Genomic DNA, 45522 nt, shown 5'->3' with positions numbered 1-45522 from the left:
GCATGAGACATTCGGCCCGGTCACGGCGATGAGCATTGGCACCGAGAAGCAGAATATTCTGGGAATCTCCGGAGATGGCGTGACCCTGGACTGGGGCTACGCTTATCTTTCCGCTCCGACCACGCAGGCAAAGTCCGCCATCGGCGCGTCGGACACGCTGACCGGCGCCTTCGTCGAGAGCGGTGTCCTCCCGGCCAATGACGAAACGCGTAAGCCGCGCCCGGCGAACGACGCTACGCCGACCCTCGCAGTCACGTTCGACCTCGGTAATGTTGGGACGACGGCCGTCTCCCGCCATGTCACCGTCGCTTATGATGAGATTTACGCAATCAACTTCTTCCGCGAGAAACTGCGCCCGTACTGGCGTCGCAACGGCGCGACCCCTGCGACCTTGCTGCCGGCCGCCGAAAAAGATTATGACCGTCTGACCAAAGCCTGCGTCGCCTTCGATAATGAATTGATGGCCGATCTGACGAAAAGCGGCGGGGCGAAATACGCCGAAATGACTGCGCTGGCTTATCGACAGTGCTTCGCGGCGAACGGCCTCGCGGCGGACCGCAATGGACAGCCGCTCTTCTTCCCCAAGGAAAACAACAGCAACGGCGATATCTCTACCGTGGACATCCTTTTCCCCATGGGGCCGCAGTGGCTGTTCCTGAGCCCGACGCTCATGAAAGCGGCGATGGTTCCGGTGCTCAACTACGGCTCCTCCGAGCGCTGGAAGTTCCCGAACTCCCCGCATGACCTGGGAACTTACCCGATCGCGCGCGGCACCGACGACGGCGGTGAGCAGATGCCGGTCGAAGAATCGGGCAATATGATCCTGCTCTGCGACGCCATCGCGAAGTCGGACGGCAACGCGGACTTCATCACCCCTTGGTGGCCGACGATTTCCAAATGGGCCGACTACCTCGTACAGTATGGCCTCGACCCCGAAGAACAGCTCTGCACCGACGACTTCATGGGCCACCTCGCGCACAACTCGAATCTCTCGCTCAAAGCGATCCTGGCGCTGGCCGCCTATGGCGACCTGTGTAAGATGCGCGGCGACACTGCCGGCGCTGAGAAGTACGCCAAGCTCGCCAAGGACGACGCCGCGCACTGGATGAAAGTCGCGGATGACGGCGACCACTCCCGGCTCGCCTTCGACAAGCCTAACACCTGGAGCCTGAAGTATAATCTCGTCTGGGATCAAATTCTGGACCTGAACGTTTTCCCTGCCTCGGTCGCTAAGCGGGAAGTCAATTACTACAAGAAAGTCGCGCTCAAATACGGGACTGCTTTGGACTCCCGCACGAAATTGACGAAGACCGACTGGCTGTTCTGGAGCGCGACGCTTGCCGATAATCAGGCGGATTTCGAAGCGCTAATCAATCCGACCTACGACTATCTCAATACAACCGATGAGCATCTGCCGTTTGTCGACTCCTACAATGTGGATAACAGCAGCGGCGGTATTCGCTTCAACGCTCGCCCTGTGATCGGCGGCGTCTTCATCAAGGCGCTGGACGACAAGGCGCTTTGGAAGAAGTGGTCGAGCCGGGACACGATGAAAGTCGGCGGCTGGGCTCCCCTGCCGAAGGCGCCGATCGTCACCGTCGTCGCGCCGCTGCAGCAGACATGGCGCTACACCACCGACAAGCCGTCGGATGATTGGAGCAAGCCCGGCTTTGACGACTCGGGCTGGAAGCAAGGCCAGGCAGGATTCGGCAACCAGGGAGCCAACCACACCGACTGGAATAGCAACGACATCTGGATCCGCCGCACGCTGACCGTCCCGCAGGGCAACCTCAAGGACCTCCAGTTTAACGTGTTCCACGACGAGGACATCGACATCTACGTCAACGGCGTCCTCGCCGCTCAGGAAGGCAGCTACGCGACTACCGTCGTCACCCTGCCCATCCTACCAGCCGCCAAGGCCCTCCTGAAGCCCGGCGCCACCGTCACGATCGCCGCGCATTGCCACCAGACTGTCGGCGGGCAAGGTCTCGACGTCGGCCTGGCGAATGTAGTTGAACCCGCGCCGTAACCACATTGCCCGATCCTAATCTCAAAATCGCTGGGGCTCTGTGAGCCCCAGCGGTTTTTTTCTGTGTCTTCTTCCATGGGTAACGGCCAAAAACAAGAGGAGATCGAATACGTGAGCAAAGTTTACATCATCACCGGCACGAGCAGCGGCTTCGGCCGAGCGCTCGCCGAAGCCGTTTTAGATCGCGGCGATCGTGTCGTCGTGACCGCGCGCAAGCCCGAAGCCGTTGCTGACCTTGTAGAGAAATATCCCGAAACGGCGCTCGCCGTCCGACTAGACGTCACGAACGCCAGCGACCGACAGGCCGTTGTGGACGCCGCATTGGAGAAGTTTGGCCACATTGACGTCCTGGTCAACAATGCGGGCCGCGGCAGTCTGGGCGCCGCCGAGGAGTTCACTTTAGAACAGCTGCGCGACCAGATGGAAGTCAACTTCTTCGGCGCTGTCGAAATGACCCGCGCCGCGCTGCCCGCAATGCGCGCCCAGTGCTCCGGCCGCATCCTCAATCTGACGAGCATCGGCGGCCAGATTGGCTATCAGGCGTTCGCGGTCTACTGCGCGTCCAAGTTCGCCTTCGAAGGCTACTCCGAATGCCTGCGTGAAGAACTAAAGCCGTTGGGAATCCACGTCACCATCGTCGAGCCCGGCGCCTTCCGAACCGACTTCGCCGGCGACTCCAACATGCGCCCCGTCATCGAGATCGAAGACTACAAACCCGTCATCGAACCCATGCGCCAATACCTCTACGGCAACGCCGGCCAGCAGCCCGGCGACCCGCACCGCGCCGCCCTCGCTATGATCCAGGCCGTGGAAAGCGACGACCCGCCCCTGCGCCTCATCCTCGGCGCCGACGCCTACGGCCTTCTGGAGCAGAAGCGCGCCGCAGAGCAGAAAGAACTGGCGGCATGGCGGGAGATCGGGGAGGATACGGCGTTCGACGGCGCGGAGGTGCGGCCGGTTGGAGGGTAGCGCGGCGCCTCCCCTGCGCTTACTTCTTGAGCAGATAGATCTTTTTGTCCGGGTAGTCCCATACGGTCTTGTAGTGGCTCAGGAAGGCGTAACCGAGATTGATGATATTTGCTTCCGGCGCGCCCATCGGTTCGGCGGCTGGGCTGGGCTGGTTGAAGACGGGAACGGCGTCCACGAACGCTGTGATCGAATGGCCGTCGTCGCCGGTGAGATGAATGTCGTCGATCCGGCAGCGCGCCGGGCCACCCTCTCCCGATTTCTGGGAGAGGGGCTTCAGCAGCCCCTCTTGCATCATGGCTTGCTGTGTTTCCGGGTTGAGATATGCTCCTCCGAGCTGACCCGTATCGAATGCGCCCAGAAAATCGTGTGAGCCGATTTTGAGAGGAATGAGGGGGTGATTTGGGAGCTTACGCGTTTCGAACGGCAGCGTCGCCAGCACGATTTCGCCCTTCAGGAAGTCTTTCGACGCCCGTCGCGCCTCCGTCGCTTTGTAAAAGGTGATCTTGCCGCCGCCGTAGTCGAGCTTCATCAGGTAGCCGTCAAAGAACTCATATCCGATCAGTCCCATCGCGCCGGGCGTGATGTCTTTCTGCATGAACTCCAGGTTCTGACTGATGATATTTTGCGGGCTGGTGAAACTGAGTCGGTTTGCGCCTTCGCCGACCGAGACATGGTCGACGCTTGAGTGAAGATTGACCGTGAACTCCTGTCCGCTGCCGAACATACCCTTCCCCACCACTTTCCCTGGTCCCAGGTTCGTGATCAGATGATCGTTCAGGCTTAGCGCCCCCTGCCCGCCGGTGTCGAACATCAGCTTGCCGGGAATTCCATTGACCTCGGCGGAGATGTACGGAAACTCACGCACCATCGTGATGGGGAGCGTTTGAATATCGCCCTGCACATGGAAGCGGCTGCTTTTTTCCGACGCGCCGCTCTTAGTCCGGGGTGTTTTCGGGGCCGCGCCGTCTGTTTGGGCGTGAGCGCCATATTGGGCAACAAGCGCCGCCGGAAGAATTAGGATTGATGTGCTCACGATCAGGAAAGACATCTTAAAGAAACTTTTGGAGAGTTTGATGTTCATGCCCGTATTATAAAGGCAAGGTCCGAGCGCTGTCCAATACTCTTTTCTGTGATACACTGATACCTGGAGGGTATCACCCGTGGAACTGCGTCACCTGCGTTATTTTGTGGCCGTTGCCGATGAACTGAACTTCCGCCGGGCGGCGGAAAAGTTATTTATGGAGCAGCCGCCTCTCAGCCGCCAAATCCGGCAGCTTGAAGAGGAGGTCGGCCTGCCGCTTTTCGAGCGCAACCGGCGTCGCGTAACGCTCACACTCGCAGGGCAGGCGTTTCTGAAGGAAGCGCGCGCCACTCTGTCTCAGGCGGAAAAGTCAATCCAGGCGGCGCGAGCCGCCGGCCAATGGAAGGAGAAGAAGATCGGCGTAAGCAGCTGCGCTTGTCTATGCAAATATTCTTACGCATTCGATGTGGCGTTTGCGCAGGCCATGCGAACGCTGCGGGATCGAGATGCCGATCTGCGGGTAATGCTGATGGAAACACCGTACTCGGACCAGGAACGGATGGTCGCCGAAGGAAAAGCGGACGTGGCGTTCCTGCCTGCGCCGCCCGTAAATACATCGCTGATCAGCCACGAACTCCTGCGGGAAGCGTTCGTTCTCGCTTTGCCGCAGGAGCACCTTGCGGCAAAGCAGCCGGTGATCACATTGGAAATGCTTGGTCAGGAAAACCTGTTCCTATTTCCGGAACAGGTCTTTCCATCACTCCATGCCGATATTCTTACCGCATGTGGACGTGCGGGCTTTCAGCCTCGCTCTGTTCAAGCAAAGGAATCACTCGCGCAAGTGATGTGGCTGGTCGGGGCGGGGCTGGGCGTCGGCCTGGTCGGCGCGAGCTGTGCGGAGGCGCAATCGCCGGGGATCGTCCTGCGTCCGATCCAGAACTTTACTCCCAGGCTTGAGTTATCAATGGCGTGGAAGGACGGCCAGGACAACCCGATCCTGGCCGAGTTCCTCCGTCTGATGAGAGGGATGTTCTGAGGCGCCTTCCGCTTTGGATTAATCGGAGAGCAGGCGATGTCGCCTGCTCTCATTTTTCTTACTTCCACACCGGCCGCGTGATCGCGCCTTCGGAGGAGCTGGACACGGTGGCGGCGTACTTTGCCAGGACGCCGGTTTCGTAGCGGGGGGAGGGGGCGCTCCAGAGTTTGTGGCGGCGCTGCATCTCTTCGTCGCTGATGTCCACGCTGAGGGTATGGGCTTCGATATCGAGGGTGATGATGTCGCCTTCTTCGATCAGCGCGATGGGGCCGCCGTGGGCGGCTTCGGGGGCGATGTGGCCGACGCAGAGGCCGCGAGTAGCGCCGGAGAAGCGGCCGTCGGTGATCAGGGTGACATCGGCGCCGAGGCCCTGGCCCATGATGGCGGCAGTGACGCCGAGCATTTCGCGCATGCCGGGGCCGCCCTTGGGGCCTTCGTAGCGGATCACAACGACATCGCCGGGCTGGATGCGCCGGTGCGTCACGGCGTCCATTGCGTCTTCCTCACGATTGAAGATGCGGGCGGGGCCGGTGTGCAGCATCCGCTCGTAGCCGGCAACCTTGATCACGGCGCCTTCGGGCGCGAGGTTGCCGTGCAGGATGATCAGGCCGCCGTTCTTCTTGAAGGGGTGGTCCGTGGTGTGCACGACCTGCTGACCTGGTGTTTCGACGGCGAGATTGGCTTCCTCGGCGATGGTCTTGCCGGAGGGGGTGAGTGCCTCGCCATGGAATAAACCGCCTTCAAGGAGGTTCTTTGCGACCAGACGCGTGCCGCCGGCGTTGTGCAGATCGACGGCGACGTACTTGCCGCCGGGAACGAGATTGGTGATGATCGGCGTGTCGATGCTGATGTTGTTCAGATCGCCGATGGAAAGTGGGACATTCGCTTCACGCGCGATCGCCAGCAGGTGCAGGACGGCGTTGGTCGAACCTCCTGTGGCGACCGCGCCCCGGAAGGCGTTCTCAAAGGCGTTACGGTTCAAAATGTCGCTCGGCTTAACGCCTGAGTTCAGGAGTTCGACGATCGCGTGCCCGGCGAGGCGTCCGACGTCGTCGCGCTTGGGATCGACGGCGGGAACGCCGGAGCTGCCCATCAGCGATAGTCCCAGAAACTCCATGACGATCGCCATGGTGTTGGCGGTGAACTGGCCGCCGCATGCGCCCGCGCCGGGACAGGCGTGGTTTTCCAGATCGAGCAAATCTTCGTCGCTCATCTTGCCGGCGGCGTTCGCCCCGACCGCTTCGAAGACATCCTGTACCGTCACATCGCGGCCCTGGAACCGGCCGGGGGCGATGGAGCCGCCGTAGAGGATGATGCCGGGAACGTCCAGGCGCGCAAGCGCCATTGCGGCGCCGGGGGCGGTCTTGTCGCAGCCGACCAGACAGATGACGGCGTCGAACATATGCCCGCGTCCCACCAGCTCGATGGAGTCCGCGATGACTTCACGGCTGACGAGGGAGGTCTTCATGCCTTCGGTTCCCATGGTGACGCCGTCGCTGATCGCCACCGTGCAGAACTCCTGCGGCGTCGCGCCCGCCTCGCGTATCCCCTGCTTGACCTTCTCGGCGAGATGCCGCAAGTTTAAGTTGCACGGCATCGTCTCGATCCAGGTATTCGCGACGCCGATGATCGGCTTACGCAGGTCTTCATCCGAAAATCCGGTTCCCTTGAGCATGGCGCGCGCCGGCGCACGGTCGCGGCCGTCGGTGATAGTCCGACTGCGGTGTTTGGGATCGAACGTCATGGGGTTACTCCTGCAAAATGGGAACAGCCTGCGGCGTCGTGCGGCAGGCTGTGGATACTATTCGAAATTATGGGGAGGCGAGCGCCGGTTTGTCAAGGCGTCCTCTCTACTACTCTGTAGTCGATCACGCGGCGATCTCCGTCGCAAACGACGGATCGGGCGCGAACGCCTCGGTGTGACGCCGATCTATCGGAACGTTCAGGCTGTCCAGAATCCGCTCGACCGCGCCGATGAATCCGATCGAACCGCAGTAATAGAACTCGGCGGGATCTTCCGGAATATAAGACTTCAGGATGTCCGCCGTCAATAACCCGGTGTGATCGTAATGCTCGCCATGCACATCGTCCTGCCCTGGTTTTTCGTAAAGCACAGCGCTGCGGATTTGAGAGTAATCCGAGGTCAGCGCTTTGATTTCGGCGCCAAATGCGTGATTCGCTCGATCCAGTGTGGCGTGAATGAAGACGATGGGACATGTATTTGACTGCCCTGCGGCGTGATGCAGCATGCTCAGCACCGGAGTAATGCCCACGCCGCCACTGATCAGCACCAGCGGTCGATTCTCGGCGCCGTCGATCGTGAAGTCGCCGAATGGGGTCGTGACCGGAAGCGTATCGCCGACCTGGATATGATCGTGCAGGTAGTTGGAGGCGACGCCGGGGCGGATCATCAGGTTGTCCGTGGGAGCCGCTTCGCGCTTGACGCTGATTCGGTAGTATTCGCCGTTCGGCGCGCAGGAAAGGCTGTACTGCCGGATCTGCTCTCGCTCGGCGTTCGCCGCCTGGAACTTTACGCCCAGGTACTGGCCGGGACGAAACGGGGGAAGGGGAGCGCCGTCGGCCGGGACGAGATAGAATGACGTGATGGCGTCGCTTTCTTGAACCTTACGCTGAACGCGAAACGGTTTGTAGCCGCTCCACCCGCCGGGCTGCGTTTCTCCCTGTGCATAAAGGTCCGACTCTCGTCCGATCATGATATCCGCGAGCTGGCCATAGGCGGCCGCCCAGGCGTCGATGATCTCATCGGTCGCCGCTGCGCCGAGCACCGTGCGGATTGCGCTCAGAAGGTGCTTGCCGACAATGGGGTACTGCTCCGGCAGCACATGGAGGCTGGCGTGCTTGTGCGCGATCCGTTCGACCATACCGCCCAGCGATTCCAAATGATCGATATGCGCGGCGTAGCTCAGGATCGACGCCGCCAGGCTGCGCGCCTGTCCGCCGTCGCGCTGATTGGCGAGGTTGAACATATTGAGCAGCTCGGGATGCGCCGTAAACAATTCATCGTAGAATGCTTTGGTGATCGCCTCTCCGTATTCCTGTAAAACGGGAACGGTGGCGCGGACGATGGAGCGGTGTTGTTCGCTTAACATGAGGGGTTCTTTCTTATGGTGTTTTTTCGGCGACAGCGCCGAAGATCGGTTTCCGCAGCAGTGCGGCTAATGTTGTTTCACGAAAACTGTTCTCGATCATCTCCGCCGCCTGATCGAGCCGGCAGTGGAGCGCGCAAAGCTCCTGGGCATGGGCAGGGAGGTCCAGCGGGCATTTGGTGATGCGCTGGATTGGATCGACCGCCTGCACGATATCGTAAATCGTCAAATCCTCATTGCCGCGCGTGAGCGAAAATCCGCCGTGCATGCCGCGCTGAGAATGCACAAGACCTGCCTTCGCCAGATTTTGCATGACCTTCGAGAGGTAACTGGCCGGAACCTTGGTTGCCTCCGCGATCTGGGGGATCGCCTGCAAGCCGTCCCGATGCTCCGCCAGAAAGACCATGGCGCGCAGCGCATATTCGGATGTTTGTGAGATCATGTTCTTGCCTCAAACTGTTAAGTGGATAATAAGATATTTATATCTTATTGTATCATAATAATGGCGGCTTTGAAGTTTTGCTGGAAATAAATTTAGATGGGCGCCCAGGCTGGGGGATGTGAGAGCAAGTCGGAGACGATGTGGCCGGGTGGGATGACGTGGACAGGAAAGGTCAACCCAAGCCGTGATGCTTCGCTGATGACCGCTGCGTCGACTTCTTCCGAAGAATAGCGCGAGGAGAAGTGGTTGAGGATCAAGATCTCCGGCTGCACATCTTTCGCTAGCTGGAGGACATCCGGCAGAATGCTGTGCTGATTACGCCGGGGCATTCGGGGATGTTGTTTGCTTTGGGTGCGATTGCCGGAGTCTTCTTCCTTGAGAAATGTGGCCTCATGGATGAGGATCTGGCTGCCGAGCCATTGATCGGGCGCCGTCGGGCCGATATCCCCGGCGTAGGACAGCAGGACCTCCGTATGGGCTTCCATCAGCGAGTCCGATCCCTGCGCTCGGGCCAGCGCCGTGATTTCTGCTTGAGAGAGTGGAGCGTACTGAGCCTTCAATTTTTGCTTCTCACGCAGCACTCGATAGCTGACGCTCTTCACCATTTCGCTGTTTTGAATGTGATTGTTGGGGAGAGCTTCGATCCTGAGTGAGTCGCCGAGTGGGTAAGACTGCCAGGGTTCAATGGGGCTCCAGGTAATCTCGCCGCCGGATCGAGGATCAAACTGACGGCAAAACTCGCCAAAGGCGGGAAACGACGTCGCGTCGCGTGGGTAGAAGATCTGCGGCTTGCCGTCGTGCGCGTTGAGCTGCTGCAATTGCAGCAGACCTGTGAGGTGATCGCGATCGGCGTGCGTGACCGCGACCCAGTCAATCTTGCGGCTCTTGCCGAGCAGCCCCGCGCAGACTCCGTCGCCGGCATCGAGCAGTAAACGAAAATCTTCGACGAAGATCCAGGTGGAGTAAAGCGCGGTGGAGAAGGCTGTGATCGTGAGGCGGTGGCTCATGGAATGATGATACCGCTTCTCATGAGTTTCTCGATCAGGAGGATGGGCGCCGATTACGCCGTCGCTGAGAATGTTCCGCCGAGACCGGTCAGGCTGGAGAGCAGGCGGCTGCTTTGAAGGGAGTGGCTGTCGGCGACGAGAATGGCGGAGTTGCCTTTGAAATCCGCAGTGATTGAGGACATCGCCGCGCTGCTTGTCTTATTCACCGGATTGCTTATTGCTGACGCGCCTGTCAATGTCGGCAGCACTGCAATGCTGCCGACCGACTGCGTTTTCGCCGACGCGAGCACGCTTTGCAGAGTGACGCTTGCCGAGCTTCCGGAAAGGCTCGAAAGGATCTGGCTTTGCTTGTTCGCGTGGGCGATCGCATTCCCGACGAATGGATTTTTCGCCGCCATGGATGCAATGGTGTCGTTAATAGATGTCATGACGTGTCCTTAATCTTCATCTCTATGGTTATCGTCCGAAGAACCCGTTGCCCTGGAGCGGTTTGAGGTCACCCAGGTCGTCATCATCGGAGAGCGGCCGGATCGGCGTGTGGGTTACGGGCGGCGCGGCTTCCGTCAGTGTCAGTTTGGGCGGTTCCGGCGCGAACGAGGGAACATGAGCCGGCTCGGCGGCGAGCGTCGGCAGTCGGAGCGTGGCGATCAGTTCAGGCGGCATGCCTTTCGCGATCGCGGCGGCGGGCGTGATCTTTCCGGCAAGCAGCAGTTCTTGCAGGGCCTGTCCCAGTGTCTGCATGCCGATATTGGTGTTGGTCTCGATGACTGACGGCAATTGGAATGTCTTGCCCTCACGGATCAGATTTTTGACGGCGGCGGTGCTGGTCATGATCTCCAGCGCCGCGATGCGCCCGCCCCCGACCTTCGGCAGCAGCGACTGCGCGATGACGCCCTGGATCGATTCGGCGAGCTGTGTGCGGATCTGCGACTGCTGGTGCGGCGGGAAGACATCGATGATGCGATCCACGGTCTGGGCGGCGCTCGATGTGTGGAGCGTGCCGAATACCAAATGTCCTGTTTCGGCGGCGGAGACGGCGAGTGAGATCGTTTCCAGGTCGCGCATTTCGCCGACGAGGATTACGTCCGGGTCTTCACGAAGCGCGGCGCGCAGAGCGCTGGCGAACGTTTCGGTGTGCACCCGCACCTCGCGCTGATTGACCAGGCATTTCTTATGCGGATGGACGAACTCGATGGGATCTTCCACCGTGAGAATATGAGCGGAGCGCTCCCGATTGATCATATCGACCATCGCGGCGAGCGTCGTCGACTTTCCAGATCCGGTCGCTCCCGTCACGAGCACCAGCCCCTTTTCCTGGCGGGCCAGCTCCCGGACGATGGGCGGCAGTCCTAAATCTTCGATTGTCTTGATCTCAGTGGGGATAACGCGAAAGACCGCGCTTTCGCCGCGACGTCCAACAAAGTAGTTCGCCCGAAACCGCGCGACATTGGGGATTTCGATACTGAAGTCCAGATCGTGCTTTTCCTCGAACTTATTCTGCTGTTCTCCGGTGAGAATGCTCAAAAGCATGGCGCGCAGAACATCGCGCGTCATGTCGGGGTAAGGCAGGCGCTCCATTTCGCCATGTAGACGAAACGCCGGCGGCGCGCCGACCGTAAGGTGCAGGTCCGACGCCTTATGCGCGACCGTGGTTTTCAAAAGCTCTTCGAGATCCATAATTCTCCCGCAGGTCCCTTCGAATCGAAAGACAGATATTTACATATCGGCCAATTGATTGAGAAGAGACACTGAGGGAATTGCTGGGATTGGGGAGGGAGTATAAGATAGCTATCCTCTAAGTGTCAGATATACTTACTCCGTCACACTGCTGGCGCGGATGATGAGTTCAGCGGGGAGTTCGATGGTGGCGGGGGCGGCGCTGCGGTCTTTGAGGCGGCGCAGGAGGAGTTCGACGGCGCTTTTGCCGATTTCTTCGTAGGGCTGGGCCATGGTGGTGAGGCCGGCGCCGTTGGGCAGAAGCTGCACGATATCGTCGAAGCCAGTCAGCGCGACGTCTTCCGGGATGGCGAGGCCGCTGTCGAGCAGGTAGCCCGCAAGGCTGCCGGCGGCGTAGTCGTTGACGCAGACGACGGCGGTCGGCCGTTGGTCTTTCGGCAGGCCGAACATCGTTTCCACGACCTGCCAGTCGTTCGCCGTATTGGTGCTGGTCGACGGGAGAGGAAGGATAATCTCGCTGATGCCCACAGCGCGAACGGCGTCGATATACCCCTGGATGCGCTCCTGAACGGGATGGATCGGCTCGATCTTCGTCACGTAGGCGATGCGTCGATGTCCCTGCTGGAAGAGATGCATGGTGGCGTTGTAGGTCGCTTGATGATTGTCCACGCCGACGAAATCCGTCGCGACGCCGTTGATTGTCCGGTCGAGCATAACCAGAGGCAGACGCTGGCTCGCTTCGTAGATCAGCTCGCGGTTGCTCCGATAGGCGTAAGGGTAGAAGATGACGCCGCCGAAGCCGTGCTCCATGGCGTAGCGTAAATGAGCGGCTTCCCGCTCCGCGTTTTCCGCTTCGGTCCCGATCGCGCCGCCCAGGTCCAGGAACACGGCGTGATATCCGGCCTGACCGAGCGCCTGATTGATGCCCCAGAAAATCCGCTGCTGCGCGGTGCCCGCGCGCTCCATCGGGCCGCCGCCGTGCCACATGATCAAGGCCACGAACTGAGAGGAAGCAATCCCGGAGGCAGATACCTTCGCGTCGTCGCCGCCCGTCGCCGACCCTGCGGCGGGAGCTTCCGCGACGACCGGGCGGCAGTTCGGCTGGCGGGAGATCAGGCCCTCGCGCACCAGCTCATCGATCGCCGTGCGTACGACGCGCCGCTGGACGTGCATGTCCTCCGCCAGGACGCGCTCGGTCGGCAGCCAGTCGCCCACTCCATAAAATCCGGACTGAATACGTTCTCTCAGAGTACTGGTGACGCGGCGCGACGCCCGTATTGGGGACGAAGTCTCGGGGGATGTCGTGGTGTCTGGCGTTTTGGTAGTCATAGGCATGCAAAAAATCGGAGCGCCATGATCGATAAATCCAGGGCCTGGCGCCATCGTAGTTTCTTTATTGTACCACCAAACGGCGATTGTGATAGCGATCCGCCGCCAGGACAAATTGAGAGGGATTTATGAAGTATAACACTGACAAGGACTGCTCTTGATATTTCCGTTTTGCGCCAGAACGATCCGAGTTTTTCGAAATGGACGCGCGATTGTGTCATACCCAAACTGCACGAACGCCGCCCCAGAATTTCCCTCACGACGGCGCGCAAAAAAGACTGCGCCATCGCCTTTCGGCGCGACGCAGTCGTGATGAGGATACCTTCAGAAGCTTTGAGTCTGACTCTAGAGAGCGCTGTAGGTGATGTCAAATTTACCGCCGGTGATGGCGCTGTTGTTGGAAAATCCAGTGCCGGCCGCCGTGCCTGTTTTGACATTGCCTGTGCCCGCCACGGTCGTTTGATCGTCAGTGGATTGGAGCGCGTTGTAACCGATGGAGACGCGAACCGGTCGGATGTACTTGACATGGCCGTCCGCGAGAAGCCAGTTCGCCGCGTCGGTATGACGCCCGATCTGGGCGCCGCCCGTCTGTCCCCCCGCGAACCCATACGCCAAATTTGTATTTAACGGAGATTCGATGTTTTGCACGGCGGCTCCCGGCGTACCCGGATTATTGCCATTCCACGCCAAGCCGTTGATGGCGGGGCTGTCCCATTCGTCCACCACGCTTCCGGGAACAGTAACGGTGTTGGCGTACTGGGTCGTCTCGGCGAGAAGAACGGTGCTCGCCGGAGCGTTCAGGCCGCCCAGGCTTATCGAGGCCTGTCGGAAGCCGGTTCCACCGCCTGTGAGATTCTGGTTGATGCCGTAGCTTTCGACACCGCGGCTGTTGGCGTCATCCGGGCAATGATAAAGCCCGGCGCTTTTGGTGTATGGAAAGATGTTTGTGGCCCACCCCGCGCCCGAATGGCCCTGGTTGCCGGCGGGGAAAGTTTCGTCGTTGTCCTGAACATACTGCATGATCCCAAGGCCAAGCTGCCGTTCATTGGAGGCGCAGGAAATCTGGCGGGCCTTTTCGCGCGCTTTGGCGAAGACGGGAAAGAGAATAGCCGCGAGAATCGCGATGATGGCTATGACGACGAGAAGCTCGATCAAAGTAAAGCCTGATGTGTTGGAGTTTTTCTTCATGGTAAATAACGATCCTTTTAATAATAGATGCGCCGGTCGTGAAATAAAGTGAGCGCGCGGGAATTCGATAGGAACCACGCGCTCATTTTGGATGGTATCAATGCGTGGTTTCGCCGACGACAGTCCCTGGCGCCATATTTTGCGGCGCAGCGGGGCGAGACTCTTTCTGTCCCATCTCTTGGACATGGTTGGCCATATCGAACTTTGTAGTAACGATGGGAGCCTGCGCCGCCGGATCGGTAGCATGGTAGATATACACGATGAGCGAAACAACAGCGATTGCTCCCAAAGTTCCAAATATCCATGCGGTTTTAGCGTTCACTACTGTCTTCAATCCGTTTACCTCTCGGGTCGCAGTTCGCTGAGCATTCGCTCAGCGAACTTTTGCTTGATATTAGTAATTTCTGTCCCACCAGCGTCCCCAGAGTTGCTGCAGTCGCCCGCCTTTGGTCGAAGTGTCATTATTGTTGTTTCCGCCAAAGTATACAGATTCACAGGCTCCATAGCTTGTATCACCGCCGATATACTGGCTCATATTAACCGCTTTGGCATGACCGTCTGCGTACACTGCCAACAGGTAACCTTTGTGATAATCCTTGGCGCCCTGATACACTCGGTTGTATTGCCACATGTCTGCTGCCGTGTCCTTAACATTGTTCAGGTTGGGACACGCTGAGCGCGCTCCATCAAACCAATGCATCGCCAGGAGATTGTCGCCTACTCCTCGTGGAGCGGCGCCAGTTATTCCTACTGGATCGCCTTGCACGACGAACGCCACCCGTGAAGAGGTGCTTACCATTTGATCTGGCAAGCGCACGTCCGTGGAGTAACTTTGAAAAGAAGAATATCCCCACTCATTAATGGCGAGTGTGGTGCTCCATCCCCACTGATTCGCCGGAAGGGTAGGATCATTGCTTTTTACGAATGGTATCGGGCGTTGCACGTCGAAACAAACGTTTTGCGATTTAATATAGGGCTGCAGCAGCACGGCCCATGAGTCAAAACTTGGTCCTCCTGCCTGCCAGGGGACGCTGCCTCCATCACTGTCCTGCTGATACTGCAAAGCGGCAGTTCCGACTTGCTTGAGGTTGGAAATAGTTGCGATATCACGCGCCTTAGCGCGTGCCTGTGCGAAGACAGGGAATAGGATGGCGGCAAGAATCGCGATAATAGCGATAACAACTAGCAACTCGATTAACGTAAAGCCGGATCTGATAGAATTCTTCTTCATTGTGAATATGACCTTTCGATAAATAACGTCACTCGCTAATAGAAACACGATGATGGTCTTTGGACCCACTGTGTGAAGATTGGATCCATGGGCATAGTTTAACACGTATTGGTACCAGTGTCAAGTAGTTTTTGGAGCCAAGTTGAAAAATATCTGAGAATTTATCCAATGTCCAGGGAAGCTGCGCTTCTGATGTGCGGCGCGGGGATCTTATGGGAGTTCAAGATCGGGGGTGCTGGCGCGCGGCGTCAGTCGGGCGGGCAATTCGATAAACTCGGTGGGAGCAAGCGGGTTTTTCAGGCGTCGGATCAGGATTTGCGCGGCGCTCTGGCCGATATCCTCGAAGGGCTGCGCCATGGTGGTGAGCCCGACGCCGCCGGGGAGAGTCTGGATGACATTGTCGAAACCCGTCACCGCGACATCGGCTGGGATCATAAGCCCCAGTTTCTTCAGATGCGTGGTGAGATGAACGGCGGTGTAATCGTTGAGACAGACCGCCGCCGTGGGACGTTCCCCCATGGGCAAACGAAATATCGCATCGACGACCGGCCAGGATTCCTCGGGATTGTTGTTTGAAGGGGTCGTGACGACCATCTCGGGCGCGCCGGCGGCGCGCACGGCGTCGATATATCCGCGCAGGCGCTCCTGCACGGGATGGATTGGATCGTTTTCCGTAATGTGCGCGATGCGGCGATGCCCTTGACTCAGCAAGTGCTCGGTGATTTCGAACATTGACTGGTAATTATCCACGCCGACAAAGCTGGCGTCCACACCGTTGATCGTACGGTCGAGCAGCACGAGCGGAATACGCTGGCTGACCTGCTTCACGAGGTCTCGATTGCTCCGATATGTATACGGGTAGAAGATAACGCCGCCGAACCCCTGATCCAGCGCGTAATTGAGGAGCGCCGCCTCGCGCGTCGCCATATCTTCGCTCTCGGGCCGCTGGCTCATATCCAGGAACACGGCGTGATAGCCGGCTCCGGCCAGTTCATCGTTGACGCTCCAGAAGATGCGCGCCTGCGGCGAGCTTGCCCGCTCCAAACGGCCGCCGTCATGCCAGAGAATAAGGGCGATCAGATTGGTGGCGGGCAGGGCCGAGGAGTCCCGGGTAGAGGCGACGCCGACGGCCTGGGCGGCGTCTGCGGGCTGTCCAACAACGGGGCGGCAATGGGGCTTCTGCGAGATCATCCCTTCGCGCACCAGCTCGTCGATCGCCGCGCGCACCACGCGCCGATGCACGCGCAGATCTTCGGCCAGCGTGCGTTCGGTCGGCAGGAACTCGCCCGCGCTGTAAAACCCGGTCTCGATCCGCTCGCGCAGGGCCGCGACCGCCCGCAAAGACCCGCGCGTGAGGGCGGGAGGGGCGTCGGGAAGGGAAGCGTCAAACGTCTTGATGTTCATAGTCGCAGCGCCATAAGTGTTCAGATAACCGCTGAAAACGTCGATCGTGCCGCGTATGCGGCGGATTATCTGTTATTGTACCACTTATTTCGCTCCATGTGGTGATTAGGCGCCAGGCATTAAGGGACCAAAACGAGATTGCGCCTGAAGACGCTCAGCCATTATTTCGAAAGGCGCCTAATTTTGCGAATGCATGACGATGAGGTAATTGTCCAGCGCCCAATCCTGATCGTTTGCCCACGCGTCAAAGAACTGCCCGGGATTTCCGTCAATCTCCCGAGGGTAAACATAGGCGCAGGAGGCGCGGCCGTCGGGCTGGAAGGAGCAGAGGTTATTCTGGACGATCCGTTCCGCTCGCTTCCGCGCCGAAGCATCGTGGGTCGCGAGCGCCAAATCGTGATAGGCGACGCCATGGGACAAACTGGAAAAGATGACGATGTTCATCTCCACGAATTATCGGGAAAGCGTCACGGTGGCCGATGTTGCAAAGCACGCCGGCGTTCATCCCAATTATGCGTCCTCACTCTTTCATAGCGCGTACGGCATGACGATCACCGAATATATTACGGAGCGCCGCCTCAACTACGCCTATCGGGCATTGACCGAAACCAGCAGCACAATTCTGGCCATCGCGCTCGAAGCCGGCTTCGGATCGGTGCGCCGCTTCCATCATGTCTTTCTTACGAAGTATGGCCAAACCCCGAGCAGCGCGCGAAAACCTACGGAAGATTGAGATCGGGGGTGCTGTCGCGGACGATTAGCTGGGAGGGCATTTCGACAAACTCAGTGGGGGCGAGTGGATTTTTGTGGCGGCTGAGCAGGATCTGCGCCGCCCGCTGGCCGATTTCTTCATAGGGCTGCGCGATTGTCGTGAGGCCTAGTCCACTGGGGAGCGTTTGGATGATATTGTCGAAGCCCGTCACCGCGACATCGGTGGGAACCGTAAGGCCCAGTTTCTCCAGATGCGTGGTGAGATGAACGGCGGTGTAGTCGTTGAAGCAGGCCGCCACCGTGGGACGCTCTCCCACGGGTAAGCGGAACATGGCGTCGACAATCGGCCACGGTTCATTCAGGTTATCGGTCGAGGGGATGGTGACGACCATCTCAGGCGCGCCGGCGTCGCGAACAGCGGCGATGTACCCTTGCAGGCGGTCCTGCACCGGGTGGATCGGTTCGTTCTTCGTAATATACGCGATGCGGCGATGACCCTGGGCTAGCAGGTGCGTGGTCATCTCGAACATCGCGCTGTAGTTATCGACGCCCACAAAATTGACATCCAGACCGCCGATGACCCGGTCGAGCATTACGACGGGAATACGCCGGCCGATCCGTTTCACCAGATCACGGTTGCTCCTGTAGGCGTAGGGGTAAAAAATGACGCCGCCAAAGCCGTGTTCCAGGGCGTAGTTTAGCTGGGCGGCTTCACACTCCGCCGTTTCTTCTTCCGACCCGGGCTGCCGTCCAAGATCTAAAAACACGGCGTGATAATTGGCTTCGGCGAGCTGATCGTTGACGCCCCAGAAGACGCGGGCCTGAGAGGTGCCGGCGCGCTCCAGCCGGCCGCCGCCGTGCCACATGATCAGGGCGACCAGATTGGAAGCGGGCAGCGCGCCGGCGTCACGGGTAGGAACGGCGGCTGCCGATTGCGTCTCTTCCTCCAACTGTCCAACAACGGGGCGGCAATGGGGCTTTTGCGAGATCATCCCTTCGCGCACCAGCTCGTCGATCGCCGCGCGCACCACGCGCCGATGCACGCGCAGATCCTCGGCCAGCGCGCGTTCCGTCGGCAGGAACTCGCCCGCGCTGTAGAACCCGGCCTCGATGCGGTCGCGCAGGGCCGCGACCGCCCGCAATGATCCGCGCGTAAGGGCGGGAGGGGTGTTGGGAAGGGAAGCGTCAAACGTCTTGATGTTCATAGTCGCAGCGCCGTTCACAATCGTGTATTCATGGAAGTCTCAAAGCATGCCGCAGTTGCGGCTGACTTGCCATTATTGTACCATTGATTTCTTCCCCTGCGAATCATGCCCCAGTCCCTTTCCAAGAAACACATGAGATAATGCCATTAGGTACCATTTTTGAATATTGAAATGGTACCATTAAGAAAATAATTCTTCTGATGGAACCATAAAAGGAGAAATGGTGTAGATTTATGATATCATGGTAGAAATGACCGCCGTCAGGCGCAATGGCGCGCGCTTATCTGCGCCGGCGAAAGGACAATCATGATCAGTTCTCGGATTCTTTCGATCGCCCTGCTGGGCTCCGCGACCGTGGTGGGCACGGTCGCCTTGGTCGGATCGGCGGCGCTGGTGGGCTCGGTGGCCCCAACGGGCGCGCAGGCCGCCGCTCTTCCCTTGGCGCCAACGCCGGCGCCAGGCCGGGTTGGGACGGCGCGGCTGCCGCTGCCTTTGCCGGGAACGTCTCCGCTGGCGCCGGATCGTCTTCGTGCGGAAAATCCCTGGAACCTGCCGATGAACGGCCTCTGGAAATTTCGCCTGACCCATGGCCAGATCCTGGATGGCGCGTTCGCGCGTTCTCCGGCGGAAGCCGAGGGATTTCGAGTCTCCAGCAGCGAAGGCGCCAATCCTCCGCAAAACGCCTTCGACGGCGATCCGGCAACGCGCTGGTGCGCCGCAGGCGGCGCCTTCCCGCAATGGATTCAGATCGATTTGGGCAAGGATCTGCCCGTCCGCGCCGTGAACCTGACCTGGGAGCGCGATACGGAGACCTATCGCTGCAAGGTTGAGGGCAGCGCGGACGCCAAAACCTGGACGACCCTCACGAACACCTCCACCGCCGAAGGCGCGGGCGTTGGGAATGGAGCACTGGCGATTGCGCCGCGCACGGTGCGCTACGTGCGTTTGACTATCCTCAGCGCCAGCGCGACTGGCTGGGCTTCGCTGTTTGAGATGGGCGTTCAATATCAAGACGGAAGCGGGAATCTGGTGACGTGGCGGCCTTCCAAGCCGGACATGACGGCGCCTGTTGGATCCGATAATTTCACGCATGTGGATTACGACGACAAGGGATGGGACAATGTCCAGACGCCGTCCAACTGGGAACTGGCCGGATATTCGATCCCTACTTATAACTCCGTGGACGACGCCGTTGGGCAGTATCGCCGCTGGGTGACGGTCCCGGCGTCCTGGGCGGGACGCAAAATCGTGTGGCGGTTCGACGGTGCGTTCAACGGCGCCGAGATCTTCGTCAACGGCCAAAAGGCCGGCTACCACGAAAGCGGCTACACCGCATTCGATGTCGATCTGACTGGATTGGTTCAGCCCGGCAAGCGCAATTTATTTGCTGTTCGCCTGAGTAAGACTACTCCTAGCGCCGAAGCCGAGACCGGCGACTACCAGGCTCTGGGCGGAATCTACCGGGATACTTCCCTGATCGCCGTTCCCCAAACGCATGTCTCTGATATCACTGTACGGACGCCGCTGACCAACGATTACCAGGACGCCAATCTCGAGGCCTCGGTGAGTGTTTCGGGGGCGCCGGGATCGACTATCGGCGTCTCTGGAACGCTGACCGATATTCAAGGCAAGCCTACGGGAGTACGTCTGACGGGAACTGCTCAGATCGGCGACGATGGGACGGGCGTTCTGGCGCTGTCCGCGCCTGTCCAGCGCCCCAGGCTTTGGTCGGCGGAGAAGCCCTCGCTTTACTATCTTGTGCTGGATCTGACGCAGGACGGCAAGACCGTCGAACGTGTCGAGCAGCGCTTTGGTTTCCGGCAGGTCACGATCCAGGACAATGTGGTGCTCTGGAACGGTAAGCCGATCAAGACTACGGGCATCTGCCGCCACGATTACTGGGCCGACAAGGGATTTGCGCTGACGGATAAAGAGTGGCTGAAGGATCTGTCGATGATGAAGGATGCGAACATCAACGCGGTCCGAACATCGCATTACAACCACGCCGCCCGGTTCTTAGAACTGTGCGACGAAAAGGGCATGTACATCCTCGACGAAGTTCCGTTCTGCTGGATCGACAACCGCGTCAAGGACCCGAAGTTCGCGCCGGCGCTGCTGTCGCGCGCCGAAGACACCGTCGCGCGGGACAAGAACCGGGCGTGTGTCCTCGCCTGGAGCCTGGGCAACGAAAACCCGGTCGGACCGGACACCCAGGAAGTCTTCGACCTGGTCCAGAAGCTCGATCCGACGCGTCCCGCGTTCGCCTCGGGCGCCGGTCCCTGGGATGTGAAGGGCCAGCCGCTGCGCGATACGCACTACCCAGGGCCGGACAGCTTCCAGCACTATATCGATGTCGACTCGTCCAAGGCGCCTCTGGTGGTCACCGAGCACCCGCATACGTTCTACTCACGAGAAGCGCAGGAATACGACCCCGGCATCTCCGATCTGTGGACCGAAACGCTCACCAAGACCTGGGATATTATCTGGAAGCAGCCCAAGATTCTCGGCTCATTCATCTGGGAATGGCAGAACCAGGGGATCGCGGACAAGTATCCAGATCACACCAAGGACTTCTATTTCGGCAAAGACTATTTGCGGCAGGAGAACAACAAGGGAATCGTGACTGCCTACCGTGTTCCCAAAGCCGAATTGTGGGTCGTCAAGAACGCCTATAGCCCGGTGGTCGTCGGCGCGCGCACGGTGGCTCCTGCCAGCGGCGCATGCGTCGTTCCGATCACCAACCACTACGCGTTCACGGACCTGAGTGAGATTACCTGCCGATGGACCGCGCTGCGCGGCGGCGAAACACTGCAATCGGGAACGCTCAACATCCCCTGTGCGCCGATGCAGTCGATCGACGCCAAGTTCCCCGCGCCCGCCGGCATAACCGCCCTGCATCTTCAGTTCCTGCGCTCCGACAAGTCGCTGATCACCTCCGCCCTCCTCGCCGCGCCCGGAGCGCCGTCGCCTGCCGCCCCGCCTGCGCTTGCTAGTGGCGGAACGCTGACGATCAAAGAAGCGCCGAATAAGATTACGGTGGCGAACGCACTGCAAAGCATCACGTTCGATCGTTTCACGGGAATGGCGCAGACATGGCGCGTGGGTGGGAAGGAAGTGATTTCCTCCGCTCCGATCCTCAATCTCGGAGAAAGCAAGCGCGCGCGCAGCGACGGCTTCTATGTCGCTCCGCAAGCCCCGGTGACGACCGACGCCATCGTCACGGCGGACGCTCAATCAAACGGCTCCATCAAAGTAACGTCCGTTTCCCAGGTTCTCTCCAAAGCCGGCGGCGACAAGCTCGGGAAATTGACAACGGTCTACGACATTGCGCCTAACGCGCAAATCTCCGTCGCCTGGACCCTGGATTGGACCGCGCCTGAAGCCCAGCTCTGGGAAGCGGGCCTGAGCATTCCTGTTGCGCCCGCCATGTCCCAGATGCGCTGGAGCCACGAGGCGTATTTCACCGACTATCCCAAAGGAACGCTCGGGGAGCCTATTGGCGAAAGCCGCGCCGGTGACAAACGCTTCGCCGCATCCAAGCGCGGCCTGCACTGGCTGACCCTGATGGGATCCGACGGCGCGGGCGTCGCCCTGCTGCACGCCGACACGCCGCTGGTCGGACGCGCTCTGTCATCCAAAGGCGGCGTGACGCTGCTGGCGAGCCGCGAAATCGCGGTGACCGGTCCGGACGACCTGAGCCGATCCTGGGAGAAGAACCATGAGATCGCGGTGAAGCCTGGAGCGCCGCTGACGGGCGCGTTCGTGCTGCGTGCTGTAGGGGAGTAAAGCTAAGGGCCGGGACGCTTTACGGCGTCCCGGCTCAAGTGGAGAACCATAGGTTCTGCGAGTATCGTTAAGACCGCAGGTATGAAACCCACGTTCGTTTAGGATCGCGGGTATGAAACCCACGCCTGGGAGCCCTGCGGGCTAACCGTCCGTGCCGGACGGACACGATGTAAACCCAAGGACGACAGCCTATTTTGTCCGTCCGGCACGGATGGTTAGTCGCGAAGCGACTCCCAGCCCCGGGTTTCATACCCGGGGAATACGCGTCGTTTCACGTCGGCAGACTGCGCAACTATGGGATCGGGCTTATATTGTCCGTCACACTACTCCGCCGCCAACTCCACCACCACACTCTCATGCGTCTTCGACACCGGCAGCGCCAGCCCCGTCTTCATGAGCGTCGCGCCGTCTACCGTCTGCCCGTCCTGCGTGAGCTTGGACGTTACCCCAGCGCGCAGGTTGCGCTCGTGGATCGTGTAGCGGGTGAGAGGGTTCAGGCCCTGGAGCGTGACCGTGGGCGCGTCGCCGTCCTTCATTTGGTAGGCGAAGAGGACGGAGCGCTTTTGATCGTCGCTGACGTACATCAGCGTCGAGCGCGTTCCTTCGAGTGGGGATTGCAGGCGGTAGAGGTCGCCGAACTGCACGATGTCGCGAATCGAGTCGTAGGTCGCGATCGCGGAGGCGGCGAATGTGCGGTCTTCGGTCGAGAGCTTTTCGACATCGACATCCATGCCGAGGCGGCCGCTCATCGCGACGTCGAAGGCGAACTTCAGGCCCGCCGTGCCGGCGGTCGTCACGTGGCAGGCCTGCGCGATGGCCGGGTAGAGCTGTGAGTAGCCCCACTGGATGATCACGCGGTTGTCCGGGTTGGTGTTGTCGCTGGGCCAGAACTCATGGGCGAAGCGCAGGGCGCCGTAGTCGGCGCGGCCGCCGCCGGAGGAGCACTGCATCAGCTCGACATTGGGGTGCCGGGCTTCCAGGCGCGCGAAGATATCGTAGAGCGAGCGGACATACTCGATCCACAGATGCGACTGCTCGTTGGCCGGCAGGTACGGCGAGCCGGGCTGCGAGACGCCTCTGTTACAGTCCCATTTCACGTAGGAGACGCCGGGGTTCTTTGTAAGAAGATCATCCACCATATGGAACGCGAACTCGCGCACGGCGGGCCGTGTGAGGTCCAGGGTGAGCTGGTTGCGCTCGAACTTCAGATCGCGCTTTGGCTGGCGAATGACCCAGTCCGGATGCTTCTCGAATAGCTCGCTCTTGGGGTTCACCATCTCGGGCTCGACCCAGATGCCGAAACGCAGACCCCGTGCTTTCGCCTGATCGGCGAGATACGTAATTCCGTGCGGCATCTTGCTCTGGGTCACGTCCCAGTCGCCCAGACCCTGCGTGTCGTCCTTGCGGGGATACTTGTTGCCAAACCAGCCGTCGTCTAAAAGAAACAGGTCCATACCGAGTGACTTGGCGCCATCAAAGAGCGAGACGATCTTCTTTTCATCGAAGTCGAAGAAGGTCGCCTCCCAGTTGTTCAGCAGGGTGGGGCGGACCTTGTCGCCGTCGCGCATGCCGTAGGCGCGCGCCCAGCGATGGAAGTTGCGGCTCAGCTGTCCCTTGCCCGAACCACTCCAGCCCCAGATCATCGACGGCGTTACAAACGGCGTGTTCGGCTTCAGGTGATACTCGGACGCGTAGGGGTTCATGCCGCAGAGCGCGCGCAGTCTGTTATGCGGATCGATATCGAACGCGAATTGGAAGCTGCCCGACCACGCCAGCGCGCCGCCGATCACTTCGCCCGTGTCTTCCTTCGAAGGGCCACCGGACGAGAGAATAAACGACGGGTTGCGCAGAAGCTCCGTGCGCATGCCGACCTTGCTGTCCAGCACCTTGACGCCGTAGTCCAGCTTGGTCTCCGAGATGTTCATCTCGTTTGCCCAGTCTCCATGAAATTGCGTCAGCCAGTAATCGCCCGGCGCGAACACGAGGCTGGCCGAGGCGAAGTTATACAGCGTGACGGGCTTGGACTCTTCGTGCCGGATCTCGGTCCATGTCTCAATGATGTCTTCCTTGCGATAGGCCTTGTAGAAGAGGGTCACAAAGAGGGGGTATTCGGGATCTTTGAGTTCGATCTGCGTCTGTGTGATATTTGTATCAATGACCTTGACGGAAGAACTCACGAACTGCAGATCCGTAGACGTATTGCCGTCGGAATGCGTGACGCGCAGCGCCGGCTCCTGGACATGGCCGTCGCCCGCCGGCGGGTAATATTCCATCGCGGCTGCATCGCCGCTGGTGGCCGCGGAGTCGCCGTAGCGCACCTGTGAGAGCTTTTTGTCTTCGCCTGGCAGCAGCACCAGCGCCGTGTGCGCGGTGGAGATCCAGATCTGACTTGGGTCATGCGTCATCGTCGGGGTTCCTGTCTTCATTTCAAATTGTGCATCCGCCCAGTCTCCATGGTCGTACCCATTTCCATCGCCGCCGTCCAAAACTTCGAGGACGACCGTGTTGACGCCCGTCAGATCGACATTGACTTCCTTCGCCGGATCGCCAAACTTCATGACGCCGCTCTTCCAGCGGACGGCGCCGTCCGCTGTCACGCGAAACACGACCGAACCACGTCCCGCGCCCACTTCATCATCCAAGCCGACGTTGGCGTGAAACCGGTTGCATTGTCCGTTTAAACGAAACGCCGCCAGGCTATTGGCGTGCGTTCCCACGCCGTGCGGGTAGGTCTTGCCGGCGATTGTGAGCGGTGTTCCCTGGATCGATTTGTTGTGAAGGGCTGTTCCCCAGCCGGAGGTCATCTGTGCGAGGTCCAGGTCTTCCATGTAAACGGAGCCGCCCGCTCCGTCGCCTGCCCCTTGCGCTCGCAAACTCGGCGCGCAGACGGTGGCTGCCCCGAGCAGGACGGCGCCGGCGAGGCGTCGCTTCCATAGTTTCAAAGCATATTTCTCCCTTGATCGTTACTGGCCGGCGATGGGCGGCGCATATAGATTATGGCGCCTAAAAATCGTTTGTGCGCCGACTCAGGTACAATCTTCTATTAGCGCCGCGCATTTTCACGATTTTTAATCGTGCGCGGAAGAATATTCGACTGGCATTTTTCGCAAAATGTGTGGAATACTCAAGAAGAAATTGAGTGAAAGTCGGCCTCATCGGCTTACCACAATCCGGGAAGACAGCATTGTTTTACGCGCTGACGCGCGTTCCCGCGCCTAAGGGCGGCCTCAAATCCTCTTAAGGAATACCATTTCTCACCGAGGAACTGCTTGGACGGCCAGCAAGGAGTCCAAATTCTTTCCACGTAAGGCGTCTTAAGTTACTATGTCGAAACGATCGGATCCCAATTCTGGCGGTGGTGAACGGCGTCTCCTGATCGGGCTGACCGTTGTCACCAATGTTGCTCTCTTTGCCGTCACCGGGATTTTGATCGCCGCTCTGATTCCCGCGCCGGAGAATGGCGCGCTGGATAGGGATCTGCATTTCCTGCTGATCATCATCGGGGTCGCCGCCCTGGCGGCGGTTCTGACCGCTCCCGCGCTGCTGAACGCCTTGGTGCGAATTCAGCAGCGGTTCGCCCGTCAGAATGCAAGGTTTCGCAGCCTCCACGGCATGGACACGTCCATTATGGGAGAGGACGATCCAGACAGCGTTCTGCAAGTTGCCGTACGTCAGGCCACCACGGCTCTGGACAGCGAATATGGCGCCGCCTGGCTCTTCAGCCGCGAGGAAGCATACACCCCCATTGCTCAGGCGTTTTACGGACTGCCGGCGGGACTGCATTCCCTGGTGCGCGAATGGCTTTTCGAAAGCAGCCGCGAAGGCGGGCGCCGCCTCAATGCACCCCAGCGTTTTCACTCCCTGAACCGAAAATGGGAAACCGATTCCGCAGCGGCGGCCCTGCGCCTGGAAAATGTTCTCACCGCTCCGATTGTCAATGAAGGCGTGATGCTGGGCGTCATCATGGTCGCCAACCGCGGCGAGCTTGTTGGGGAAGGTCCGGCGTTCACGGACGAGGACGAAGAGCTCCTGATGTCGCTGGCGAGCACCGTGGGCGTCGCCGTGGATAAGGCGCGCGGCCTGGAAGAGGCGCGTCGCCAGGGGGAGATGCTTCGGACCCTGATTGGCCGGACCGGGGAAGCCATCGCCGCGTCGTCGGATTCCACCCGTCTGATGCAGCTTTTTGCCGATGAAGCCGCCGGCATCCTCGGCTGTACCCGCGTGGCGATCTACGAGTTTGACGATGGCCTGGATCAGTTCCTGCCCCTGGCGATCCACGATTCGCAGACCCTGACGAAACCGATGCGCGATTCGTTCTACCATCAGACGCTTCCGATGGATTCTATCCTGCCGCCTTCGGAGGATGAAGAACAGCCGCAGCGGCATTATGTCGCCGATGTCCGCCAGGCGCTGGGCCTTAGTGACAGCCCCTGTGAATTCCTCGGCCTTCCAGGTTTCCTCTTCATCCTGCGCTCGCGCGACCGCAGTCCCATCGGCATCTTATGCCTGCTGGACTCGTCGCCGCGTCCGCAGTCTCCCGAGTTCCACGCCTTCGCGCGCGCCCTGTCCTCGCAGGCGGCGGTCGCGCTGGAAAACGCGCGTCTCGCCAAACGCACCCATGCGCTGCTGGCGCAGGCGGAAGCGCTGCAAGAGTCGACACAAAAGATCGCGGCTGAGCTCGACCCCAACCGTGTGCTGGACGGCGTCATGGACAGCGCCCGCCGCGTCCTCAACACCGACGGCTACGCCTTTTGGGTGCGCGACCCCAGCACCGGCGCATGGTCCGCCCGCGCTCGCTTTGGCCTGACATTTTCGGACACGCTTCTGGGCCGTGAGCCGCGCGAGGCGGATGTGTTTGGCTCGGTGATGCTGGAGCAGTCCGGCCAGATCATCGGAAACATGACCCATGCGCCGCTGATCCGCCCGGTGGAAGGCGATCAGGAGCGTGGCGGCCCCCGCGCCCTGCTGGCGCTTCCCCTGCTCTATGGCGGCAACACGGTCGGCGTGCTGGCGCTTTACTACCGCGCTCCGCGTACGTTTTTGCCCGCCGAAGTGAGCCTTGCCCAGAGCTTCGCCCACCAGGCCGCGAACGCCATGGAGAACGCCCGCCTGTTCACCGAGCTGCAAACGCTTTACACCAAGGAAAAGCGCGCCGCCGAGACCATGCAGATGAGCCTGCTGCCGCAGACGCCGCAGGTCATGGGCCTGTTCGAATTCGCCAGCATCTACAAGGCCGGTCTGGACGAATCCATGATCGGCGGAGACTTCCTGGACTTAGTTCGCCTTTCTCCAACCCGGATGGGGATCGTCATCGCCGACGTGTCCGGCAAGGGCCTGCGCGCCGCCGTTCAAACGGCGATGATCAAGTACACGCTGCGCGCCTTCGCTCAGGAAGATCCCAAAAACCCGGGGGCCGTTCTCGCCCGCGTCAACGACGTCTTCTGCGCCGACACCAGCGGCCTTCAGGGCTTTGTCACGCTCTTCTACGGCGTGCTGGACGTCACCAGCGGCGAGTTTCGTTATGCCTGCGGCGGCCACGAGACCCCTCTCTTCTGCACCGCCAGCGGCTGCGTGACTCCCTTGGATATCGGCGACGGGATCGCGCTTGGCTGTTTGTCGGATGAGATATTCGAAGAACGCACTCTCCATTTCGCCCCCCACGACTCGCTCCTGCTTTACACCGACGGCCTGACCGAATCGCGTGATTTGCAGAATAACTTCCTCGGCCTCGACGGCCTGAAAAAACTCGTCACCCCGGCTCCCGACGCCCGCGTCAGCGTCCACAACACCTACGACCGCGTCCGCCGCTACGCCGGCGACATCCTCCGCGACGACGCCGCCCTGATGGTCATCCGGCGGAGTGAGTAGCCGCCGGCTATTTCCAATCCCCCGGCCACGCCGTCGCCGCCGGCCATTCCCGATTCTCCCATTGCGCGTAATACGCGCCTTCATTTTGAACCATCGCATTCACGTCCATCGTTCTCAAATACTCCGCGTGTATCGTCGCCAGAACACTAGCCGCGTAAGCGAAAATAACAACGCCGGCGAGTGGCCACGCATAGCGGTTGAGGCGCTGATAGAATGGTGTTCGAGGTGATTTTCTGCGTACAAGACTGGCGAGCAGGCAGCCAGCAAAGAGCAGGATTGGCGCTGCTGTGAGAATGAGAATGCGAGTGGTGTTTGAGCCGCTGTCGGGTCTTAGCCAATCGAGGTCGTTTTCGTACCAGGAGACATATTGCACCGAGGCGAGGAGCAATCTTGCCTGAGCTTTGATGCCGGGGGCGACGGTGAGGGCTAATGCGAGGAGGATTGTGCTAATCGTGGCCATTTTGATCATGCGCTGTGTTGGGGTTGAACTGACTTCAGACCTCATCACTCGGGTGATTGCCATCGCGGCCAGTCCCAGGACGATCAGCCAGACAGCGTTGACGAGCAGCGTCCAGTTTACGATCCATTGTTCGGTGAGACCGTCCCATTCGGGTGAGAGCGCCCAGGTGTCGAAGCCCTGTACGTGATAGACAATGGATTGCGCTTCCCCACCGTTCGCAAATTCCGATCGGACGGCGGGAATATCTCGCGCGTGGCCGATCTTGGTGAGGAAGCGACAGTACGCGTTCAGGTCATCTTCGGGAGGTCCGCCGTCGGTGTTTGAATTTAGCGGCGCGCCGCCGGGACGCAGGAGCGCCGCGCGTGCGATCTCCACGCCGATCTTAGCGCCGTCCTCGTTTCGGCTTTGCGTTCGCATAACCCCTCCCAAACGCATCAGATCTCGCCGGATTTGACTCCCTTCGTTGGTGCGCCCTGCGATTTCGGCCTGCATTGCAAACTTGGCCGCGAGATGCGCGGGCGCGTGAAGCTCTGAGTAATGGCGGGAATAGCGCGATCCCGTGGCGCTGAGCTGAGCGATGGCGTTTTGGCGGCCGCGCTCCATCTCCCTTCGCCGCAATTCGCCCTGTCCCTCATCGAGCATATAGTCCTGGCATGTTGTCTTTTGCGCTGCCCTGTGCAGAGCGGCGATCGCTTCGGCGCTGCGGCCGCTGGCAAATAGGCCGATCGAGCGCATGGCGGGAAAGTAGGCATTGTTCGGGTCCAGACGCTCGCCTGCGGCGGCGTCACGGTCAAAGGCGTCCAACTCAGCTTTCGTGGATTCCGGGCGCTTATCGTTTGTGCTCCACAGTCTTGAACTCAGCATATCCGATGCTGTGCTGTGCGGCAAGTGGACCTTGCTTTGGACGTCGTAGCGCAGGATATTGGCGTAAAGTGACGCCTGAGTGGGAAAGCGCTGTCTCAACGCGCGCGCTTGCGCGAGCCGCTGCGCCGCATTGCCCGTGAGCGCTCCCAATTGGAGCTGGTAGTCGCTGTCTGGAATTTTAGCCGTGGGCGGCGTCTCCAAGTCCCACAAGCTCCCGCCGCGCGCGAATACGTGCGCCGCCTGCGTTCGCACGATCCAGCCTGTCTGCGGCGCGGCAAGCAGCGTGAGAAAGACAAGAATTGACAGTGCGGGAAAGATGGCGGCGCGATGTTTGGAGAAGATCATGATTCGCCGCGCGGCCATTGCGTCAGCCCCGGCCAGGTCTGATGGGAGAACTGGGCGAGATATTGGTTTTCTCCTTGCAGGATTGAGGAATTGTGAACGCGCAGGACGCGCTCATCGTGGATTGTGATGAGGACGCTGACGCCGTAGAGCAGGAAGCCTGCGGTAACAGCTGCGCCCGCCGTACGTCTTAGCCCGAGCACGATGGCGCTGGACGCAGGGATGCGCCGCACGCGGCCCACGATCAGGCTGATCAGCAATACTGCGGAAGGAACGGCGAACAGCAGCCATACCGCCGGCTGTGTGAAGCGGCTGGCGGTGTCGGAGGAGGGCCCGGTGAACTGATCGTACGCAAACCGTGTGATGCCTAAGAGTGCTCCCGCCTGTGTGTACGCCGTGAAGCCGGCGGCGAAGGTGAGCGCGCCGGCCGCCGCAATGTCGCGCGCGGCTTCTCCCAGCAATTGCCAGCGCCCACGCAGGCGCCAGATCAGTGCGCCTGCCAGCAGCACAGCTCCAGTAAGCATCAATAGGGAAACGACGACCGACGGCTCCGAGGCGTTTCCATTCAGCAAATTGAAGTACCCCGCCAGAGTGAAGACGCCGTAGAGCACGCCGCACCAGATCGCGGCGGTGCGCCTGCGGGTCAGAGGTTTGCGATTGCGGACCGTCGCCGAGCGGGCGGCAAGCGAAGCGAGGGCGCCGAGAAACGACAGCCAGGCGATGTTGACCAGAATGCCCCAGCTTCGCTCCCAGGAATTCAAAAGATTGTAGAGCTTTTTGAGGGAGAAGGGGCCTTCCGACGCGTTGGAATCGCCGAATGCATTGGAGCTGGAGATGATTGTGCGCGCCTCCACTCCCGCCGCGAACTCCGCGCGCACCGCCGCGATATTATCACTCAGACGATGATTTTGCAGAAACTGACAATACGCCTCCAGGCGCTCTTGATCCGCCGTGTTGCCTTTGTCTGCGATCGCGGGCGCGCCGCCAGGACGCGCCAGGGCGATGTGTGTGATGCTGATCCCAACGAGCGTGCCGATTGCGGTCTGGGACTGCGCCCGCAGCAAGCCGCCGACCTGCATCACATCACGTCGTATGCGCGCGCCTTCCGCCGTTTGTCCCTGCATTTCCGCTTGAACGGCGGCGTATGTCGCCACCCGAGCCGTTTCTCGCAGCCGAGCATAATGCGGAAACAGAATGGCCGAGAAGACTGCCGTCCGCACCACTTCGCTCTGCGGTCCTGCGGCCAGTTCACGCCGCCGCATGCTTCCCATAACTTCATCAATGTAGTACTCGCGCCACTGAGTTTCCCCGGCGGCTCGGTGCAGGGTCGCCAGCGCTTCCGCATCTCGATGCGCGGCGAAGAGGCCGATCGCTCGCATGGCGGGGAAATAGGCGTTATTCGGGTCTAATCGTTCCCCGGCAGCGGCGTCGCGATCGAAAGCGGAAAGATCTTCCATTGGGGTCGGCGGACGGTCGCCTACGCGGTTTTGCGGCGGTGTTTGTCCTTCAATCAGAAACCCCTCGTTCCGATGTAAAGAGACCGGGCCGCCGGTGGCGTAGCGCATGGCGTTGGCGTAAAGCGACGGCCGATCGGGGAACCGCTGCTCCAGCGCCCGCGCCTCCTGTGTTCGCTGCGCGGAGTCGCCTGGAAGCGAGGCTAGCTGCACGGCATAGTCGTCGGAAGGCGTCTGAAGCGTAACGGCTTTGTCCAGATCCCAGATGTCTCCTGTGGGATGGAGCGTCTGGCGTATTTGAGCGCGCACGATCCAGCCTGTTGAAGGTAGGGCGAACAGAACGGCGAATGATATCGCAGCGGCCGCGAGAACGGTGATGCCGATTTTATTGAAGCGCATGGTGTGCCTCCCCGAACAGCGTGATGGATAATAAACGCGCGCAATGGGGAAAACGGTTCGTGTTGTGGAGTTCGGCCGCCGGGTATAATAGCCCAAACCGTTTGCATTGCTGGGAGCGTTTATGAATTCCGTCGTCGTCATCACCGCCGTGGGCCAGGATCGGCCGGGCATCGTCGCCGCACTAGCGAAGGCCATGTTCGATCTGGGCGGAAACCTCGACGACGCCACCATGACCCGCCTGCACAGCGCCTTCGCCACTATGGTCTCCGCAAGCCTTCCCGCCGGCGTGAATGTGGACGACTGCCGCGTCGCCCTCGCGCCCGTAGCGCGCGAGATGGGGCTGACCGTCACCGTCCAGGAAGTGAGCGGCGAGGATGGTCAGGAAATACCGCCTGACCATCTCCTTACCGTCTACGGCGCCGATAAGGCCGGGATCGTTTTCGAAGTCACGGCGCGGCTTGCGGAGCGCGGCGTCAACATCACCGATATGGACACGCGCCTCACCGGCGCTCCTGGTTCGCCGATCTATGTGATGGTGCTGGAAGTGGCCTGCGGCGACGCCGATCTCGCTTCGGAGATTGAAACCCTGCGCAAAACCCTCGGCGTGGATGTCACCGTGCAGAGCCTCGACGCGGAGGCGCTGTAACTCCCCATGCCGGCTTTCCCCGTGATCCTTTATCCCGACCCGCGCCTGAAGATGGCCTGCGAACCCGTCGGCGTCGTGGACGACGCCGTACGCCAGTTGATCCAAGACCTCCTGGACACGATGGACGCCGGCCCCCCACGCACCGTGGGTATCGCTGCGCCGCAGATCGGCGCCATGACCCGCGTCGCCATCGTCGACATCTCGCGGAACCCCAAGTACGAAGGGCTCGGCCAGGGATATCTGGCCCTGGTCAACCCCAAGATCGTGGCGCACGTCGGAGAACAGATCGGCCGCGAAGGCTGCCTCAGTCTCCCCGATTACACCGCGAATATCCGCCGCTGGGAACGCATCACCGTGGAGGCGCTGGACGCAAACGGCGAGCCGCTTCGTATTGATTCCGAAGGGTTCGAGGCAATTGTACTACAGCATGAAATCGATCACTTAGATGGGATCTTGTTTTTGGATCGTGTCGCAAACGTGAAGACGGATTTGTTTCAGAGGAGGAAGAAGTAGAGACCTATTCCCCCGCGCTTGGGTAAGTTTCCTCCTTTTCCCAGCAAGCCGCTTCGCGGGGGAAAAGGGGTGCTGATCATTAGATTCCAGGCAAGCTTTGTCGTTGGGTTTCGGCCCCTCCGCCCCATCCTGGGGAACCTGATGTCGATAACCAATCAGGTTCCCCAGGATGGGGACGGGGGCCGAAACCTCACGGAATACTTGTCGGGATCACAGTTACGAACGCCCCTTTTCCCGCCCGAAGGGCCTTGCTGGGAAAAGGGGAAAGCGCTTTAGCGCCGGGGGAATAGGTCTCTACTTCACCAAATATGCCCAACCAAACACTCATCATCGGCACTCGCGGCAGCGCGCTGGCCCTCACTCAGACTAATGCCGTCGCCGATGCTCTGCGGCGTTCGCATAAGGAACTGACGGTCGAGATTCAGATTATCAGCACCCGGGGCGACGCCACGCAGGCGGCGAATGTGCCGCTGTCGTCGTTTGGGGAGAAGGGGATCTTTGCCAAGGAACTGGAACTGGCGCTGCTGTCCGAGGAAATCGATCTGGCGGTCCACAGTATGAAGGACCTCGCGCACACGCTGCCGGAAGGCTTGGTCGTGGCGACTGTCCCGGGGCGTGAGGATCCGCGAGATGTGCTTATCGGCGGGACACTGAGCACGCTGCCGAGCGGCGCGCGGGTGGGGACGGGAAGCGTGCGGCGTCGTGCGCTGTTTATCTCACGCCGGCCGGACCTGGAGTTTTTGGAGATCCGAGGGAATATCGACACGCGGCTGCAAAAGCTGGCGGACGGCGGCTATGACGCGATCTGTCTTGCCGCCGCAGGGCTCCACCGTCTGGGGCTCACCGATCGGATCACCGAGTATCTGGACCCCGTGTGGTTTATCCCCGATCCGGGGCAGGGGGCGCTGGCGCTGCAAACCCGTGAGGACGATACGCGGGTGCGCGGCCTAACGGCGGCGCTCAACGACATGGCGTCGCAGGCCGCGACCTTGGCGGAGCGCGCGTTTCTGCGCGAAGTGGGCGGCAGCTGCCAGACGCCTGTCGGCGCCCATGCGCACTATGACGGCGATGCGCTCATTCTGCGCGCCATGATCGTGACCAGCGCCGGCCGCATGCTTCGTGCGGAAGAAGGCGGGGCGCCGCATATGCCCGAGGCTTTGGGAACGCGCGTGGCGAAGATGCTGCGCTAATCGCAAATCATCTGGCCGTGTAGGATGGCCATCCTAATCCAGCGGGCGGAGGGGCCACTCTTACACAGTCTAACGATAAATGCAGGCGATGACGCCGCGAGGGAAGGAACTACGGATGCAGCAATTCGATTATCTGGTGATCGGCAGCGGGAGCGCGGGGCTGAGTTTCGCCCTGCGGGTTTGCGAGAGCGGCAGCGTCGCCCTCATCACCAAAAAAGAACGGACCGACAGCAACACCAACTGGGCTCAGGGCGGCATCGCCGGCGTGATGGGCCCGGATGACGATATGGAGCTGCACGTTCAGGATACGCTGATCGCCGGCGCCGGCCTGTGCAATGAAGAGGCCGTGCGCGTTCTTGTCCATGAGGGACCAGACAGCATCCGTGAGCTGATCTCCTTCGGCGCCGATTTCAATCGTACTCCCGACGGTGAGCTTTCGCTGGGGCGCGAGGGCGGGCATTCCCGCCGTCGTATTATCCATACAGCGGACCTGACTGGGAAAGAAGTCGAGCATACGCTGGTCGAGGCCGTGCGCCGGCACTCCAACATCACGGTTCTCGAACATCATTTCGCCGTCGATTTGATCGTTCAGGACGGACACTGCTGCGGGGCGTATGTACTGGATGAGGCCGCCGGGGACGTCACGCCGTATATCGCGCGGGCGACGCTGCTGGCGACCGGCGGCGCAGGGCAGGTGTATCGGTTTACGACCAACCCGACGATCGCGACGGGCGACGGCGTCGCCATCGCGTGGCGCGCGGGCGCCGAGATCGCGAACATGGAGTTTATCCAGTTCCATCCGACGTCGCTCTTCCATCCCGACGCCAAGAGTTTTCTGATCTCGGAAGCCGTGCGCGGCGAGGGCGGCATTCTTCGGCGCAAAGACGGCACGGCGTTCATGGCCGAGTACGATCCCGAGCGCAAGGATCTGGCGCCGCGCGATATCGTCGCCCGCGCCATCGACAGCGAGATCAAAAAGACCGGCGATGAGTGCGTTTATTTGGATGTGACGCATCTGTCGCCGCAGTCGATCAAGGATCACTTTCCGACGATCTACGCGCGCTGCCTTTCCTTCGGGATCGATATCACCACAGATTGGATCCCCGTCGTTCCCGCCGCGCATTATTCGTGCGGCGGGGTCACCACGGATCTGGTGGGACGCACGAGTATCGAGCGTCTCTACGCCTGCGGGGAAGTCGCCAGCACAGGGGTGCACGGCGCCAACCGACTGGCGTCCAACTCCCTGCTCGAAGCGCTGGTCTTCGCCAAGCGCGCGGCGGCCGACGCCATTCCACGCGTGCCCGCTTGGGGCGACTGCGCGCCGGCTCCCAAGTTCGATTCCGGTCGCAAGAGGACCGAAGCCGTGGACCGCGCTCAGCTGCAGTCGCTGCGGCACCGGGTGCAGACGGTCATGCAAAAGTATGTTGGGATCGTACGGACCGACACACGTCTGCAAAAAGCCGCCGCCGCCATCGCCGTTCTAAAGGCAGAGACGGACCCGCTCTACTCGCGCCTGATCTTGACCGACGAACTGCTGGAGCTGCGGAATATGATTTCGGTCGCTGCTCTTATTATTAATTGCGCCCAGCGGCGCCATGAATCGCGCGGCCTGCACTTCAACACGGACTATCCCGAAACGCTGGAAAGTGAGCGCCACGACACGAAAGTACGAAAGGGCGTCAATGACGTTCGCGCCTAAACTGCATTATTCCGTCAATGAGGTCGGATTTTTTGGGATTCCCGACGTAAGGTTCGTGGATACGCTGATACGGGAAACATTAGAATCAAAGGACCGACCTAATCGTGAAAATCAATATCCACTTTGAGTGCGAGCTCCAGCTCGAAGCGCCCGCCCCGACAATTCTCCAGCTCGAAGCCGCCGATATTCCCGGCGCTCAGATCATCGAATCTTCCTCTCTCAAGATCACACCCGAAGCGGAGATTGAGGAGTATCTCGACATCTACAAGAATCCGTGCCGGCGTCTCTTGATGCCGGCAGGAAACGTCCATGTGGCGTATGATGCGCTGGTGGAGCTTCCAGACAAGCGCGGCTCGTTCATCGCGCCCACGGAGTCCGATATTCTCCATCTGCCCACGGATATGCTGACCTACACGCTGCCGTCGCGCTACTGCCAGTCGGACAAATTGGTGAAGATGGCGCATGATATCTTCGGCTCGTTCACACCCGGCTTCGCGCGCGTCCAGGAGATCTGCAACTGGATCAACGAGAACATCACCTATCAGTACGGGACTTCAAACTCGGGCACATCGGCGTATGAGACGGCCGCTGAACGCGTGGGTGTCTGCCGGGACTTCGCGCATCTCGCGATCACGTTCTGCCGCGCCCTAAATATCCCCGCCCGCTATGTTTCGGGCTACTGCCTGGGACTTCAGCCGCCGGACCTGCACGCTTTCTTTCATGCCTATATCGACGGCCGCTGGGTCGTATTCGACGCCACCGAGCGCCAGCCGCGTCCCGCGCTGATCCAAATCGCCGCCGGCCGCGATGCCGCCGATTGCGCCTGGAGCACGTTTTACGGAAATGGCAGCACGAGGTCGATGACGGTGCAGGTGACCGAAGTCGAGGAGCCAGAGTAAGCGAATGGCGTTTCTCTGAACGCTGCTCGGTCTGCCGCCCGCTTGGTTTTGGCATCTTTCATGCAGGAACAAGCAGTGAGGTAATTTTACGTGTCTGCTGTTTCCACGTCGGGCTCTCCGGCGGTCAGTGCGGTCCCAAGCGGGAAGCCCCGCGTGCATATCGGCTATTTGGACGGCCTGCGGGCGCTTGCAGCGATGTTCGTCGTGCTGCACCATAGCTCGACGCAGTTCGATCTGACGCATGCGCCGGCGCCCTTCGCAGAGCTTCTGAAGTTCTTCTCCTACGGACATTACGCCGTCGACATCTTCATCGTCCTTTCGGGCTTCTGCCTAATGCTGCCGGTCGCCCTTGGCGATGGGACGATGCGCGGCAGCGCAGCGTCGTTCTTTCTGAAGCGGGCGCGCCGTATCCTGCCGCCATACTACCTCGCACTCGCCTTCTCGCTGGTCTTGATCTACTTCTTTCTCAGCCACGCAAGCGGGACGCGCTGGGACAGCACCCTTCCCATCACGAAGCAGGGCGTGCTGCTGCATCTTTTCCTGCTGCAAGACGTGGCGGGAAACTTCGAGATCAACTACCCGCTCTGGTCGATCCCGGTTGAATGGCGAATCTACTTCCTGTTCCCCGTCTTAGTGTGGGCGTTTCGGCGCTACAACCCTGTCGCCGTGACGTCGGTCACGGTGATTGCGTCTTACATTGTTTGGCTCGGCATCGGCCATTCCCCCCTGAACCGGTGGATCTCCACGTATCCCTCGGGCGTTTCGCCTTACTATCTGGGGCTGTTCGCTATGGGCATGCTGGCGACAAAGGCCGCATACTCGGGCGATCGTTCCCGCGCTTTTGGAAAACCTGCTTCGGCCTGGGCCGCCGCCACAGCCGTTTCCGCCTTCGTGGTCTTCGCCCTCTCAGCGTTCCCATTAGCGCTTGGCCATTCCTTGCCGCCCCAAGTGATGAGCCTTTTTGTCGGCTTGTTCTCCATGACTCTGCTCATCTGGGTTTCGATCAGTCCGCGCAGCTGGGCGGGCCGCCTGTTCGCATGGCGTCCGCTGGTGTTCCTGGGGACTTTCGCCTACTCGCTCTACCTGACGCACGCGCCATTGGTTCAGCTGTTCTGGCAGTATGTGATCCATCCACTGCACCTCAGCGATCTTGCCGGCTTCGCTATGGCGATCTTTGTCGGAGCGCCGCTCATCACCGGCGTCGCCTACGTCTTCCACCTCGCCTGCGAGCGCCCGTTCATGAACACTAAACCTCGCCCGACCGTCGCGGAGACGGAGCGTGACGCCGTGCTCTCACCCGCGCCTTAGCACGCCAAGGACCTTCCGCACGATGTATCTTATTCACGGTCAATATCGATGGAAAAAGCAGCGGATCGCATATCGCGGCGATTACTGCCTGACATGCGAAGGCCCGCGTCTCGCGGAGCAGATTCGCTCGTTCGATGTCGGGCATCTTTATTTCATTCCGATCCTCCCGCTCGGATATCGCAACCACTGGCACTGCAGTGCATGCGGAAACGATCCACACGCCCGAACGCGCACGTCTAAAGCGCTCCTTGTGGTGCTGGCTGTCGTGATCGTTTTATTCTCCGCGCTTGGCTGGTTCAGCGGGCCATTCATTCCGGTTCAGGATGCAGCCACCATCTGGGCGATACGGCTGATACCGCTGGCGATTTCGGCCGCAATCGTCGTCTGGGTCGTCAAGACCCCACCGATCCTCGGTCTCCAGGAGCTTTTGCAGACCGTCCCGCCGACACCCGTGGACCAATGCCTCTACTGCCAGGGCGGCCTGGATCGCGATGGGTTTTGCGCCAACTGCAAAATGCGCCGGATCCAGCTCGACCAGAGCTTTGCTCTCATGCGTTAAACGCCATGGGGTTGTTCTCCCCGAACCTGAGATGAATTTCTAACGATCGACGGTGAAGATCCCCACGCGCGCCCACTCTTCGCCGAGCAGTGGGTGCAGGGGTGTGGCGGCGTCGAGGGCGTCTGTGAGCAGGTCGCGGGAGATGGGCTGCTTGCCGTTTTTGTGGATGAGGATCTCCGTGACGTCGGGCGGCGCGAGGGCGATGACCAGAAGCTGGTCGTTGGCGCGGCAGACGAGCGGGAGATAATCGACGGGACCGCCGTCGAGGGTGGTGACTTTCAGAAAGCTTGCCGTCGCGGGGTCGGGCGCGAAGTCGCGCCAGCCGAGACGCAGATGGAGCATGTCGAAGTCCGGGCGCGCTTCGGAGATAAGGCTGCCGAGAGAGAGCAGGGCCGTGTGGTAGAGATCGGCGGCGCGCCAGGTATCGAAGTAAGCGGCGCGTGGGATGGCGCCGAGCGCGGCGAAGGCGTAGCGCAGGTAGTCCGGGTCGGAGTCCATGGCGTGCATCAGAAAGCCCGCCTTGGCGCATTCGAAGAGACCGGAGTGGTGACCGTCGGCGCTCAGGATCGGGGAGCCTGCGTTCAGCGGCCGGATGCGCAGCCATGATCCCCATTCGCGGATGATTGCGCGCATCTTGTCCGACGGCGCCTCGGCGTCCAGCGCCATCAGCGAAAGAATGGTTTGCGCGATATCCACCGGTGAGATCGGTTCATACTGGGGCATCCACTCCTGGATGAGATAGGCGGCGATCCGGCGCGCGGCTTTGATGAAGACCTCGTTTTGTGTGGCTCGATAGGCGAGCGTCATCGGCTGGATGGCCTGTGCGCCGTCCAGCGCGGCCGGATTTCCAAACACCTTTCCATCTTCGAGCTCCCCTTGGGTGGCGTGGACGGATTCTCCGCTGTAATAATCCTCGGAATTCTGCTTCAGCATCAGCCACTGGCAGATGTTCAGGCCCGACTGTTTGTAGAGCGGTTCGCCGGTGGCGGTGTGCAGCAAAAACAGCGCGCGCGCCATGCGGGCGTTCGCGGCGATTCCGTGCGTAGGTTCGCCGTTCGAGTCCGAGAATCCATCTTTGCCCCGACAATCCCAGAACGCTCCTTTGTTCGGCTCCGGCTGACCCGATCGCCCCATCACCTGGAAGTCCGTGGCGAAGCCTGTGGCGCCGAAGCGCACCAGACGGGAGATACGGTCGTCGGGATGGATGCGTCCCCAGTTCCAGAGCGTTTGGAGCGCCTCCAAAGAGTAGTGTGGGAAGCCGGCGTAAAACGAATCTTGATCGGGCGCAGGCGCCCGCAGGTAGAGGCGCTCGATTCCGATCGCGGCGTGCGCGTCGGGCGTCAGGAGGGCGTCGACGGTACTTTGTGGAAACAGTGGCCGCAGCGGGGCGACCGGGTGCAGCTGCGTATCCGCGATCCGCGCATAATGGCTCGCCAGCATGCGGCGCGCGTCTTGAGGCGACTGTGTCTCCGCCATGTCCAGCGCAAACTTTACGGGTTTGCCGCCGCCCATGGGGAACGAGTAGATCGTCGTCATGAAGCTGTTCTGGTTTTCGTCCCACGCGCCGTCGTCGTCCGCGCTGCTGAGCATGACGAAGCTAACGGCGTATTTATTGTAATTCGACCGGGCGACGACCGCGCAGTGTCCGCGCGCGGCGGCGGCTGGGAGCGACCAGAGCTCCGGCTTGTAAAGTGGGGTGTGCAGGCGCAGGCTGAGCTGGCCTTCGCGGCGCGGGGTCGTGCGGACGCGCATCTCGGCCAGAAAGCCGTTGTGATCGGCGTCCTGCGGCTTCCAGATCATTTCCCAGGAGACCGTGCCGCCATCCATGCCGATCTTGCGCTCGCCGCCGAAAGCGACCGCGCCGCCGCGCCGGGATTCATGCCAGCCGATTGTCAGCGGGTAGGTTTCGCCTTTGAGCGTGACGGACGCGACCGGGCGCATCGCCGTGGCGGCGATCAGCGGCGCGAGCACACGCCCGCCGCGTCCGCGTACGGAGACTTCCATTTGCCAGGTGCGGGCCCCGTCGTGGCCAGACGGAGTGAAAGCAACCCATAGGCCGCTCTTCTTCGCCAAACGGTACGAGACCGTTTCATCCATGACGGCAGCGCTCAAGGTTGTGTCTTACTCCTTGTTTCGATTTCGCTCAGACCGACGACGCGATACTGGCGAACGCTTCGATCTCCAGGCGCTTGGAGACTAATGTGTCACGCAGATCGTAAAGTGTCGCCTCGTTGATGCTGAAATATTCCAGCACCTTAGGGTCCACTTCGCGGATCATCAGATCGCCGCCGTTGCCGATATTGGCGCGGTGCGTGAGAATGTTCGCCAGATAGACGATGCCCGCCAGATCGAAGGCGTATTTGGCGCGCGTGGGGTGGTGGTGATATTCCACTGCCTCCACCAGCTGCGTGGGCAGGCCCCAGCGTGCGATCACCCAGGCGCCGAACGACGGGTGCGCGAGACCGATGGTGTGCTGCTCGGCGTCGTAAATCGAGACATTCTTGTCGTGCACGGTCTGCACGACCGTGAGCAAGCTGGACGGCAGGTACCGAGCGATCATGACCTTGCCGATATCGTGCAGTAGGCCGGCGGTGAACGCCTTTTCCGAATTGGGGTACCGCACGCGCTTGGCGAAGAGCTTCGCGGCGGTTCCTGTCGCCACGGAGTGCTTCCAAAGCGCGGGCATATCGAACCCGGTGCCAGAAATTCGGAACATATCGAAGACCGCCGCCGACAGCAGCGCGTTCTTCAGCGTGGCGAAGCCAAGCAGCGTAACAGCCTGCGGGATGCTGGTGATCTTCTGTCGGAATCCATAAAACGGTGAGTTGGCGAGCTTCAGCACCTTGGCGGCCATACCCGGATCGTTTTGGATCACACGGGCGAGATCGGCGGCGGAGCACTGAGGATCTTCGATCATCTGCATGACATGCAGAACGCTGGCCGGCAGCGTCGGCACATCCGTGACCTTTGCGAGAATTTTATCCAGGTATTCATGTCGGGTCATGAAACGCACTCCATTCGTCATCGCTCCGGAAGAATTCGCGGAGACACATTCGAGGATATTATCGGCAGGAGAGTGAGAATACCGGAGTGGAATTTGTAGGGGGGCGCAAAAGCCAATGGCCGCCCAGATTTTTTGGGCGGCCATTGAAACATTTGAAGTTCGGGAAACGACGTTTCCGCGTTGTGTCCGACGGTGAGCTTAGCTCGCCATCGTGGTCATCTGCGTGATTTTGGCGACTTCCGCCTGAATCTCGCTCAGTTCCTGTTCCGAAGTCATAGCGTTCTCGAAGAGACGAATGCTCTCCGGCATCAGGGCGAAGGCGTTCACGGAAATATCCGAAGCGACTTGGCGCCGAAGCCGTCGAAGTTCTTTGCGTCGCTCAATTGAGGCGACCGGGTAGTTGAAAAGTGCGGCGTTTGCTTCCACTGGTAATCACCTAATCCTTAAACGTCTTGCACAAAAGAAGATATTCAAAAGCGGGTCAGCCCCGCGTGAGTTCCTGGTTGGCGTCTTTGACACTCTCTATATAGCAAATGCCATGCCAAGTCTAGGAATGTGAGCGGAATCACAGAAAATAGTTTGAAATCTCGTGTGCGAGCGGCGTCTTGGAGCGGCGATGGTCCGAGTTAGCCACAGAGATATTCCCTGCGCCGATGCAGGATTAAGCCGGGCGACTTTGCCCGCTTTCCACATAAACAAAAGCTGAGCCCACGGCGTTCCCGCAGGCTCAGCTTTTGTTTTACTTTTTATCGACCGTTAACGGTGCTAGTTGACCCGGACACGCGCGCCGGACTTCAGGTTCTGATAGTACTTATGGCCGTCGTACGTGTAATACTTGCGGCCGTTGCTGATGTAGGAGCTGCTCGACCGGTGGTAGCGCGCGCGATTGCGGGACGCCTTTGCCTGGTTCTTGCGCTCATCTTCATAGCGCTTGGCCGAATATGCGGCCGCCGCGCCGCCAAGAACCGCCGTGGTGGTGTCGCCGTTCTTCAGGCCATAGAGACCAACCGCGCCGCCGGCGATCGCGCCATTGCGCCAGTTGTTCTTGTTCTTCTGGCTGTCCGCGAAAGCCGCGCCCGGCGCGAGCGCCGTGAGAGCCATTATTGCTGTCGCCACCAGAACTCCGAAATTCTTCTTGCTGTTCATTGTTTTATCTTCCTTCCCTGGGGTCTTACTTGTTTCCTGAGACGCTGTGCACTCGCATACTGCTCCGCGCGTCCACTCATTCATCATATGATCACTTTTACCACAGGGAAGACGAAGTTAAAACATGATCATAAGTTCGAGACATCCCATACTTGAAGCGTTGCCCTTCCTTTATTCGTTCGTCCGCTGTTAGCGATCAGCCGCTCATCGGGCGAGAGAGCCATTTCCATCCCATAATAGTTTTCCGGCTGCGCCTGAAAAACTTGGACCAACCGATTGGATCGAATATCCCAAATTTGAATTCTTCCTTGCCAGCCGGAGCTTGCCACCAGCGGGCGCTTTCGGAAGAACATGATTTGGTGTGTCCATGGATAAACGCCGCCGCTATTCTGTAGAGTGTGGGTCAGAGTTCCAGAACCGACATCCCATAACTTCAGTTGAGTGTCGCCTGCAATCGCCAAGCTTTTGCTGTCTGGTGAGAACTCCATTGTCACACTGCGCGAATTCATGCCGAGAGTATCGTTGCTAAACTCGTGATAACGCTTCCATGTCCAGCGCCGAGCAATCTCACCTGTTCGCGCATTTCGCAATGTGATTTCGAGATCGGGACCCGGTATGGCGTCCTGGGATGAATTGAGATGGCTTGAAACATCGTTGTGAATTGTCGCTGTCGCCAGGAGTTTTGCATCGGGTGAGAAACAAAGGCCGCAAAGTGTATCCGTATAACTGGGTATGCCGCTGCTGTAGTGCGCGATTTGCGCAGGCGGCGTCGTGAAGAGAGTGCGTTTGTGACGAAGGTCGGTGACGCTTACGAGATTGTTGGCTTGACCGTAAGCCGTTAAGGTTCTCGATGCGGAAACAGCGGAAAAGCTACGCCTATCATCATAGTCCAATCGAAACGTGTCACGCAGCCCTGTGTGTTTCGGCTCGGCGGGAGGGTAATTTGGGATATCCGGCGGAAAATAGACAAGAGCGCCGCGCCAAACGTATTGCTTTGGGAACGTCGTCTCGCTCAGCGCCGTGTATTCCGGTGTATTTGGCGGTTGGTTTTTGAGCCACTTAGCCCACCGCTTGGTCCCGATATCCCAAACGAAGAGATCGAAACCTGTCTCTTCCAGGATGACTGCGCGACCGTCAGGCGAGAACGCCATACGATCGATCATCCCAAAACCATCTGAACTTGGGACAAGCGCAGCTTGGAGTGGGTGATGCTCGCGAACGTAACGAAGGCGCATACTCCATAGAATTCCGGCTGTGGCTGCTATCATTCCGCAAAATGATAGTATAAATTTCCCGCGCTTTGAGCGTATTGTCAACATTCTTTGTGTCTTTCCTTGATTTCTGATGGCGCCTACTTTGTCACCGTCCCACTTGCCTTCACGCTTCTTCCGTCACTTACAAATACAATGGCCCCGTTCGCCGCCGTTACATAAGTCTGCACGCCATGCGCCTTCAAACGCGCCAGCGTCGCCGGACTCGGATGACCAAAGCTATTCGTCCTACTGCACGAGATGGCGGCGTACTTTGGGCGCACACGTTCCAGCCAGGCGTCGGAGGTGGAGTTCGCGGCGCCGTGGTGGCCGCATTTGAGGACATCCGCACGGAGATTGGGATAGGTGGCGAGCATGTTTTGTTCGGCTTCGAACTGGGCGTCGCCGTCCAATAAGATGTGCGTTTTGCCGTAGGTGAGGAGAAAGACGGCGGAGTAGTTGTTCATGGTCGCGTTGTCGGTCGCGGTTCCGTAGGGATGGCCGGGCGGCGGATTGAGCGCGTCGGCGGTGACGCCGTCGCCGAAGTCGATATGCGTTCCTCGCACGACGCGTCGATAGGGGATGTGCCGATTGCGGACTTCGGTGAGAAATGCGGCGTAGGCGGGGGAGGGGAACGGGAGCGCCGTTCCATCGAGCACGGCGTCTGTGCGGACTTCGCGCAGAATGTCCGGCAGGCCGCCGACGTGGTCGGCGTGGGGGTGCGTGAGTACAATGGCGTCCAGATGATCGATTCCGCGATAGCGCAGATAGGGGACGACCGTGCGCAGGCCGACATGGCGCGGATCGCTGTCGTCATCACGGTTCGAGCCGCCGCCGTCGATCAGCATTGCGTGGCCCGTGGGCGTTTCAACAAGGATACTGTCGCCCTGGCCGACGTCGATCACCGTCACGCGCAGCTTGCCGGCGTCGGGATCGCGGGCGCAGGAGGTGAGGAGGCCGGCGGCAACCAGTATGACGAGAAGGCGGCAATATCGCAGCTTCAATTTAGCGTCACCGAAGAAAGATATCTGGCGATCCGCACGTCGTCCGCCTCGCGTACGACGGTGATTTTGGACTGACGCTTTGCGTGTCGACTGACGTGTGTGGCGATGCGCTTGATTTTTATGCTGCCGAAGCGCAGTTCCGTTTCCGGCGCGAGAGTGGAGTAAGTTCCAATACCTTGCACCAAATTGCGGTCAGTCACGACGCTCGTGCGCCACTGAATGCGGTGTATAAATACATGTGGCTGAGTTTGCTCGATGTCTATCTCGTGTTGATCCAATTCATCCCAGGAGTGTGCGAGGAAACAGAGAATGCTGATGAGTTCGCCGCTGAGCTGAACGTCGCTGTATTGAAGATAAAGATGGTAATATCCGGCTTGATCGCCACAGCAGAAGAGACGTATTTCCACCGTTCGCCGCGCGGCATCGATTTTGAGCGACCGGAATTGCGCGTCGCTCATTTCAGTCCAGGGGATATCTTGCAGACGCCGAAGCGCTGGCGTCAGGAGCGGTCGGATGCGCGCCTCGTGCTCGCGCATTTCCTCACGTAAGGATTTTTCTTTCTGAGCGATTGCTTGCCGCATGGGCTTGGGCAATTTGTCGAGTTCAATATTATCCAAAAGAGTGAAGCGCATCGATTTCCTTTACGGCTGCCCTCTGTGTCTATAATAGGTGAGACAGTTCGCTACACTAAATGCAATCCGTATCGAGGGCGGAGAATGGTCAAATCCGTTGGATTCTCACACCTTCAATGGTCGGCACGAAAAAGAAGATCGAC

Annotated in this window: 37 protein-coding genes; 14 read left to right on the top strand and 23 right to left on the bottom strand. The window is 60.0% G+C overall.

The annotated features are described in order from the left end of the window. The coding region (locus ABIZ35_RS27570) for a DUF4965 domain-containing protein (RefSeq protein WP_348223156.1) at positions 1-2029 on the top strand (2029 nt) is incomplete at its 5' end. A gap of 111 nt (positions 2030-2140) precedes the next feature. Further along, positions 2141-2998, top strand: a complete 858-nt coding sequence (locus ABIZ35_RS27565; RefSeq protein ID WP_348223155.1) for an oxidoreductase — start codon at positions 2141-2143, stop codon at positions 2996-2998. A gap of 19 nt (positions 2999-3017) precedes the next feature. Here the strand turns inward: ABIZ35_RS27565 and ABIZ35_RS27560 are convergent, their stop codons facing one another. Next, positions 3018-4079, bottom strand: a complete 1062-nt coding sequence (locus ABIZ35_RS27560) for a retropepsin-like aspartic protease (RefSeq protein WP_348223154.1) — start codon at positions 4077-4079, stop codon at positions 3018-3020. A 79-nt stretch (positions 4080-4158) separates the two neighbouring features. Here ABIZ35_RS27560 and ABIZ35_RS27555 point away from each other — a divergent pair, with 79 nt between their 5' ends. Beyond that, positions 4159-5055: a LysR substrate-binding domain-containing protein gene (locus ABIZ35_RS27555; RefSeq protein ID WP_348223153.1), complete on the top strand. Its 897-nt coding sequence runs from the start codon at positions 4159-4161 to the stop codon at positions 5053-5055. 58 nt (positions 5056-5113) lie between these two features. Here the strand turns inward: ABIZ35_RS27555 and ilvD are convergent, their stop codons facing one another. From ilvD to ABIZ35_RS27495, 12 genes are all read right to left on the bottom strand, one after another. After that, positions 5114-6799 carry a dihydroxy-acid dehydratase gene (gene ilvD, locus ABIZ35_RS27550; RefSeq protein ID WP_348223152.1) on the bottom strand — a complete coding sequence of 562 codons (1686 nt, stop codon included), beginning with the start codon at positions 6797-6799 and terminating at the stop codon, positions 5114-5116. Positions 6800-6923: 124 nt separating this feature from the next. Continuing rightward, positions 6924-8165 carry an NO-inducible flavohemoprotein gene (gene hmpA / locus ABIZ35_RS27545; protein WP_348223151.1) on the bottom strand — a complete coding sequence of 414 codons (1242 nt, stop codon included), beginning with the start codon at positions 8163-8165 and terminating at the stop codon, positions 6924-6926. 13 nt (positions 8166-8178) lie between these two features. Further along, on the bottom strand, positions 8179-8604 hold the full coding sequence (locus ABIZ35_RS27540; RefSeq protein ID WP_348223150.1) for an Rrf2 family transcriptional regulator: 426 nt from the start codon (positions 8602-8604) through the stop codon (positions 8179-8181). A gap of 92 nt (positions 8605-8696) precedes the next feature. Further along, positions 8697-9611: an MBL fold metallo-hydrolase gene (locus ABIZ35_RS27535; protein WP_348223149.1), complete on the bottom strand. Its 915-nt coding sequence runs from the start codon at positions 9609-9611 to the stop codon at positions 8697-8699. Positions 9612-9664: 53 nt separating this feature from the next. Continuing rightward, positions 9665-10039 carry a hypothetical protein gene (locus ABIZ35_RS27530; RefSeq protein WP_348223148.1) on the bottom strand — a complete coding sequence of 125 codons (375 nt, stop codon included), beginning with the start codon at positions 10037-10039 and terminating at the stop codon, positions 9665-9667. Positions 10040-10067: 28 nt separating this feature from the next. Further along, on the bottom strand, positions 10068-11288 hold the full coding sequence (locus ABIZ35_RS27525) for a type IV pilus twitching motility protein PilT (RefSeq protein WP_348223147.1): 1221 nt from the start codon (positions 11286-11288) through the stop codon (positions 10068-10070). Between the two features lie 135 nt (positions 11289-11423). After that, complete coding sequence (locus ABIZ35_RS27520; RefSeq protein WP_348223146.1) at positions 11424-12617, bottom strand: GntR family transcriptional regulator; 1194 nt, start codon at positions 12615-12617, stop codon at positions 11424-11426. A 345-nt stretch (positions 12618-12962) separates the two neighbouring features. Continuing rightward, entirely contained in the window at positions 12963-13805 is an 843-nt protein-coding gene (locus tag ABIZ35_RS27515; protein WP_348223145.1) for a DUF1559 domain-containing protein, read from the bottom strand. 97 nt (positions 13806-13902) lie between these two features. After that, on the bottom strand, positions 13903-14127 hold the full coding sequence (locus tag ABIZ35_RS27510; RefSeq protein WP_348223144.1) for a hypothetical protein: 225 nt from the start codon (positions 14125-14127) through the stop codon (positions 13903-13905). Between the two features lie 72 nt (positions 14128-14199). Further along, positions 14200-15036, bottom strand: coding sequence for a prepilin-type N-terminal cleavage/methylation domain-containing protein (locus tag ABIZ35_RS27505; RefSeq protein ID WP_348223143.1), 837 nt, complete (start codon positions 15034-15036; stop codon positions 14200-14202). Positions 15037-15246: 210 nt separating this feature from the next. Further along, positions 15247-16440: a GntR family transcriptional regulator gene (locus ABIZ35_RS27500; RefSeq protein ID WP_348223142.1), complete on the bottom strand. Its 1194-nt coding sequence runs from the start codon at positions 16438-16440 to the stop codon at positions 15247-15249. 177 nt (positions 16441-16617) lie between these two features. Beyond that, entirely contained in the window at positions 16618-16884 is a 267-nt protein-coding gene (locus ABIZ35_RS27495) for a hypothetical protein (RefSeq protein WP_348223141.1), read from the bottom strand. Between ABIZ35_RS27495 and ABIZ35_RS27490 the strand changes: the two genes are divergently transcribed. Then, complete coding sequence (locus ABIZ35_RS27490; RefSeq protein ID WP_348223140.1) at positions 16877-17173, top strand: AraC family transcriptional regulator; 297 nt, start codon at positions 16877-16879, stop codon at positions 17171-17173. The two genes, ABIZ35_RS27495 and ABIZ35_RS27490, sit on opposite strands and share 8 nt — an antisense overlap. Here ABIZ35_RS27490 and ABIZ35_RS27485 read toward each other — a convergent pair. Then, the gene (locus ABIZ35_RS27485; protein WP_348223139.1) at positions 17160-18356 is read right to left on the bottom strand and encodes a GntR family transcriptional regulator; all 1197 of its coding nucleotides are present in this window, start codon (positions 18354-18356) and stop codon (positions 17160-17162) included. The genes ABIZ35_RS27490 and ABIZ35_RS27485 overlap by 14 nt on opposite strands. Positions 18357-18662: 306 nt before the next feature. Between ABIZ35_RS27485 and ABIZ35_RS27480 the strand changes: the two genes are divergently transcribed. Then, positions 18663-22142, top strand: coding sequence for a glycoside hydrolase family 2 TIM barrel-domain containing protein (locus tag ABIZ35_RS27480; protein WP_348223138.1), 3480 nt, complete (start codon positions 18663-18665; stop codon positions 22140-22142). A gap of 323 nt (positions 22143-22465) precedes the next feature. Here the strand turns inward: ABIZ35_RS27480 and ABIZ35_RS27475 are convergent, their stop codons facing one another. Next, positions 22466-25084, bottom strand: coding sequence for an alpha-galactosidase (locus ABIZ35_RS27475; protein ID WP_348223137.1), 2619 nt, complete (start codon positions 25082-25084; stop codon positions 22466-22468). Between the two features lie 382 nt (positions 25085-25466). On the opposite strand from ABIZ35_RS27475, the gene ABIZ35_RS27470 reads away from it, so the two are divergent. Continuing rightward, positions 25467-28010, top strand: coding sequence for a SpoIIE family protein phosphatase (locus ABIZ35_RS27470; RefSeq protein WP_348223136.1), 2544 nt, complete (start codon positions 25467-25469; stop codon positions 28008-28010). 7 nt (positions 28011-28017) lie between these two features. Here the strand turns inward: ABIZ35_RS27470 and ABIZ35_RS27465 are convergent, their stop codons facing one another. Both ABIZ35_RS27465 and ABIZ35_RS27460 read right to left on the bottom strand, forming a co-directional pair. After that, positions 28018-29679, bottom strand: a complete 1662-nt coding sequence (locus ABIZ35_RS27465; RefSeq protein WP_348223135.1) for a hypothetical protein — start codon at positions 29677-29679, stop codon at positions 28018-28020. Then, on the bottom strand, positions 29676-31529 hold the full coding sequence (locus ABIZ35_RS27460; protein WP_348223134.1) for a hypothetical protein: 1854 nt from the start codon (positions 31527-31529) through the stop codon (positions 29676-29678). The genes ABIZ35_RS27465 and ABIZ35_RS27460 overlap by 4 nt, the downstream gene beginning before the upstream one ends. 121 nt (positions 31530-31650) lie before the next feature. On the opposite strand from ABIZ35_RS27460, the gene ABIZ35_RS27455 reads away from it, so the two are divergent. From ABIZ35_RS27455 to ABIZ35_RS27425, 7 genes are all read left to right on the top strand, one after another. Next, positions 31651-32175 carry an ACT domain-containing protein gene (locus ABIZ35_RS27455; RefSeq protein ID WP_348223133.1) on the top strand — a complete coding sequence of 175 codons (525 nt, stop codon included), beginning with the start codon at positions 31651-31653 and terminating at the stop codon, positions 32173-32175. A 6-nt stretch (positions 32176-32181) separates the two neighbouring features. Continuing rightward, complete coding sequence (gene def / locus ABIZ35_RS27450; protein WP_348223132.1) at positions 32182-32688, top strand: peptide deformylase; 507 nt, start codon at positions 32182-32184, stop codon at positions 32686-32688. A 308-nt stretch (positions 32689-32996) separates the two neighbouring features. Continuing rightward, positions 32997-33878, top strand: coding sequence for a hydroxymethylbilane synthase (hemC, locus tag ABIZ35_RS27445; protein WP_348223131.1), 882 nt, complete (start codon positions 32997-32999; stop codon positions 33876-33878). Between the two features lie 115 nt (positions 33879-33993). Then, a complete protein-coding gene (nadB, locus tag ABIZ35_RS27440) occupies positions 33994-35577 on the top strand; it encodes an L-aspartate oxidase (protein ID WP_348223130.1) in 1584 nt (527 codons plus the stop codon). Between the two features lie 104 nt (positions 35578-35681). Then, a complete protein-coding gene (locus ABIZ35_RS27435) occupies positions 35682-36476 on the top strand; it encodes a transglutaminase family protein (protein ID WP_348223129.1) in 795 nt (264 codons plus the stop codon). A 90-nt stretch (positions 36477-36566) separates the two neighbouring features. Further along, positions 36567-37784 (top strand): acyltransferase, encoded by a 1218-nt coding sequence (locus ABIZ35_RS27430; RefSeq protein WP_348223128.1) that lies wholly within the window; start codon positions 36567-36569, stop codon positions 37782-37784. Positions 37785-37806: 22 nt separating this feature from the next. Further along, positions 37807-38343 (top strand): hypothetical protein, encoded by a 537-nt coding sequence (locus ABIZ35_RS27425; RefSeq protein ID WP_348223127.1) that lies wholly within the window; start codon positions 37807-37809, stop codon positions 38341-38343. 39 nt (positions 38344-38382) lie between these two features. Here the strand turns inward: ABIZ35_RS27425 and ABIZ35_RS27420 are convergent, their stop codons facing one another. The 6 genes from ABIZ35_RS27420 to ABIZ35_RS27395 form a co-directional block, all read right to left on the bottom strand. Further along, on the bottom strand, positions 38383-40455 hold the full coding sequence (locus tag ABIZ35_RS27420) for a hypothetical protein (protein ID WP_348223126.1): 2073 nt from the start codon (positions 40453-40455) through the stop codon (positions 38383-38385). A 31-nt stretch (positions 40456-40486) separates the two neighbouring features. Next, positions 40487-41347: an HDOD domain-containing protein gene (locus ABIZ35_RS27415; protein ID WP_348223125.1), complete on the bottom strand. Its 861-nt coding sequence runs from the start codon at positions 41345-41347 to the stop codon at positions 40487-40489. Positions 41348-41545: 198 nt separating this feature from the next. Next, the gene (locus ABIZ35_RS27410; protein WP_348223124.1) at positions 41546-41773 is read right to left on the bottom strand and encodes a hypothetical protein; all 228 of its coding nucleotides are present in this window, start codon (positions 41771-41773) and stop codon (positions 41546-41548) included. A gap of 339 nt (positions 41774-42112) precedes the next feature. Further along, entirely contained in the window at positions 42113-42493 is a 381-nt protein-coding gene (locus ABIZ35_RS27405) for a hypothetical protein (protein WP_348223123.1), read from the bottom strand. Positions 42494-42621: 128 nt separating this feature from the next. Then, entirely contained in the window at positions 42622-43656 is a 1035-nt protein-coding gene (locus ABIZ35_RS27400) for a hypothetical protein (protein ID WP_348223122.1), read from the bottom strand. Between the two features lie 188 nt (positions 43657-43844). Then, positions 43845-44747: a ComEC/Rec2 family competence protein gene (locus ABIZ35_RS27395; RefSeq protein ID WP_348223121.1), complete on the bottom strand. Its 903-nt coding sequence runs from the start codon at positions 44745-44747 to the stop codon at positions 43845-43847. An 83-nt stretch (positions 44748-44830) separates the two neighbouring features. On the opposite strand from ABIZ35_RS27395, the gene ABIZ35_RS27390 reads away from it, so the two are divergent. Beyond that, complete coding sequence (locus ABIZ35_RS27390) at positions 44831-45295, top strand: hypothetical protein (RefSeq protein WP_348223120.1); 465 nt, start codon at positions 44831-44833, stop codon at positions 45293-45295. Positions 45296-45522 lie beyond the last annotated feature (227 nt).

It is taken from the genome of Capsulimonas sp., assembly GCF_039929585.1.
In the GTDB taxonomy this organism is placed as follows: domain Bacteria; phylum Armatimonadota; class Armatimonadia; order Armatimonadales; family Capsulimonadaceae; genus Capsulimonas.
The sequence above is the reverse complement of the archived record's forward strand: the minus strand, read 5'-3'. Positions and strand labels throughout refer to the sequence as shown.

Excerpts from the sequence above, each read along its gene's own strand:
- ABIZ35_RS27560 (WP_348223154.1), bottom strand. The coding sequence starts at position 4,079 with ATGAACATCAAACTCTCCAAAAGTTTCTTTAAGATGTCTTTCCTGATC.
- ilvD (WP_348223152.1), bottom strand. The coding sequence starts at position 6,799 with ATGACGTTCGATCCCAAACACCGCAGTCGGACTATCACCGACGGCCGC.
- hmpA (WP_348223151.1), bottom strand. The coding sequence starts at position 8,165 with ATGTTAAGCGAACAACACCGCTCCATCGTCCGCGCCACCGTTCCCGTT.
- ABIZ35_RS27540 (WP_348223150.1), bottom strand. The coding sequence starts at position 8,604 with ATGATCTCACAAACATCCGAATATGCGCTGCGCGCCATGGTCTTTCTG.
- ABIZ35_RS27535 (WP_348223149.1), bottom strand. The coding sequence starts at position 9,611 with ATGAGCCACCGCCTCACGATCACAGCCTTCTCCACCGCGCTTTACTCC.
- ABIZ35_RS27530 (WP_348223148.1), bottom strand. The coding sequence starts at position 10,039 with ATGACATCTATTAACGACACCATTGCATCCATGGCGGCGAAAAATCCA.
- ABIZ35_RS27525 (WP_348223147.1), bottom strand. The coding sequence starts at position 11,288 with ATGGATCTCGAAGAGCTTTTGAAAACCACGGTCGCGCATAAGGCGTCG.
- ABIZ35_RS27520 (WP_348223146.1), bottom strand. The coding sequence starts at position 12,617 with ATGACTACCAAAACGCCAGACACCACGACATCCCCCGAGACTTCGTCC.
- ABIZ35_RS27515 (WP_348223145.1), bottom strand. The coding sequence starts at position 13,805 with ATGAAGAAAAACTCCAACACATCAGGCTTTACTTTGATCGAGCTTCTC.
- ABIZ35_RS27505 (WP_348223143.1), bottom strand. The coding sequence starts at position 15,036 with ATGAAGAAGAATTCTATCAGATCCGGCTTTACGTTAATCGAGTTGCTA.
- ABIZ35_RS27500 (WP_348223142.1), bottom strand. The coding sequence starts at position 16,440 with ATGAACATCAAGACGTTTGACGCTTCCCTTCCCGACGCCCCTCCCGCC.
- ABIZ35_RS27490 (WP_348223140.1), top strand. The coding sequence starts at position 16,877 with ATGTTCATCTCCACGAATTATCGGGAAAGCGTCACGGTGGCCGATGTT.
- ABIZ35_RS27495 (WP_348223141.1), bottom strand. The coding sequence starts at position 16,884 with ATGAACATCGTCATCTTTTCCAGTTTGTCCCATGGCGTCGCCTATCAC.
- ABIZ35_RS27485 (WP_348223139.1), bottom strand. The coding sequence starts at position 18,356 with ATGAACATCAAGACGTTTGACGCTTCCCTTCCCAACACCCCTCCCGCC.
- ABIZ35_RS27480 (WP_348223138.1), top strand. The coding sequence starts at position 18,663 with ATGATCAGTTCTCGGATTCTTTCGATCGCCCTGCTGGGCTCCGCGACC.
- ABIZ35_RS27470 (WP_348223136.1), top strand. The coding sequence starts at position 25,467 with ATGTCGAAACGATCGGATCCCAATTCTGGCGGTGGTGAACGGCGTCTC.
- ABIZ35_RS27465 (WP_348223135.1), bottom strand. The coding sequence starts at position 29,679 with ATGATCTTCTCCAAACATCGCGCCGCCATCTTTCCCGCACTGTCAATT.
- ABIZ35_RS27460 (WP_348223134.1), bottom strand. The coding sequence starts at position 31,529 with ATGCGCTTCAATAAAATCGGCATCACCGTTCTCGCGGCCGCTGCGATA.
- ABIZ35_RS27455 (WP_348223133.1), top strand. The coding sequence starts at position 31,651 with ATGAATTCCGTCGTCGTCATCACCGCCGTGGGCCAGGATCGGCCGGGC.
- def (WP_348223132.1), top strand. The coding sequence starts at position 32,182 with ATGCCGGCTTTCCCCGTGATCCTTTATCCCGACCCGCGCCTGAAGATG.
- hemC (WP_348223131.1), top strand. The coding sequence starts at position 32,997 with ATGCCCAACCAAACACTCATCATCGGCACTCGCGGCAGCGCGCTGGCC.
- nadB (WP_348223130.1), top strand. The coding sequence starts at position 33,994 with ATGCAGCAATTCGATTATCTGGTGATCGGCAGCGGGAGCGCGGGGCTG.
- ABIZ35_RS27425 (WP_348223127.1), top strand. The coding sequence starts at position 37,807 with ATGTATCTTATTCACGGTCAATATCGATGGAAAAAGCAGCGGATCGCA.
- ABIZ35_RS27415 (WP_348223125.1), bottom strand. The coding sequence starts at position 41,347 with ATGACCCGACATGAATACCTGGATAAAATTCTCGCAAAGGTCACGGAT.
- ABIZ35_RS27405 (WP_348223123.1), bottom strand. The coding sequence starts at position 42,493 with ATGAACAGCAAGAAGAATTTCGGAGTTCTGGTGGCGACAGCAATAATG.
- ABIZ35_RS27400 (WP_348223122.1), bottom strand. The coding sequence starts at position 43,656 with ATGATCGATCGTATGGCGTTCTCGCCTGACGGTCGCGCAGTCATCCTG.